The sequence below is a fragment of the Mesorhizobium sp. Root554 genome, from assembly GCF_001427025.1.
Classification (GTDB): Bacteria; Pseudomonadota; Alphaproteobacteria; order Rhizobiales; family Rhizobiaceae; genus Mesorhizobium.
Genome location: NZ_LMGA01000001.1, coordinates 794,867 through 850,589 on the forward strand (window position 1 = coordinate 794,867; position 55,723 = coordinate 850,589).

57 protein-coding genes and 1 tRNA gene (2 of these 58 cut by a window edge) are annotated in these 55,723 nt (G+C 62.8%); 35 read left to right on the forward strand and 23 right to left on the reverse strand.

The window, feature by feature from the left end:
* Positions 1-275 carry the 3' portion of a L,D-transpeptidase family protein gene (locus ASD44_RS03875; protein ID WP_056109008.1) on the forward strand. Its footprint begins 973 nt before the window's first position, so only the last 275 of its 1,248 coding nucleotides appear in the window; the start codon falls outside the window, past its left edge; the stop codon is at positions 273-275.
* A 68-nt stretch (positions 276-343) separates the two neighbouring features.
* Here ASD44_RS03875 and ASD44_RS03880 read toward each other — a convergent pair whose 3' ends face one another.
* Complete coding sequence (locus ASD44_RS03880; RefSeq protein WP_056115409.1) at positions 344-3,055, reverse strand: autotransporter outer membrane beta-barrel domain-containing protein; 2,712 nt, start codon at positions 3,053-3,055, stop codon at positions 344-346.
* Between the two features lie 213 nt (positions 3,056-3,268).
* Here ASD44_RS03880 and glyA point away from each other — a divergent pair, with 213 nt between their 5' ends.
* The 12 genes from glyA (at position 3,269) to ASD44_RS03940 (ending at position 14,058) form a co-directional block, all read left to right on the forward strand.
* Positions 3,269-4,567, forward strand: a complete 1,299-nt coding sequence (glyA, locus tag ASD44_RS03885) for a serine hydroxymethyltransferase (protein ID WP_056109012.1) — start codon at positions 3,269-3,271, stop codon at positions 4,565-4,567.
* Positions 4,568-4,688: 121 nt separating this feature from the next.
* On the forward strand, positions 4,689-5,267 hold the full coding sequence (locus tag ASD44_RS03890; RefSeq protein ID WP_056109015.1) for a cation transporter: 579 nt from the start codon (positions 4,689-4,691) through the stop codon (positions 5,265-5,267).
* 125 nt (positions 5,268-5,392) lie between these two features.
* Positions 5,393-5,860: a transcriptional regulator NrdR gene (gene nrdR / locus ASD44_RS03895; protein WP_056109018.1), complete on the forward strand. Its 468-nt coding sequence runs from the start codon at positions 5,393-5,395 to the stop codon at positions 5,858-5,860.
* A gap of 44 nt (positions 5,861-5,904) precedes the next feature.
* The gene (gene ribD, locus ASD44_RS03900; RefSeq protein ID WP_056115410.1) at positions 5,905-6,981 is read left to right on the forward strand and encodes a bifunctional diaminohydroxyphosphoribosylaminopyrimidine deaminase/5-amino-6-(5-phosphoribosylamino)uracil reductase RibD; all 1,077 of its coding nucleotides are present in this window, start codon (positions 5,905-5,907) and stop codon (positions 6,979-6,981) included.
* Positions 6,981-7,598, forward strand: a complete 618-nt coding sequence (locus ASD44_RS03905) for a riboflavin synthase (RefSeq protein WP_056115413.1) — start codon at positions 6,981-6,983, stop codon at positions 7,596-7,598. The genes ribD and ASD44_RS03905 overlap by 1 nt, the downstream gene beginning before the upstream one ends.
* Before the next feature lie 93 nt (positions 7,599-7,691).
* Positions 7,692-8,186 carry a 6,7-dimethyl-8-ribityllumazine synthase gene (ribH, locus tag ASD44_RS03910; protein ID WP_056109021.1) on the forward strand — a complete coding sequence of 165 codons (495 nt, stop codon included), beginning with the start codon at positions 7,692-7,694 and terminating at the stop codon, positions 8,184-8,186.
* Entirely contained in the window at positions 8,183-8,677 is a 495-nt protein-coding gene (gene nusB / locus ASD44_RS03915; RefSeq protein ID WP_056109024.1) for a transcription antitermination factor NusB, read from the forward strand. Before ribH ends, nusB begins: the two co-directional genes overlap by 4 nt.
* 95 nt (positions 8,678-8,772) lie before the next feature.
* On the forward strand, positions 8,773-9,987 hold the full coding sequence (locus ASD44_RS03920) for an MFS transporter (protein ID WP_056109027.1): 1,215 nt from the start codon (positions 8,773-8,775) through the stop codon (positions 9,985-9,987).
* A gap of 149 nt (positions 9,988-10,136) precedes the next feature.
* Positions 10,137-11,051, forward strand: coding sequence for an ABC transporter substrate-binding protein (locus ASD44_RS03925; protein ID WP_056109030.1), 915 nt, complete (start codon positions 10,137-10,139; stop codon positions 11,049-11,051).
* A gap of 159 nt (positions 11,052-11,210) precedes the next feature.
* Positions 11,211-12,377 (forward strand): ABC transporter permease, encoded by a 1,167-nt coding sequence (locus ASD44_RS03930; protein ID WP_056109032.1) that lies wholly within the window; start codon positions 11,211-11,213, stop codon positions 12,375-12,377.
* Positions 12,374-13,315 carry an ABC transporter ATP-binding protein gene (locus ASD44_RS03935; RefSeq protein WP_056109035.1) on the forward strand — a complete coding sequence of 314 codons (942 nt, stop codon included), beginning with the start codon at positions 12,374-12,376 and terminating at the stop codon, positions 13,313-13,315. The genes ASD44_RS03930 and ASD44_RS03935 overlap by 4 nt, the downstream gene beginning before the upstream one ends.
* Positions 13,312-14,058, forward strand: coding sequence for an ABC transporter permease (locus tag ASD44_RS03940; protein WP_056109037.1), 747 nt, complete (start codon positions 13,312-13,314; stop codon positions 14,056-14,058). The genes ASD44_RS03935 and ASD44_RS03940 overlap by 4 nt, the downstream gene beginning before the upstream one ends.
* 1 nt (position 14,059) lies before the next feature.
* On the opposite strand, the gene ASD44_RS03945 is transcribed toward ASD44_RS03940, so the two are convergent.
* On the reverse strand, positions 14,060-14,374 hold the full coding sequence (locus tag ASD44_RS03945; protein WP_244478718.1) for a hypothetical protein: 315 nt from the start codon (positions 14,372-14,374) through the stop codon (positions 14,060-14,062).
* Here ASD44_RS03945 and ASD44_RS03950 point away from each other — a divergent pair.
* Together ASD44_RS03950 and ASD44_RS03955 are read left to right on the forward strand one after the other, a co-directional pair.
* Positions 14,373-14,873 carry a DUF2165 domain-containing protein gene (locus tag ASD44_RS03950; RefSeq protein ID WP_056109041.1) on the forward strand — a complete coding sequence of 167 codons (501 nt, stop codon included), beginning with the start codon at positions 14,373-14,375 and terminating at the stop codon, positions 14,871-14,873. The two genes, ASD44_RS03945 and ASD44_RS03950, sit on opposite strands and share 2 nt — an antisense overlap.
* Positions 14,874-15,094: 221 nt before the next feature.
* A complete protein-coding gene (locus tag ASD44_RS03955; RefSeq protein ID WP_056109044.1) occupies positions 15,095-17,236 on the forward strand; it encodes a sodium-translocating pyrophosphatase in 2,142 nt (713 codons plus the stop codon).
* 124 nt (positions 17,237-17,360) lie between these two features.
* On the opposite strand, the gene ASD44_RS03960 is transcribed toward ASD44_RS03955, so the two are convergent.
* Positions 17,361-17,888 (reverse strand): outer membrane protein assembly factor BamE, encoded by a 528-nt coding sequence (locus ASD44_RS03960; protein ID WP_056115415.1) that lies wholly within the window; start codon positions 17,886-17,888, stop codon positions 17,361-17,363.
* 113 nt (positions 17,889-18,001) lie between these two features.
* On the opposite strand from ASD44_RS03960, the gene ASD44_RS03965 reads away from it, so the two are divergent.
* From ASD44_RS03965 to ASD44_RS03995, 7 genes are all read left to right on the forward strand, one after another.
* On the forward strand, positions 18,002-18,541 hold the full coding sequence (locus ASD44_RS03965) for a ubiquinol-cytochrome C chaperone family protein (RefSeq protein WP_056109048.1): 540 nt from the start codon (positions 18,002-18,004) through the stop codon (positions 18,539-18,541).
* 10 nt (positions 18,542-18,551) lie between these two features.
* Positions 18,552-19,100 (forward strand): DUF177 domain-containing protein, encoded by a 549-nt coding sequence (locus tag ASD44_RS03970; RefSeq protein WP_056109051.1) that lies wholly within the window; start codon positions 18,552-18,554, stop codon positions 19,098-19,100.
* A gap of 102 nt (positions 19,101-19,202) precedes the next feature.
* Positions 19,203-20,273, forward strand: a complete 1,071-nt coding sequence (plsX, locus tag ASD44_RS03975) for a phosphate acyltransferase PlsX (protein WP_056109054.1) — start codon at positions 19,203-19,205, stop codon at positions 20,271-20,273.
* Positions 20,274-20,279: 6 nt separating this feature from the next.
* Positions 20,280-21,251: a beta-ketoacyl-ACP synthase III gene (locus ASD44_RS03980; protein ID WP_056109056.1), complete on the forward strand. Its 972-nt coding sequence runs from the start codon at positions 20,280-20,282 to the stop codon at positions 21,249-21,251.
* Between the two features lie 101 nt (positions 21,252-21,352).
* Positions 21,353-21,676, forward strand: a complete 324-nt coding sequence (locus ASD44_RS03985) for an integration host factor subunit alpha (protein ID WP_056109059.1) — start codon at positions 21,353-21,355, stop codon at positions 21,674-21,676.
* 155 nt (positions 21,677-21,831) lie between these two features.
* Positions 21,832-22,374: a MerR family transcriptional regulator gene (locus ASD44_RS03990; RefSeq protein WP_056109062.1), complete on the forward strand. Its 543-nt coding sequence runs from the start codon at positions 21,832-21,834 to the stop codon at positions 22,372-22,374.
* Between the two features lie 134 nt (positions 22,375-22,508).
* Positions 22,509-22,814: a hypothetical protein gene (locus ASD44_RS03995; protein ID WP_056109065.1), complete on the forward strand. Its 306-nt coding sequence runs from the start codon at positions 22,509-22,511 to the stop codon at positions 22,812-22,814.
* 74 nt (positions 22,815-22,888) lie between these two features.
* On the opposite strand, the gene ASD44_RS04000 is transcribed toward ASD44_RS03995, so the two are convergent.
* Positions 22,889-23,161: a hypothetical protein gene (locus ASD44_RS04000; protein WP_056109068.1), complete on the reverse strand. Its 273-nt coding sequence runs from the start codon at positions 23,159-23,161 to the stop codon at positions 22,889-22,891.
* A 230-nt stretch (positions 23,162-23,391) separates the two neighbouring features.
* Between ASD44_RS04000 and ASD44_RS04005 the strand changes: the two genes are divergently transcribed.
* Positions 23,392-23,468: transfer RNA gene (locus tag ASD44_RS04005), tRNA-Pro, on the forward strand.
* A 140-nt stretch (positions 23,469-23,608) separates the two neighbouring features.
* Positions 23,609-23,791: a hypothetical protein gene (locus tag ASD44_RS04010; RefSeq protein ID WP_056206720.1), complete on the forward strand. Its 183-nt coding sequence runs from the start codon at positions 23,609-23,611 to the stop codon at positions 23,789-23,791.
* Here ASD44_RS04010 and ASD44_RS04015 read toward each other — a convergent pair.
* From ASD44_RS04015 to ASD44_RS04030, 4 genes are all read right to left on the reverse strand, one after another.
* On the reverse strand, positions 23,788-25,062 hold the full coding sequence (locus tag ASD44_RS04015) for an O-antigen ligase family protein (protein WP_056109074.1): 1,275 nt from the start codon (positions 25,060-25,062) through the stop codon (positions 23,788-23,790). The genes ASD44_RS04010 and ASD44_RS04015 overlap by 4 nt on opposite strands.
* Positions 25,059-26,594, reverse strand: coding sequence for an undecaprenyl-phosphate glucose phosphotransferase (locus ASD44_RS04020; RefSeq protein WP_056109079.1), 1,536 nt, complete (start codon positions 26,592-26,594; stop codon positions 25,059-25,061). Before ASD44_RS04020 ends, ASD44_RS04015 begins: the two co-directional genes overlap by 4 nt.
* 93 nt (positions 26,595-26,687) lie before the next feature.
* Entirely contained in the window at positions 26,688-27,818 is a 1,131-nt protein-coding gene (locus tag ASD44_RS04025; protein ID WP_056109082.1) for a glycosyltransferase, read from the reverse strand.
* 4 nt (positions 27,819-27,822) lie between these two features.
* Positions 27,823-28,386 carry a polysaccharide biosynthesis/export family protein gene (locus ASD44_RS04030; protein WP_056109085.1) on the reverse strand — a complete coding sequence of 188 codons (564 nt, stop codon included), beginning with the start codon at positions 28,384-28,386 and terminating at the stop codon, positions 27,823-27,825.
* A 252-nt stretch (positions 28,387-28,638) separates the two neighbouring features.
* On the opposite strand from ASD44_RS04030, the gene ASD44_RS04035 reads away from it, so the two are divergent.
* Positions 28,639-30,867 (forward strand): exopolysaccharide transport family protein, encoded by a 2,229-nt coding sequence (locus ASD44_RS04035; RefSeq protein WP_056109087.1) that lies wholly within the window; start codon positions 28,639-28,641, stop codon positions 30,865-30,867.
* Positions 30,868-30,887: 20 nt separating this feature from the next.
* On the opposite strand, the gene ASD44_RS04040 is transcribed toward ASD44_RS04035, so the two are convergent.
* Entirely contained in the window at positions 30,888-32,111 is a 1,224-nt protein-coding gene (locus tag ASD44_RS04040; RefSeq protein WP_056115418.1) for a GNAT family N-acetyltransferase, read from the reverse strand.
* A 121-nt stretch (positions 32,112-32,232) separates the two neighbouring features.
* A complete protein-coding gene (locus tag ASD44_RS04045) occupies positions 32,233-32,448 on the reverse strand; it encodes a DUF2842 domain-containing protein (RefSeq protein WP_056109089.1) in 216 nt (71 codons plus the stop codon).
* Between the two features lie 152 nt (positions 32,449-32,600).
* Between ASD44_RS04045 and ASD44_RS04050 the strand changes: the two genes are divergently transcribed.
* Complete coding sequence (locus tag ASD44_RS04050) at positions 32,601-33,695, forward strand: COX15/CtaA family protein (protein WP_156459767.1); 1,095 nt, start codon at positions 32,601-32,603, stop codon at positions 33,693-33,695.
* Here ASD44_RS04050 and ASD44_RS04055 read toward each other — a convergent pair.
* Genes ASD44_RS04055 through speB form a run of 3 tightly spaced genes read right to left on the reverse strand, consistent with a single transcriptional unit; the run spans position 33,685 to position 36,485 of the window.
* Positions 33,685-34,518, reverse strand: a complete 834-nt coding sequence (locus ASD44_RS04055; protein ID WP_056109093.1) for an aminoglycoside phosphotransferase family protein — start codon at positions 34,516-34,518, stop codon at positions 33,685-33,687. The two genes, ASD44_RS04050 and ASD44_RS04055, sit on opposite strands and share 11 nt — an antisense overlap.
* Positions 34,518-35,456, reverse strand: coding sequence for an N-acetyl-gamma-glutamyl-phosphate reductase (argC, locus tag ASD44_RS04060; protein WP_056109095.1), 939 nt, complete (start codon positions 35,454-35,456; stop codon positions 34,518-34,520). Before argC ends, ASD44_RS04055 begins: the two co-directional genes overlap by 1 nt.
* Before the next feature lie 39 nt (positions 35,457-35,495).
* Entirely contained in the window at positions 35,496-36,485 is a 990-nt protein-coding gene (gene speB, locus ASD44_RS04065; RefSeq protein WP_056109098.1) for an agmatinase, read from the reverse strand.
* A 229-nt stretch (positions 36,486-36,714) separates the two neighbouring features.
* Between speB and ASD44_RS04070 the strand changes: the two genes are divergently transcribed.
* Together ASD44_RS04070 and ASD44_RS04075 are read left to right on the forward strand one after the other, a co-directional pair.
* Complete coding sequence (locus tag ASD44_RS04070) at positions 36,715-38,010, forward strand: DUF445 family protein (protein ID WP_056109100.1); 1,296 nt, start codon at positions 36,715-36,717, stop codon at positions 38,008-38,010.
* A gap of 202 nt (positions 38,011-38,212) precedes the next feature.
* Complete coding sequence (locus ASD44_RS04075; RefSeq protein WP_056109103.1) at positions 38,213-38,737, forward strand: MaoC family dehydratase; 525 nt, start codon at positions 38,213-38,215, stop codon at positions 38,735-38,737.
* A gap of 10 nt (positions 38,738-38,747) precedes the next feature.
* Here ASD44_RS04075 and ASD44_RS04080 read toward each other — a convergent pair whose 3' ends face one another.
* Complete coding sequence (locus ASD44_RS04080; protein WP_056109106.1) at positions 38,748-39,443, reverse strand: fumarylacetoacetate hydrolase family protein; 696 nt, start codon at positions 39,441-39,443, stop codon at positions 38,748-38,750.
* Positions 39,444-39,635: 192 nt separating this feature from the next.
* Between ASD44_RS04080 and ASD44_RS04085 the strand changes: the two genes are divergently transcribed.
* On the forward strand, positions 39,636-40,319 hold the full coding sequence (locus tag ASD44_RS04085) for a response regulator transcription factor (protein ID WP_056109109.1): 684 nt from the start codon (positions 39,636-39,638) through the stop codon (positions 40,317-40,319).
* A 27-nt stretch (positions 40,320-40,346) separates the two neighbouring features.
* Here the strand turns inward: ASD44_RS04085 and ASD44_RS04090 are convergent, their stop codons facing one another.
* A complete protein-coding gene (locus ASD44_RS04090; RefSeq protein ID WP_056109112.1) occupies positions 40,347-41,681 on the reverse strand; it encodes a hybrid sensor histidine kinase/response regulator in 1,335 nt (444 codons plus the stop codon).
* Between the two features lie 7 nt (positions 41,682-41,688).
* Positions 41,689-42,891 (reverse strand): FIST signal transduction protein, encoded by a 1,203-nt coding sequence (locus tag ASD44_RS04095; RefSeq protein ID WP_056109115.1) that lies wholly within the window; start codon positions 42,889-42,891, stop codon positions 41,689-41,691.
* A gap of 239 nt (positions 42,892-43,130) precedes the next feature.
* On the opposite strand from ASD44_RS04095, the gene ASD44_RS04100 reads away from it, so the two are divergent.
* The 5 genes from ASD44_RS04100 to ASD44_RS18850 all read left to right on the forward strand — a co-directional run bounded on the left by ASD44_RS04100 (position 43,131) and on the right by ASD44_RS18850 (position 48,630).
* Positions 43,131-43,631, forward strand: coding sequence for a (2Fe-2S)-binding protein (locus ASD44_RS04100; RefSeq protein WP_056109118.1), 501 nt, complete (start codon positions 43,131-43,133; stop codon positions 43,629-43,631).
* Between the two features lie 120 nt (positions 43,632-43,751).
* Positions 43,752-46,100: a xanthine dehydrogenase family protein molybdopterin-binding subunit gene (locus tag ASD44_RS04105; RefSeq protein ID WP_056109121.1), complete on the forward strand. Its 2,349-nt coding sequence runs from the start codon at positions 43,752-43,754 to the stop codon at positions 46,098-46,100.
* 10 nt (positions 46,101-46,110) lie between these two features.
* Positions 46,111-46,908, forward strand: a complete 798-nt coding sequence (locus tag ASD44_RS04110; RefSeq protein WP_056109124.1) for a xanthine dehydrogenase family protein subunit M — start codon at positions 46,111-46,113, stop codon at positions 46,906-46,908.
* Positions 46,909-47,078: 170 nt separating this feature from the next.
* A complete protein-coding gene (locus ASD44_RS04115) occupies positions 47,079-48,494 on the forward strand; it encodes an OFA family MFS transporter (protein ID WP_056109127.1) in 1,416 nt (471 codons plus the stop codon).
* Between the two features lie 10 nt (positions 48,495-48,504).
* A complete protein-coding gene (locus ASD44_RS18850; protein ID WP_274533089.1) occupies positions 48,505-48,630 on the forward strand; it encodes a hypothetical protein in 126 nt (41 codons plus the stop codon).
* Between the two features lie 55 nt (positions 48,631-48,685).
* Here the strand turns inward: ASD44_RS18850 and ASD44_RS04120 are convergent, their stop codons facing one another.
* The gene (locus tag ASD44_RS04120) at positions 48,686-49,183 is read right to left on the reverse strand and encodes a GNAT family N-acetyltransferase (protein ID WP_056109129.1); all 498 of its coding nucleotides are present in this window, start codon (positions 49,181-49,183) and stop codon (positions 48,686-48,688) included.
* 282 nt (positions 49,184-49,465) lie between these two features.
* On the opposite strand from ASD44_RS04120, the gene ASD44_RS04125 reads away from it, so the two are divergent.
* On the forward strand, positions 49,466-50,140 hold the full coding sequence (locus ASD44_RS04125; protein ID WP_056109130.1) for a YjbE family putative metal transport protein: 675 nt from the start codon (positions 49,466-49,468) through the stop codon (positions 50,138-50,140).
* Between the two features lie 35 nt (positions 50,141-50,175).
* On the opposite strand, the gene ASD44_RS04130 is transcribed toward ASD44_RS04125, so the two are convergent.
* The 6 genes from ASD44_RS04130 to ASD44_RS04155 form a co-directional block, all read right to left on the reverse strand.
* Positions 50,176-50,970 (reverse strand): N-acyl homoserine lactonase family protein, encoded by a 795-nt coding sequence (locus ASD44_RS04130; RefSeq protein ID WP_056109133.1) that lies wholly within the window; start codon positions 50,968-50,970, stop codon positions 50,176-50,178.
* Positions 50,971-50,980: 10 nt separating this feature from the next.
* Positions 50,981-51,880: an NAD(P)-dependent oxidoreductase gene (locus tag ASD44_RS04135; protein ID WP_056109136.1), complete on the reverse strand. Its 900-nt coding sequence runs from the start codon at positions 51,878-51,880 to the stop codon at positions 50,981-50,983.
* A gap of 38 nt (positions 51,881-51,918) precedes the next feature.
* The gene (locus ASD44_RS04140; protein WP_056109138.1) at positions 51,919-52,302 is read right to left on the reverse strand and encodes a carboxymuconolactone decarboxylase family protein; all 384 of its coding nucleotides are present in this window, start codon (positions 52,300-52,302) and stop codon (positions 51,919-51,921) included.
* Between the two features lie 139 nt (positions 52,303-52,441).
* A complete protein-coding gene (locus tag ASD44_RS04145; RefSeq protein ID WP_056109141.1) occupies positions 52,442-53,236 on the reverse strand; it encodes a CoA ester lyase in 795 nt (264 codons plus the stop codon).
* Complete coding sequence (locus ASD44_RS04150; protein WP_056109144.1) at positions 53,236-54,711, reverse strand: aldehyde dehydrogenase; 1,476 nt, start codon at positions 54,709-54,711, stop codon at positions 53,236-53,238. Before ASD44_RS04150 ends, ASD44_RS04145 begins: the two co-directional genes overlap by 1 nt.
* Positions 54,708-55,723: the 3' portion of a CaiB/BaiF CoA-transferase family protein gene (locus ASD44_RS04155; protein WP_056109147.1), read on the reverse strand. It continues 136 nt past the right edge of the window; the window shows 1,016 of its 1,152 coding nt (coding positions 137-1,152); its start codon lies off the right edge, out of view; it ends in the stop codon at positions 54,708-54,710. The genes ASD44_RS04150 and ASD44_RS04155 overlap by 4 nt, the downstream gene beginning before the upstream one ends.

The window sequence follows — 55,723 nt, forward strand, 5'->3', positions numbered from 1 at the left end:
AGCTGATGCGCTTCGATTCATCGGGCTGCGTGCGCGTGCAGAACGTGCGCGACCTCGTCACCTGGATTCTGCGCGACACGCCCGGCTGGGATCGTCAGCATTTCGAAGCGGCGATCAAGACCGGCGAGAGCACGCCGGTTCAGGTCACCAACCCGGTGCCGGTCTATTTCACCTACATCTCCGCCTGGTCGACCGGCGCGGGTGTTGTGCAGTTCCGCGACGACATCTACGGTCGCGACGGCGTTGACGAGCTGCAGATCACCTCTGCGCTGTAAGCCTTAGATATCTCTAATGAAAAGGCCGCCTCCGGGCGGCCTTTTCATTTCTGGTCGGGAAGATATGCCTACCATCTGACGTTCAAGCCGAGATTGCCTTCGAACACCTCGCGATTTGGCCCGCTGACCTCGGTCGTGTAGTCGGCGGTGGCGAACAGGCTTACGCTTTCGTTCATCTTGGCGACGATGCCGCCGCCGAACTCCAGCGACGTCCCGCCGCGTTCGGTAACGATCGGATCGGCATCGAACCGCACCGTGTCCGAGCCGTCGAATTCGTGCCAGAGATTGACCTTCAAATAAGGCTGGAGCTCGGTTCCGCCGAGATCGTAGGTGCCTTGCAGCCGGGCGCCAAGACGACCGGTGACGCCATTGTCGATATCGAAGCCCACTGCGGAGAAGCGATCGTGCGTGTCGTCCAGCGACATGTGGCGCCAGACGAGCTGGGCCTGCGGCTCCAGCATCCACCCATTGGCGATCACGATCGGATACCCGCCTTCGAGCGAGGCCGTCACACCGGCGCCATCGATGTCGATGCCTTCGCCGGCGTCCGATTTGGCGTTGCCGTCGAACCAGCTGCCCATCAACACCGCGTCGACATACCAGCCAGATGGGCCGACATGGGTGTAATAACCGCCAAAACTGGTCGCCGACATGTCCAGGCTGCCGACCTGCAGATTGTTCCAGCCGATGGCCTGGCCGCGGATATCGCCGGAGGCGTTGGCATACCCAAGGAACAATCCGGCCCGGTTGCGTCCGCCACCGGTATTGTCCCAGCCGAAGATGTCCGTCCCGGCCTGGAAGCCGTAGATGCTGCCGTCGAATGAAGGCGCGACCGTTCCATCCCACGATGCCTTGACCGATTGGCCGAACACGCGTGCCCAGCCGGCCGACAGGAGACCTGTGCCTGGCAGCAGGCTCTGTTCGCCGCGCCGCTCGTGGAACGTGCCAAGCGTCGCCATCGCCAGCTCGTGCGAAATGGCAGGCAGCACAGAATAGACCGGCACTTCGACCCGGTAGAGCGGGACGACGGCGCCTTCCACCGCGGTCGCACCGTCGGTCGGCGGCGTCGCGCCAGGTCCGGGAACCGGAGCGGGGTCCACGGGGAAGGTTGGCGGTGGGGGTGGCGGCTCGGGTGCCTCGGCCTCGGGCGGCGCCGGAGGCGTCGTTGGCGCGGGGTCTGTTTCATTCACTGGGGGCGTCGGATCGGCAGGGGGCGTCGTTGCGTCGCCCTCGGTTGGCGGTGGCGGTGGCGGCTCGGTCGCCGGTGGTGGTGGCGGCAACGGCGCCTCGGGCTGTTCCGGCGTCACTTCCGGCACCGGATCGACCGGCGAGGGCGCAGGCGCCGGCGTTGGCGGGGCCGGAACGTTCACGATGGTCGAACGCAGATAGTAGTTCTGTTCGGTGCCGCCGCTGACGCCGCCGCGGAACAGATAATATTCGTATGCGCCTGCGGCCACCCGGTCGCCAAGTCCGAAAGCGCCGTCCTGGGTCGTCGCGCCGTTGATCGCCTCGACCACCAGAATGCCGTCGAGCACGGTTGCGCCGCCCGCGCCGTCGGCATTACGGACGACGATCGAGGTCGTTCCAGTGGCTGCGCCCTCGGAGATGACGAGCTTGTCGCTGGCGGACGTATCGTCTCCAAGCACCGTATCGAGCAGCAGCACGCCGCCATTGCCGGTGTAGTTGCCGTTGATCGTCAGGATATCGGAGGTGCTGGGGCCGCCATTGGTTAGGTCGATGCGACCGGCGTTCACGACAGACGCCAATTGTCCCGCGATGAATGGCGAAATCGTCGCATTCATGCCGCCGGCGAACACGGTACTGGTTGAATCGACCGTCAGTTCGCCGGTGCCTGTGCCTGTGTCGCCCAGCACCAGCGCCCCGTCGAGGGTCAACTCGGTGTCGTTGGTCGCCGCGACGGTTTCCCAGTTCTGCAGGCGGGCAATGTCGTCCAGCGTCACGTTGGAAAGCGTCAGCCGGTCGTTGTCGAGCCCGCCATTGATCGCGTCGGTCTCGCCGAGATTGGCATTGGTCAGATTGGTGAGATTGGCGATATCGTTGCCGGCGCCCATATCGATCGTGCCGTAGACGATGCCGCCGCCGGACCAGTCCACCGTATCGGTGCCGAAACTCATCAGCACATTGCCGCCGACCGAGCCGCCGGTCATGGTGAAGGTGTCGGTGCCGCCGCTGACGCTGACATTGCCGCCGATCGTGCCGTTGGAGATGATGATCGTGTCGTTGCCGAAGCCGGCGACGAGGTTCTTGTCGATGGTGCCGCCAGACATGTCGAATGTGTTGTCGTCGAGCTTCATGTTGACCCGGCCAATCCGGCCGCCGGTCATCACGGCGTAGTCGCCGTCATCGAAGAAATCGACGATCCGCCCGCCTTCCATGCGGAAGGTATCGAGATTGTCGCCCTGGTTGAGCGACTGGACCACGCCGCCGGTCATGACGAAATCGTCGGTGCCGCTGCCCTGCTGGACGTTGCCGGTGATGGTGCCGCCGCCGATGACGATGGCATCTGCGCCAGCGCCGAACACGACGGTTCCGTCGATGGTGCCTGTCCCTCCTGTGGGCATTTGCAAGGCGTTGTCGCCGCCCGGATCGTTCAGACCGAGGGCGGTGCCACTGTCACAAATGTAAGTGTCGTTGCCGGCCGTGGGCGCGAACGTGCATGCGGCAAGGGCCGGTGCGGTGTGGAGAAGCGCCGAGAACGAGAGGGCCCCGAGAGAAGTCGAACAGAGCAGGGTGCGATGTAGCGAGATTCGAAGCGGCATGATCCCTCCGGTTGTGCGGCAGTTCTCCATCCCATTCGATTCATCCCCGACACGAAAAAGACATGATTTGGACGAGGCCGCAATCCAAATCGGCCCAACAAAGTGAACGTGGTGCAAACGAACAGGTTAATTTCGCGCGTGGCCGATGACACTGTCCAATGGCTCATGCTAAGGCGCTGCCAGATTCTAGGCTCTGGCTGAAAGGTGCACGCAATGGCTGGAAATTCGACCGAATCATTCTTTTCGGCGCCACTGGAGGAAATCGATCCCGACATTTTCGGCGCCATTCGCAACGAACTCGGCCGCCAGCGCCACGAGATCGAACTGATCGCTTCGGAGAACATCGTCTCCCGCGCCGTATTGGAAGCGCAGGGCTCGATCATGACCAACAAATATGCGGAAGGGTATCCGGGCAAGCGCTATTATGGCGGCTGCCAGTTCGTCGATGTCGCCGAGGAAATCGCCATCGAGCGGGCAAAGAAGCTCTTCGATTGCAAGTTTGCCAACGTGCAGCCGAACTCAGGCAGCCAGATGAACCAGGCGGTGTTCCTGGCCCTGCTGCAGCCTGGCGACACATTCATGGGCCTCGATCTCAACTCCGGCGGCCACCTGACCCATGGTTCGCCCGTGAACATGAGCGGCAAGTGGTTCAAGGTCGTGTCCTATGGCGTGCGCAAGGACGATCACCTGCTCGACATGGATGAAATCGAAAAGCAGGCGCATGAGACGAAGCCGAAACTGATCCTGGCCGGCGGCACCGCTTATTCGCGCATCTGGGACTGGAAGCGCTTCCGCGAGATCGCCGATGCCGTGGGCGCCTGGCTGATGGTGGACATGGCGCATATCGCCGGACTGGTCGCCGGCGGCGTGCATCCGTCGCCGCTGCCGCACGCCCATGTGGTGACGACGACGACGCACAAGAGCCTGCGTGGCCCGCGTGGCGGCATGATCCTGACCAATGACGAGGACATCGCCAAGAAGATGAATTCGGCGGTGTTCCCCGGCCTTCAGGGCGGCCCGCTAATGCATGTCATCGCCGCCAAGGCCGTCGCCTTCGGCGAGGCGTTGCAGCCAAGCTTCAAGACTTATGCGGAGAACGTCGCCGCGAACGCCAGGACGCTGGCCTCCACTTTGCAGGAAACCGGTCTCGATATCGTTTCCGGCGGCACCGACAACCATCTGATGCTGGTCGATCTCCGTCCGAAAAACGCGACGGGTAAGCGGGCCGAGGCGGCGCTCGGCCGCGCCAACATCACCTGCAACAAGAACGGTATACCGTTCGATCCTGAAAAGCCGTTCGTGACGTCGGGCGTCCGCCTGGGTACGCCTGCCGGCACCACGCGCGGTTTCGGCAAGGCGGAATTCACCGAGATCGGCATGCTGATCGCCGAGGTGCTGGATGGGCTTAAAGTCGCCAATTCCGACGAGGGCAACGCCGCGGTGGAAGCTGCCGTGAAGCAGAAGATCGTGGCGCTGACCGATCGTTTCCCGCTTTACCCCTATCTGGGTTGACGCTGCGTCCGCGTCGCTCGCCAGCGGCGCGGACGTCAATGTCGATGATCGGCGGCCAGCGCTTCGGGGCCGTCGGTCCGGGCATCAAAGGCTCAGACATAGGCAATTGATCGATCGAAGAATGACCGACACCTTTGGCAAGACCGTACGGCTGGTCGCGCTCCTGAACCTCGGCTATTTCGGGATTGAATTTGCCGCGGCCATCTGGGTCGGATCGGTATCGCTTTTCGCCGACAGCATCGATTTTCTCGAAGATGCCTCCGTCAATTTCCTGATCCTGGCAGCGCTGGGTTGGTCGATCCGGAATAGGGCGCGGCTTGGAATGGCGTTGGCGGGGATACTGTTGATTCCGGCCCTGGCGACCCTTTGGACGGCCTGGGAGAAATTCAACGTACCGGTTCCGCCAGCGCCCGTTCCACTGGCGGTCACAGCTTTGGGCGCCATTGTCGTCAATTTTTCCTGCGCGCTCATGCTGGCTCGTTTTCGTCATGCCGGCGGCAGCCTTGCCAATGCAGCGTTTCTGTCCGCGCGCAACGATGTTCTGGCGAATGCCGCGATCATCGCAGCGGGTTTGGTTACGGCATTCGTCTGGAAATCGGCGTGGCCGGATATTGTCGTTGGCCTTGCCATCGCCGTGCTGAACGCGGACGCGGCTCGCGAGGTTTTCACCGCCGCCAGACGCGAACACGCCGAAAGCTAGCCACTCCGGGGCAGTTGATTTCCCGGACGGCCGCCATCACATCTCCATCGAGTATTGTGGACTTTGATTCCGCCCGCAAAAGCCTCTAAGCCTTCAACCGACCGAGTCCCAACGCCAGGCCGCCCATGCGCTGTCCCTATTGCCAGTCCGAAGACACGCAGGTGAAGGATTCGCGCCCGGCGGAGGACGGCGCGGCCATCCGCCGCCGACGCGTCTGCCCCGATTGCGGCGGCCGTTTCACCACCTTCGAGCGCGTGCAGCTGCGCGATCTGGTCGTCGTCAAGAAATCCGGCCGCAAGGTACCCTTCGACCGTGACAAGCTGCTGCGTTCGGTCGAGACGGCGGTGCGCAAGCGCAATGTCGATCCCGAGCGCATAGACCGCGCGGTCACCGGCATCGTGCGCCAGCTCGAAAGCTCCGGAGAGACCGAAATTCCGTCGGCGGAGGTCGGCCGGCTGGTGATGGACGCGTTGAAATCGCTCGATGATGTCGCCTATGTCCGCTTTGCCTCCGTGTACCGCAATTTCCGCGAGGCGAAGGACTTCCATGACGTGCTGGGCGAACTGAAAGGCGACGAGGAAACGGCGGAGTGACCGCGAAGGATCGTGCAGGGTTGGAGACGCTTGACCGCCGCTACATGGCGGCGGCGCTTCGCCTGTCGCGCCGCAACGCCGGCCGCACCTCCACCAATCCGTCCGTCGGCACGATCATCGTGCGCGACGACGGCGCAGGCCCGATGATCGTCGGCACGGGCGTCACCGCGGTCGGCGGGAGGCCGCACGCCGAGACCGAGGCGCTGGCCGAAGCCGGCGATTTGGCGCGCGGCGCGACCGCTTACGTGACTCTTGAGCCGTGCGCCCATCACGGCAGTACGCCGCCCTGCGCGAATGCGCTCGTCAAGGCAGGCGTCACCCGCGTCGTCGGCGCGGCCAGCGATCCCGACCCTCGTGTTTCCGGCAAAGGCTACGCCATCCTGCGCGCCGCCGGCATCGAGGTCGTCGAGAAGGTGCTGGTGTCGGAAGCAGCCGGCCAGATGGCCGGCTACATGAGTCGATCTCTCAGGAAACGGCCGGAAGTGATTCTGAAGCTTGCGCTTTCGAGCGATGGCATGATCGGCGAACGAGGCGCCGGGCAGGTTTCCATCACCGGTGAGATCGCCCGTCGCGAGGTCCATCTTCTCCGCGCAGAGGCGGACGCGGTGCTTGTCGGCATCGGCACCGTCATCGAAGACAATCCGGCACTGACGGTGCGCCTGCCGGGCCTTGAGAATCGTTCGCCCGCCCGCATCGTCCTCGACCGCCAGATAAGGCTGCCCGAAAACTCCAGGCTGATCGCCGGCATTGACCGGGTGCCGGTCTATGTCGCCGCCTGCGCGGAAGCCGATGCGCTTCGGCGCGCCACGCTGGAGCGGCTGGGCGTACGATTCATCGGCACCGAGACGCACAACGGGCAAGTGGCTCTGCCCGAACTGCTGGAAGATTTGGCCGCGCTGGGCATGGCCAGTGTCCTGATCGAAGGCGGGGCCAAGGTGGCCAAGGGGTTCCTCGAAGACGGACTTGTCGACCGCATCGTCCTGTTCCGGGGACCCAATGAGATCGGCAAGGGCGGCATCGCTTCACCGCTCGACGAAAACAGCATTCCCGCCGGTTTCGTCAAGTTGCGCGAGATGAGCTTTGGCGACGATGTTTGCGCCGAATGGGCGAGGGACATCTGATGTTCACCGGTATTGTCACTGATGTCGGCACGGTTGCCGCGGTCAAGCCGCTGAAGGAGGGGGTAGGGCTGCGCATCGATACCGCCTACGACCCGGCGACCATCGACATCGGCGCGTCCATCTCCTGCGGTGGCGTCTGCCTGACGGTCACGGCGCTGCCGGAAGCTGGATCGAACGCCCGCTGGTTCGAGGTCGAGGCCTGGGAAGAGGCCTTGCGGTTGACGACAGCTGCCGGATGGCGCTCCGGAACGCGCGTCAACCTGGAACGCGCGCTCAAGATCGGCGACGAACTCGGCGGTCACATCGTTTCCGGGCATGTCGATGGGACGGCGGAGATCGTCGAGCGCAAGGATGAGGGCGACGCCGTGCGCTTTACACTGGAAACGCCGCGCGAGCTGGCAAAATTCATCGCGCCCAAGGGATCGGTGGCGCTGGACGGCACCTCGCTGACAGTCAACAGGGTGGAGGGGACCCGTTTCGACGTGCTTTTGATCCATCATTCCTTGCAGGTCACGACCTGGGGCGAGCGCCGGGCCGGCGACCGCGTCAACCTGGAGATCGACACCATGGCGCGTTATGCCGCCCGGTTGGCCGAGGCGGCGAAAGAAGGGCTTTGAGCCTCTGGAGGCGATTTCACGGGCCCGCTTCTCGACAGCGCTTGCGGTCCGCGCCGCTTCGGCCTAAGTCCAGCGGCAATTCCGGAGACCTTGATGGCTGGCATATCCGAACACGGCAAGGCGTTCATTCGCCCGCAGAAGAAGGCGCATCTTCTGATCGTCGAGGCGCGTTTCCACGACGATCTCGCTGATGCGCTGCTCGATGGCGCGACCAGTGCGTTGAAAGAGGCAGGCGCGACCTATGAGGTCGTGACGGTGCCGGGTTCTCTGGAAATTCCCGCAGTCATCACCTTCGCGCTCGACGGCGCGGCGGAAGGCGGAACGGACTATGACGGTTTCGTCGCGCTCGGCACCGTCGTGCGGGGTGACACCTATCATTTCGACATCGTCGCCAATGAATCGAGCCGTGCTCTGATGGACCTTTCCATTCAGGAATCGATCGCCATCGGCAACGGCATTCTCACCACCGAGAATGATGAACAGGCCTGGGCGCGTGCAAAAAAGAGCGAAGGCGACAAGGGCGGCTTCGCCGCGCGCGCCGCCCTGACCATGATTGCGCTGAAGGAACGGCTGGGAGGCAAGCCGTGAGCGAGCCGGCTTCTCCGGAGCAGACCGGCCGCCAGGCCAACAAGCGCGGTGCGGCAAGGCTCGCGGCGGTCCAGGCGCTCTACCAGATGGATGTGGCGGGAAGCGGCCTGCTGGAGATCACGGCGGAATACGAAGCCTTCCGCCTCGGCAAGGAGGTCGACGGCGCACTCTATCGAGAAGCCGACGCGCAATGGTTCCGCGCCATTCTCGCCGGCGTGGTGGAAAACCAGAAGTTTGTCGACCCGGTAATCCGCCAGGCGCTGACTGAGGACTGGCCGCTTTCGCGGCTGGATTCCACCCTGCGCGCCATCCTTCGCGCCGGCGTCTATGAGTTGATGAAACGACCCGACGTGCCTGTCGCCGTCATCGTCTCGGAATATGTCGACATCGCCAAGGCGTTCTATTCAGAGGACGAGCCGAAGCTGGTCAATGCGGTGCTGGACCGCGTGTCGCGCCGGGTTCGCGGCGAAGGCCGGGGCAGGGACGCCTGAGACATACTTCCGCTGGGCCAGCCGCTGGTTCGCCGTGTCATGATGCTCCTGGGCACAGCGGCTTCTAGCGTCGAACCGGGGATCCGGAGATTCGCATGACCGCCATCGCCATCGAACCGGCAAGGGAAGCGCGGCGCACGGCGCTGATCCTCGCAGCGGCGCAAGCAATCGTCGGCTCCGCCGCGCCGATCGCGATTTCCATCGGCGCGCTCGTTGGGCATTACCTGCTCGGCCCGGACAAATCGCTGGCGACGCTGCCGATCACTGGCTTCAACCTGGGCGTGGCCCTGGGCGCCTTGCCCGCCGCCGCCATCATCCGGGGGCTTGGCCAGCGAAACGGCTTCATGACCGGCACGCTTTTCACCGCTCTTGGCGGCCTCGTGGCGACGCTGGCATTGTTTGGAAGCAGCTTCTGGCTGTTTGCCGCCGGCCTGCTGGTGGTCGGCCTCGGCAGCTCGTTCGTGCAGCAGTTCCGCTTTGCCGCCGCGGACAACGCGCCGCCGGAATTCAAGGCGCGCGCCATTTCCTTCGTTCTCGCCGGCGGCGTCATCACCGCGATCCTCGGTCCGCAGATCGTGATCTTCACCCGCGAATTGCTGGCGCCGGTGATGTTCGCCGGTTCCTTCGCGGCAATTCTCGGCCTCGCTGCCGTCGGCGCGATCCTGCTGTCGTTTCTGCGCGTTCCGGCGACAGCCGGCGGGAAAATCGAGACGGTGGCCAGCGATGCGCGGCCGCTGACGGAGATCATAACCCGTCCGCGCTTCATCGTCGCCATGTTGTGCGGTGTCGGCAGCTATACGCTGATGAGCTTCGTCATGACCGGCGCGCCCCTGGCGATGGTCGGCTGCGGGCTGTCCACCGACGATGCCACGCTCGGCATTTCCTGGCATGTAATGGCGATGTTCGGGCCGAGCTTCTTCACCGGCTCGCTTATCCACCGCTTCGGGGCGGAGCGGATCGTTGCCATCGGCCTGGCGCTGCTCGTCGGCTGCGCCGTGGTCGCTCTTTCAGGGCTGCAGCTCTGGCAGTTCTGGACCGCGCTCATCCTGCTCGGCCTCGGCTGGAATTTCGGTTTCATCGGCGCCACCGCGATCGTGGCCGAAAGCTACCGGCCCTCGGAAAAGAGCAAGGTGCAGGGCTTCCACGATTTCGTCCTGTTCGGCTCCGTCGCCTTTTCGTCGCTGATGTCCGGCGCTGTCTACAACGCCTGGGGCTGGGACATGCTGAACTGGGTGGTATTTCCGGTGGTTGCGCTATGTCTGGTCGCGCTTGCCGGCCTCAGACTGACAGGGGCGCGCCGCGCCACCTGACACGACGCTGTCGGGAGCGCCGGCTGTCTTTTCAGCCTCCGCGCATAAAATTATTGCGCTGTTCCCTCATCCTATGAAACCGTATGCCCCGACGGGGCGTTCCAGCCATGCTCATATCGGCGACTCAGGTTTACAGAGGGATTTCAAAAATGCTGTCCAAGAGGCTTATTGCCGGCGCCGCGCTGGCTCTTGTCGTCGCAACCGCTTCGGCTCACGCCGCGCCGGTGGTGGTGTCCTCCAAGATCGACACGGAAGGCGGGGTGCTCGGCAACATCATCCTGGCCGTGCTGAACGCCAACAAGATCGAGACAGCAGACCGCGTCCAACTCGGCGGCACGCCGGTCGTGCGCAAAGCGATCATCGCCGGCGAAATCGACATTTATCCCGAATATACCGGCAATGCCGCCTTCTTCTTCGAAAAGGCCAACGATCCACTCTGGAAGGACGCGGCGAAGGGCTATGAGCAGGCGAAGAAGCTCGACTACGACGCCAACAAGATCGTCTGGTTGTCGCCTTCGCCGGCCAACAACACCTGGGCCATCGCGCTGCGCAAGGATGTCACCGACGCCAACAAGCTGGTGACGTTGAGCGACTTCGGCAAATACGTCGCCGGCGGCGGCAATGTCGTCCTGGCGGCATCCGCCGAATTCGTCAATTCGGAAGCGGCGCTGCCTGCCTTCCAGACGACCTACGGCTTTACGCTGAAGCCGGAACAGCTCATCACACTGTCGGGCGGCGACACCGCTGCCACCATCGCTGCTGCCGCCAACCAGACCAACGGCGCCAACGCCGCGATGGTCTATGGCACTGACGGCGGCATCGCGCCGTCGGGTCTGGTTGTGCTCGATGACGACAAGGGCGTGCAGCCGGTCTATCAGCCGGCGCCGATCATCCGCGAAGCCGTGCTCAAGGAACATCCGGAAATCGAGACGCTGCTGAAACCGGTGTTCGAAAAGCTGGATCTGGTCACGCTGCAGGAGCTGAACGGCCGTGTCCAGGTTGGTGGCGAGCCGGCGAAGGGCGTCGCGGAAGACTTTTTGAAGAAGAACGGGTTCTTGAAGTAGGGCATCCGCAGCGGCCGTTGATATGAGATTTCACTCTTATCCGGCTGGCTCGCAGCCACCTTCTCCCCGCGGGGAAGAAGCCATGCGAGCGAAGCGGAGGCTGGGTGAGGGTTGGAATCCGCTCAAGCCGGGCGATGCCGCAGGTCGAGGCCCGCTGCCATGACCCTCCGCTTCAACAAGCTTGGCATCGTGATCGCAGCGATTGCCACCTATGCGGCATTCCTCGCGCCATTCGCCACCTTTCGCGCCAACCGCATCGTGCCGGGCGAGGGGCGTCTTATAATCGCAGCGTTACCGCCGACGGCAGGCTATCTGCTGCTTGCCGTCGTCATTATCTCCGCGCTCGTCGCTCTGTTCAGGACGCCGCTCATGTGGCGGCTTGTCGCCAGCGTAACGGTCCTGGCGGCTCTGGCTCTGCTGATCGGCGTTGCCGGTTCTTTCCTGACCCCGGAAGGCAACACCTTCGCGCGAATCTCGCCGGCCTCCGGCTTCTGGCTGCTGCTGTTCGCCTTTCTCCTGCTCTTGTCGGACGTGCTGGCCCGGCTCAGCCTTTCGCCCGTGGCGCGGGTGGCGGTTCTGTTGGCCGCAGCGGTGACGATCGGGCTCATTCTCGTGTCGGGAAGCTGGAACAGCCTTTCGATCCTCAAGGAATATGCCAACCGCGCCGACAGCTTCTGGGCCGAGGGATACAAGCACGTCGTGCTGGCGCTCGGCTCGCTGGTGGCTGCGGTGGTGGTCGGGGTGCCGCTGGGCATCCTCTGCCATCGTGTCGACCGGTTGCGGGCAGGGGTGTTGAACACCCTCAACATCATCCAGACCATCCCTTCCATCGCACTGTTCGGCATCCTCATCGCGCCGCTCGGCTGGGTGGCGGCGAATGTGCCGGGAGCCGCCGCACTCGGCATTCGAGGTATCGGCACTGCGCCGGCTTTCATCGCGCTTTTCCTCTATTCGTTGCTGCCGGTAGTGGCCAACACGGTGGTCGGCCTGGCCGGCGTGCCGCGCGCGGCCAACGATGCGGCGCGCGGCATGGGGATGACTGACCGGCAGCGCCTTTTCGGCGTCGAGTTCCCGCTCGCCTTTCCCGTCATCCTCACCGGTATACGCATCGTGCTGGTGCAGAATATCGGCCTCGCCACCATCGCCGCGCTGATCGGCGGCGGCGGCTTCGGCGTGTTTGTCTTCCAGGGCGTGGGCCAGACCGCGATGGATCTGGTGCTGCTCGGCGCCGTTCCGACCGTGGCGCTGGCCTTCGCCGCCGCCATCATCCTGGACGCCATCATCGAACTCTCTTCAACGGTCAGACGCAGGGAATCCGCCGCATGATCGAGATCGAGCACATCACCAAGCGCTATGACCAGACAACGGTCGTCGATGACGTTTCCATGGTGATCGAGCCCCGCACCATGACGGTGATCGTCGGCACCTCCGGCTCGGGCAAGACGACATTGCTGCGCATGATCAACCGGCTTGTCGAACCGACATCGGGCGCCATCAAGCTGGATGGCGTCGATAACAAGTCTGTGCCGGATTATCAGCTTCGCCGCTCCATCGGCTACGCCATCCAGGGCCACGGCCTGTTCCCGCACCGCACAGTCGCCCAGAACATCGGAACGGTCCCGGCCCTGCTTGGTTGGGATCAGCAACGCATCGACGAGCGGGTGCATGAATTGCTGACATTGTTCCAGCTCGATCCGCAATCGTTCGGTCCGCGCTATCCGCACGAGCTTTCCGGCGGCCAGCAGCAGCGCGTCGGCGTCGCACGCGCGCTCGCCGCCAAGCCGAACGTGCTGCTGATGGACGAGCCGTTTGGCGCGCTCGATCCGATTATTCGCGCCAAGGCGCAGGACGATTTGCTGGCTATCCAGAAGCAGATCGGCACGACCATCATCCTCGTCACCCACGACATGGAGGAGGCGGTCCATCTCGGCCACAAGATCGCCGTCATGGATGGCGGCAAGCTCATCCAGTACGCCACCCCGGCGGAAATCCTCGCCAACCCCGCCAGTAATTTTGTCGAGACCCTTGTCGGGCCCAGCGAGCGGCCCTTCCGTTTGCTATCGCTTGGGCCGGTGCGCGACGCGGTCGAGAAGGGCGCGGCGGAAGGCGAGGCGATACCCGCCGAGGCCACGCAGCGTGACGCCCTTGCCGAGTTGCTGTGGTCGGGCCGGCCGGCGCTTCCGGTCAAGGGGCCGGATGGCGCGCTGCTCGGCAAGGTGACCGTAGACGGACTGGTCAAGCGCGCCGCGAGGCCCGCTGCATGAAATGGTTGCCGACCCTGCTGCGGCTTGTATTGCTGATCGTACTGGTGGCCTTCATCGTCCATCCGGCATGGTTCGAGCCGTTGCTGAAGCCGCTCACGGAAAACAACGCGCCGGCCATCTACAACCAGGGCAGCCTGCTGTCGCTGACGCTGCTGCATCTGCGCACCGTGCTGATCGCAACCGTGGCCGCCACCATCGTCGCGGTCGGGCTGGCGATTCTGGTGACACGGCCGATCGGCGCCGAGTTCCTGCCGCTGTCGCGCAGCCTCGTCAACATCGGCCAGACCTTTCCGCCGGTCGCGGTTCTGGCACTGGCCGTGCCGGCCGTCGGCTTCGGCGAAAAGCCGACGCTCATCGCCCTGTTCCTCTACGGCCTGCTGCCGATCTTCGAGAATGCGCTGACTGGCCTCACCACATTGCCCGGCAATGTGCTGGAGGCGGCGCGCGGCGCCGGCATGACCGGCTGGCAGCGGCTCATCAAGGTCGAACTGCCGCTTTCCGTGCCGGTGATCCTCGCAGGCATCCGCCTTTCAGTCGTCATCAGCCTCGCCACTGCGACGATCGGCTCGACCGTCGCTGCAAAGACATTGGGCGAAGTCATCATCGCCGGCTTGCTGTCGAACAATCTGGCTTTCGTCCTGCAAGGCGGCCTGATCGTCGCGGCGCTTGCCGTGCTGATCTATGACGCGCTGTCGGCGTTGGAACGCGTTGCAGCGCGGCGCATGGGCAGGCTGGCAACCTGATCTATCGCCCAACCGGGCGGGCAGGGTGGTCCAACGTGATTTCCAGCTCGGTCCGCTCGCTTTCAATCACCCAGCGGCGGCGCAGCACCGAGAAATCATGGCGTTTGCTGTCGGATAGGATTGAAACCACATCGCCGACCTGGACGGCCGGTTCGAGCAGAAGCGCCGCAAGCCGCGCGCCAAGCCCCTCCTTGCCGGCATGGCGTTCCGCGCTCGCCGTCAGAACGATCCTCACCGGACGGTCGGTTGCGTCCGTGCCGAGACTCAGCGATTCATCTGCCCATTTACTGGAATTTTCAGCGGGAGTTCTGGCCATGACATTGCGTCTTTCCAAGATCATCATGTGTCTGTGTCTGGCGGTGTTCGCCTTTCTCGTCGCCTTCGGCAACATCACCGATTACGGCTCAAATTTCGCCTTTGTCCAGCATGTGCTGTCCATGGACACGACCTTTCCGGGCAATGCGCTGATGTACCGCTCGATCACCAACCCGTCATTGTGGACTGCCGGTTACTGGCTCATCATTCTCGGCGAGGCGCTGACCTGCGTCCTCTTTCTCATCGCGGCCTGGAATCTCTGGCAGGCGCGAGGTGGCAGCGGACAGGCCTTCAACGAGGCCAAGAAGTTCGCCGTCATCGCCACCACCATGGGGTTCCTGGTCTGGTATTTCGGTTTCATGGTCATCGGTGGAGAATGGTTCGCCATGTGGCAGTCGCAGACCTGGAACGGCCAGGAAGCGGCGTTCAAATTCTACATGACGATGCTTGCGGTGCTGATCTTCGTCATCCAGCCGGACGGCGATTTGCGCAAGGGGTGAGCGCCGTTATGGTCCGCTTGATCGGGAGCGGCGACAGGGACGTGGCATCGCACCCTACTTTTGGGCGAAAACCGGGCAAAAACCGAACAATTACTTGACGTTCAAACACCTGTTTCGCATAAGCCGCTGCGATAGGCAGGATTTCGCCATGGCGAATCCTGCCTCCGTTCCAACGGTCCGGGGAGGGGTTCGCCGGATCATCAAGCGAGGAAAATCCGCAAATGACCATGCTTTATGTCGTCATTCTCTGCGGCGTGCTTTCAATTGTTTATGCCATCTGGGCGACGCAGTCGGTGCTTGCGTCGGACCAGGGCAACGCGCGCATGCAGGAAATCTCCGCGGCCATACGTGAAGGCGCGCAGGCTTATCTTACCCGGCAGTACACCACCATCGCCATCGTTGGCGTGGTCGTTTTCGTACTCGCCTGGTGGCTGCTGTCCGGCACGGCCGCCTTCGGCTTCCTGATCGGCGCGGTGCTTTCGGGCGCGGCCGGCTTCATCGGCATGCACGTTTCGGTTCGCGCCAATGTGCGCACGGCGCAGGCTGCCTCCAACAGCCTTGCGGCGGGCCTCGACATCGCCTTCAAGTCCGGCGCCATCACCGGCATGCTTGTGGCTGGCTTGGCGCTGCTGGGCGTCTCCGTCTACTACTGGGTCCTCACCGGACCGCTCGGCCATGGCCCGGCCGACCGTGAGGTCATAGACTCGCTCGTCGCGCTCGGCTTCGGCGCTTCGCTGATCTCGATCTTCGCCCGTCTCGGCGGCGGCATCTTCACCAAGGGCGCCGACGTCGGCGGCGATCTGGTCGGCAAGGTCGAAGCAGGCATCCCCGAGGATGATCCGCGCAACCCGGCCACCATCGCCGACAACGTCGGCGACAACGTCGGCGACTGCGCCGGCATGGCTGCGGACCTGTTCGAGACCTATGCGGTGACGGTCGTCGCCACCATGGTTCTCGCCGCCATCTTCTTCGGCTCCGCCGCCAATCTGGCGGACATCATGATTTACCCGCTCGCGATCTGCGGCGCCTGTATCCTGACGTCGATCGTCGGGACCTTCTTCGTCAAGCTCGGCTCCAACGGCTCGATCATGGGCGCTCTCTACAAGGGCCTCATTGTCACCGGCGTCCTGTCGGTGGGCGGCCTGGCCGTCGCAAACTCCATGACGATCGGCTGGGGAGACGTGGGCACCGCCAACGGTATGACCATAACCGGCGCCAACCTGTTCATCTGCGGCCTGGTCGGCCTGCTGGTGACGGCGCTGATTGTGGTCATCACGGAATACTATACCGGCACCGGCAAGCGCCCTGTCGTCTCGATCGCCCAGGCGTCGGTGACCGGTCACGGCACCAACGTCATCCAGGGCCTCGCGGTCTCGCTGGAATCGACGGCACTGCCCGCCATCGTCATCGTCGGCGGCATCATCGGCACCTACCAGCTGGCCGGCCTGTTCGGAACCGCCATCGCGGTGACGACCATGCTCGGCCTTGCCGGCATGATCGTGGCGCTGGACGCCTTCGGTCCGGTGACCGACAACGCCGGCGGCATCGCCGAAATGGCAGGCCTCCCGAGCGAGGTCCGTCATTCGACCGACGCCCTCGATGCGGTGGGCAACACCACCAAGGCCGTCACCAAGGGCTACGCCATCGGTTCCGCCGGTCTCGGCGCGCTGGTGCTGTTCGCGGCGTACTCCAACGACCTGCAGTTCTTCGCCGCCAACGGTGCGAAATATCCGTACTTCGCGGATCTTGGCACCGTGTCCTTCGACCTGTCGAACCCCTATGTCGTTGCCGGCCTGATCTTCGGCGGCCTCATCCCCTACCTGTTCGGCGGCATCGCCATGACGGCCGTCGGCCGCGCCGCAGGCTCCATCGTCGAGGAAGTGCGCAAGCAGTTCCGCGAGGATCCGGGCATCATGCAGGGAACGTCGAAGCCAAACTATGCCCGCGCGGTCGATATCCTGACCCGTGCGGCCATCAAGGAGATGATCATCCCGTCGCTGCTGCCGGTGTTGGCGCCGCTCGTCGTCTATTTCGGTGTGCTGCTGATCTCGGGCTCCAAGGCCTCGGCTTTCGCCGCACTCGGCGCATCGCTGCTCGGCGTCATCGTCAATGGCCTGTTCGTCGCCATCTCGATGACCTCGGGTGGCGGCGCGTGGGACAACGCCAAGAAGTCGTTCGAGGATGGTTTCGTCGACAAGGACGGCGTCAAGCACCTGAAGGGCTCCGAAGCGCACAAGGCTTCGGTGACCGGCGACACGGTTGGCGATCCCTACAAGGATACCGCCGGTCCGGCCGTTAATCCGGCCATCAAGATCACCAACATCGTCGCGCTGCTGCTGCTCGCCGTCCTGGCGCACAGCTAAGCGAAAACAGGTTCCGCCCGGCCGTCGCGCCGGGTAAGGCCTGACATGAAAAAACCCGCGGAAGTGATTCCGCGGGTTTTTGTTTTGGCAGTTGGCTGTTCAAGCCAATCAATTGGGAAGAACGTCAGCCGTTGCCGCCGCCCATCATGCTTCCGGCAGCGCCCGGCGAAAGCTTGCCGGCGCCGCGGATGACCTGCTGCAGGAAGTTCTGGTCCTTGCCGCCGGTCGGCGTCGTGCGGGTGATGAAATCGAAGACCTTGCCGTCCTTCAGGCCATAGTTGGCGATGTTGGTGACACGACCGTCCTCACCGAAATAGACGGCGAGGACGCGCTGGTCGATCAGCTTCGGCTTTTCGAAGGCGACCGAACGTTTCCGTGTCTGGGAAATGTAGTAGAATACCTCGTTGTCGAAGGTGGCGGTGGTGGAGGGACTGCCGAGCGCCAGCAGCACCTGTTCGCGGCTCGATCCGACCGGAACCTGGTCGAGAGCCTGCTGGTCGATGATGTAGCCCTGGTTCAGGGTCTCTCCCGGGTTCAGGTCGCCGATCACCTTGGAAGAGTTGCAACCGGAAACGCCTGCGGCCAAGGCCAGCAGCGACACGATTGCGGTCTGTCTCGGCGACAGGGCCGACTTGATTTTGAGCGCGCCCACCAACAACTCCATTCCTATCAACCACGCTTGCGCGAGGCGGCAAAAGCGGTAAACCAGCTTACGAGCCGATGCAACCAGGCCGCACCAACTAACAGGTCCAGGGAGACCGCTCAATGTTCCAGCGCCTGTTTGGCCGTGAACGGCGCGCCAACCGCGCGATTACCGAGGCGCTCTACGCACGAATCGTGGCGGCGGCGCGGCAGACGGTGTTTTATTCCGACTGGAATGTGCCCGATACGCCGCTTGGACGGTTCGAGCTGCTGTCGCTGCATATGTTCATGCTGCAGCATCGCCTTCACGGCGAGAAGGGCGTTGTGGCAGAGGTCGCCCAGGTGCTGATCGACGAGTTCTTCCTCGATGTCGAGCATTCGCTGCGTGAGCTCGGCATCAGCGATGTCGGCGTGCCCAAACGCATGAAGAATCTCGCCAAGATGTACTATGGCCGCACCGCTGCCTACGCGGAAGCGCTGGAGAATGACGATGCGGAGGCGCTGGCCGCCGCGCTCCGCCGCAATGTACGTCCGAATGTGCAGGAGTGGTCGGAGGCTTCGCAACTCGCGTCCTATGCGATGCGATGCAGCCACGAACTGGCGGCCCAGCCTTCGGATGCCATCTGCGCCGGCGAATTGCGGTTCCCCGACGCAGCGGCATGAGGATATCACGATGAGAAATGCCGAAACCCGAAGCCCGGTCTCCTTCGAGGCGCATGTCGCGCGGCTGCCGCAGAAGGGGCTGCCCGTTGCCCAAGAGGCCGATGAGAAACAGAGGCAGGCCCTGGCGGCCGACCATGATCTGCTTTCAGTGGAAAACTACCGCGCCGAACTGCTGGTCACGCCATGGAAACGCCATGGGGTGAAGGTATCGGGCCGTGTGGAAGCCGATATCACCCAGGCCTGCATCCTGACGCTGGAGCCTATCACCGCGCATATAGAGGAGGCGGTGGAAGGTCTTTTCCTGCCTGAGGACTCCAAGCTTGGACGGCTTGGCTTCGAGGGCGGCGGCGAAATACAACTCGATGCCGAGGGCCCGGACAGTCCGGAGACGTTCTCGGGCGATACGGTGGATGTCGGCGCATTGGCGGAGCAGTTCTTTGGCCTGGCCATCGATCCCTATCCGAGAAAACAGGGCGTCTCGCTGGAGCTGGACGGAGAAGGCGAGCAGCCCGAAACCGAATTCCAGCAAAAGCTCAGGTCCTTGCTCGGAAAATCCTGAAACCGTGGCAAATGACGAAAACCCGGTTGTGCGGTCGGCCAAAACCGCTATTTTCGCCGAACGTCGCGGGCGGCCTGCCCGAACATGTGAGAAGAGCAGCGCGTGATCAAAATTTCGATTGATGCCATGGGCGGCGATCACGGGCCTGGCGTGATCATTCCCGCGCTCATGCTGGTCGCGACCCGCCGCCCCGACATCAGCTTCATCATCTATGGCCGCGAAGAAGCGGTGCGCCCGGAACTGGCGAAATTTCCGCAACTGGCCGCAAAGAGTGAATTCATTCACTGCGACATCGCGGTGAAGATGGACGACAAGCCGAGCCAGGCGCTGCGCCATGGCCGCTGGAAGTCGTCCATGTGGAAGGCGATCGAGGCGGTCAAGAGCGGTACCGCCGAAGCCTGCGTTTCCGCCGGCAACACCGGCGCGCTGATGGCGATGTCGAAGTTCTGCCTGCGCACGATGGCCAACATCGACCGCCCGGCCATCGCGGCGATCTGGCCGACCCTGCGCGGCGAAAGCATCGTTCTGGATGTCGGCGCGACCATCGGCGCCGATTCGCACCAGCTGGTCGACTTCGCCATATTGGGCACCGGCATGGCCCGCTCCGTCTTCGGCATGAACAGACCCTCGGTCGGCCTGCTGAATGTCGGTGTCGAGGAGATCAAGGGTCAGGAAGAGGTCAAGGACGCCGGCCGCCTGCTGCGCGAAGCCGACATGGCGTCGATGAGTTATCATGGCTTCGTCGAAGGCGACGACATCGGTAAGGGGGCCGTGGACGTGGTCGTGACGGAAGGTTTTTCCGGCAATATCGCGCTGAAAACCGCCGAAGGCACCGTCCGCCAGATCGCCGGCTATCTGCGCGCGGCGATGAGCCGGACGCTGATGGCGCGCATCGGCTATCTGTTCGCCAAGAGCGCGTTTGACACGCTGCGTGAAAAAATGGATGTCAGCCGCGCGAATGGCGGCGTGTTTCTGGGTTTGAACGGCATCGTCGTCAAAAGCCATGGCGGCGCCGATTCGGAAGGCTTTGCCGCTGCGGTCGAATTGGCCTACGACATGGTCCGCAACCGGCTCCTCGACCGGATCGAAGCCGATCTCGATCTGTTTCACACACGCAATCCGCTGGCTACGAAGGCAGGCAGAGCTGCCGCCGAAGCCGACGAAGAAGGGTAAGAATAGTTGATCAGGTCAGTTGTGCTCGGCGTCGGGTCTTCGTTGCCCCGTCGCGTCATGAAGAATACCGATCTGGAAGGCGTCGTCGAAACCTCGGACGAGTGGATCATCCAGCGCACCGGCATCCGCCAGCGCTATATCGCCGCCGACGACGAGACGACCGCATCGCTGGGAGAGGCGGCCGCGCGCGCCGCATTGGCGAGCGCCGGGCTGATCGCCGATGACATCGACCTGATCGTCCTGGCGACCTCGACGCCGAACAACACATTCCCTGCCACCGCCGTCGAGATTCAGGAACGCCTCGGCATGCGGCACGGTTTTGCCTTCGACATGCAGGCGGTCTGCTCCGGTTTCGTCTATGCGGTCACGACCGCGGATCTCTACATACGGGGCGGACTGGCCAAACGTGTCCTTGTCATCGGCTCCGAAACCTTTTCGCGCATTCTTGACTGGAAGGACCGTTCCACTTGCGTGCTGTTCGGCGACGGCGCCGGCGCGGTGGTTCTGGAAGCCGGGGAAGGCGAGGGCACGGTCGCGGATCGCGGCGTGTTGGCCCAGAGCCTGCGCTCAGACGGTTCGCACAAGGAAAAGCTCTATGTCGATGGCGGTCCATCGACCACCGGCACGGTCGGCCACCTCCGAATGGAAGGCCGCGAAGTCTTCAAGCATGCGGTCGGTATGATCACCGACGTCATCGAAGAAACCTTTTCGCAGGCCGGCATAACCGCCGACGACCTCGACTGGTTCGTGCCGCATCAGGCCAATAAACGAATTATTGACGCTTCCGCCAAGAAGCTCGGGATAGCCGAGCAAAAGGTGGTGGTGACGGTCGATTTGCACGGTAATACGTCGGCGGCGTCGGTGCCGTTGGCCCTTTCGGTCGCGGTCGGCGACGGCCGCATCAAGAAGGGCGATCTCGTCCTGCTCGAGGCCATGGGTGGCGGCTTTACCTGGGGTGCGGTGCTTATTCGATGGTGAGGCCGAACCGGACGGTTCGGTCCTTGACCTTGCCGGGTCAATTACTTACGCTCGGCAGTTGCTTGTAACGATTTATGTTTTTGATTTGATGGGACGGTTGCATGGGGGGAAAGACACTTACGCGTGCCGATCTTGCCGAAGCCGTTTACCGTAAGGTCGGCCTGTCGCGTACTGAGTCTGCCGAACTCGTGGAAGCGGTTCTGGACGAGATTTGTGAAGCGATCGTGCGCGGCGAAACGGTGAAGCTGTCCTCGTTCGCCACGTTCCACGTCCGCTCCAAGAACGAGCGCATCGGCCGCAATCCCAAGACCGGCGAGGAAGTGCCGATCCTGCCGAGGCGCGTGATGACCTTCAAGGCCTCCAATGTCCTGAAGAGCCGCATCCTGCGCTCGCATCAGAACAGCAAGTCCAAGAGCGGCAAGTAGTTTCCCGGCTTCCGCCACCGCTTCCTGGTCGAGCCTTCTATTCTTGTGCGGTTGATAACCTGTCGCCCGGCTTGAATGTTGGCATGCAAACCGCTGAAATACGGTTCGATTCGGCGTATGATGCCGTGTCATCGTTCAGCGTGAGGAATTGCCCCATGGACAAGAGCCCGGATGCATTCCGAACCATCAGCGAAGTGGCGGAGGACCTCGATCTTCCGCAGCATGTGCTGCGTTTCTGGGAAACGCGGTTCAACCAGATAAAGCCGATGAAGCGTGGCGGCGGTCGCCGTTACTACCGGCCGCAGGATGTGGAGCTGATCAAGGGCATACGCCATATGCTCTACGACCAGGGCTACACGATCAAGGGCGTGCAGAAGCTGCTGCGCGAGAACGGCAACCATTTCCTTGTCGCCATCGGCAATGGCGATATGGCCGCCGTGGAAGCCATCGCGCAGCGCAAGCAGGCCGACAGCGTACCGCTCACCTCCGGCGCGCAGCCGCGTTCGGGCGACGAGGAAATGCTGGTCGGCCAGCCCAAGGTGAAGCCCAGCCGGCGTTTCTTCGGCCTTGGCAAGGCGGATGACGATGGTCCGGTGCAGCCGGACTCCGGCAAGCTGTCGCGCGACAACCGCGCGCTGCTGCAGGAGGCGCTATTCGACCTGCTGGAATGCAAGCGCCTGCTCGACCAGGTCCGCTAAAGCCACTGCTCGGCGTTGCGCAAAGCCTATCGCCGGATGCCATGGCGGGAGCATGGTGCGGCATTTCGGTCTCATGCAGGAACCATCCCGCCGAGTGGCCGTTTCCAATCCTCTGACAACGAGGGAAACGTCCCATGGCACTCTTTTCGCATTTGAACGATATCGACCTCGAAAAGGAGGTCCAGACGCTTTCGCGTGAGCTTTCCGCGCTCAAGCGTGCGGTCTCCAAGCGTGGCAGCGCCTACTACGATGGCGGGCGGGAAGCAGCCTGGGATTTGTATTCAGACGTCGCCGATCGCTTCAGCGACGCATTGCCGTCGATTCGCAAGCGTGCCAGGGCACTCGAGACCACCGCACGGGATCACCCGGCGACCGCCGCTACGGTGGGCCTGGTGGTGCTCGGCCTTGTCGCTACCGTTATCTACAGCCGCCGCCGCTGACCTCCAGTCAAAACGGCACTGCGGAGAAAAGGCGGTCGTCTTCCCATGACCGCCTTTTCGTATGCGGGATAGGGTCAGTTCGTGCGAGTCTTCAGCTTGACGCCAGGCACGACCTTCATGGTTTGGCTGCACTTGCCATAGACAGTTCCGTCGGTCTGGGTGCCGTCCGTGTATTTGCCCTTGCACTCGGCCTGCAGCAGGACGCAGGACCCTGAACCCTTGCAAAGCGCGCCGCCATTGCCGTCTGGAAGTACATCGGCCGAAGCCGTGCCGGCAACCGAGCCGAGCGCGGACAGCGCCAGCGCCCCAGCGAGGGACAGGCGCCTGAAATTCGAGAGAGTATTCATTTGCACGTTTCCTTTGTTGGAGGATCGCCGTCGCGGCGTCCATGGCCAGTGGGTGCGGCCAGGCAAGGAAAGGTTCATGGAACAGCTAGGAAAAATCGGAAGGGCGCGGCCGGGGCGTTGAAAGGATCGGTAAGGCAAGGTCTTCGCACAACGCGGAAACCGTCGCCGTGGATTTCATCCGATTGGCCCCTTGCGTCGCAATCACTGAGAATGTAGGGCTTTCCACGGTCCGGAGTGTAGCGCAGCCCGGTAGCGCACTTGACTGGGGGTCAAGGGGTCGTGGGTTCGAATCCCGCCACTCCGACCATTTCGAAAAATCCCCGCTCGAAATTCTGTTACGTCCCGTTTACCATAATCGGACGTGCCAGCAACGAATGCACAGTTTGGCCGTTCCTTCCTGTGGAGGAACGGAATGCCATGGAAAATGGCCTGCCGAGATTTCAGTGCATGCCTGAAAGTTCCGGCACCTGGATGGTCTGGGACAATGAGACGGGTCGGCCCGCGACGCTGGGCGGATGCATCATCGGAGGACGGTCCGAAATGCGCGCCAGGACGGCCTGCGAAATCCTGACCAAAATCTATAACAACCGGCTGGACGCGCGGTCCATACGACGGACGGTGCAGCGTTAAGAGGTTGGACCAGGCACGGGCCGTCTTCCAGCTGTCGCCCCCGCGCGCCGCAATTGCCACTGGTGACGGTATTCCAGCCCTATGCCGCCCCAGATCAGGCCGAGCAGCAGGTAGAAATGCCGCCAGTGGTCGGTGTCGATGAAGGTGCCGAGGGCGATGTGGCCGATATAGACGACATAGGCGCACAACACATAGGGCTGCCACGGCCGGTCGCGCAGCAGCAGGCGGAAGCCCGCCGCCACCGTCCATAATGTCAGCGTCAAATACGAGACGAAGCCGAGCCAGCCATAGTCCATCAGCGACTTGAGCCAGATATTGTGCGTGTCCTCGCCAAGGATTTGCCCGAACACCAGCGGACCGATGCCGAGCGGGTGCTCCAACGCCATCTGGAAGCCGATCGTATAGCGGGCGAAGCGCCCGAGGCGCGCCGAATCGTAGTTCTGCGCCAGCTTGGCGCGTTCGGCGAGCATGTCGGCGACACCCGGTATCTGCAGGATGACGATCATCGCCACCGCCAGCAGCGCGATAGCCACAATGGTCATGACGACGATGCGCAGCTTGAAAACGCCGCTCCGGCTCTGCAGGAACAGGATGCCCGTCAAAAGGATCGCCGAAGCGCCGAAAAGACCCCAGGCGCCACGTGAGAACGACAGGAAAAGACCGGCCATGATGATCAGCAGCGGAATTGCCAGAAGCGGCATGCGAGAGACAGGCCCGGTAATCAGACGGTAGAGCAGGTAGATGCCAGGCAGGACTAGGAACGGACCGAAAACGTTCGGATCCTGAAAGACGCCGGCCGCGCGTCCGTATTTGGTGAACATCTCGGTGCCCGGAAGGAGTCCGAAATAGCCAATGATGCCGGCAAGCGACGTCAGCAGGGCGGCAACGACATAGGCGAAATAGATCAACCGGTAGGTCTCCGGTCGCGCCTCGGTCACGGCGGCAAAGAAGATGGCGGTGAAGGCCAGGAACAGCGACACCGCCAGATACAGCGGCGTATCCATCAGATCGGCCATCTGCGTCATCGAGACGAAGCCGCCGATGTTGAACAGGATGATCAGCACCACCAGCGGCGAGATCGCTCGCGATATTCTAAGCCCGAACAGCGCCCAGACGACAAGCAGGCCGGTCATGTAGAGGTCGTAAGGCGCCGGCTCGTTGATGACGAAGCCGGACAGGAACACGCCGAGAAAGATCGCACCGGAAGCGATCAGGGCGATCAGCTTGGCGTTGACGGCCTCTTGCGGCAGTGCGTGCGAGGCCGCGCTCAATAGGCGTTTTCCGTGTTGAGCAGGCGCGCTGGCGTCAAAAGCAGGATCTTGAGGTCGAACATCAACGACCAGTTCTCGATGTAGTAGAGATCGAACTCGGTGCGCATCCGGATCTTCTCGTTGGTGTCCATCTCGCCGCGCCAGCCGTTGATCTGCGCCCAGCCGGTCACGCCCGGCTTCACCTTGTGGCGGGCGAAATAGCCGTCCACCACTTCGTTGTAGAGCAAATTGTGCGATTGCGCCGCCACCGCATGGGGGCGGGGACCGACCAGTGAGAGTGAGCCGAACAGTGCATTGAAGAACTGCGGCAGCTCATCGACCGACGTCTTGCGGATGAAGCGCCCGACCCGCGTCACGCGAGGATCGTTCTTGGTCACGGTCTTCTTGGCGGTCGGGTCCGACTGGTTCGTATACATGGACCGGAACTTGTAGACCTCGATCTCCTCATTGTTGAAGCCATGGCGCTTCTGCTTGAAGAGGACGGGGCCGGGGCTGTCCAGCTTGATGGCGATGGCGGTGGCCAGCATGACAGGCGAGAAAAGAACGATGCCGATAATCGAGAAGAAAATATCGAAGGCACGCTTGGCGACCGAATCCCAATCGTTGATCGGCCGGTCGAAGATATCGAGCATCGGCACCGCGCCGATATAGGAATAGGCGCGAGGCCGGAACTGCAGCGCGTTGGAGTGGGCGGAAAGCCGGATATCGACCGGCAGCACCCAGAGCTTCTTCAAAAGCTGGAGCACGCGGGTTTCCGCCGTGATCGGCAGCGACACGATCAGCATGTCGATGCGCGCGATCCGCGCGAACTCGATCAACTCCGAAACATTGCCGAGCTTCGGATAGCCAGCGACGATGGGCGGCGAACGCCGGTCGTCGCGGTCGTCGAAGATGCCGCAGATACGGATATCGTTGTAAGGCTGCTTCTCGACTGAGCGGATCAGCCCCTCGGCCGCCTTGCCGCCGCCGACGATCACGGCGCGCCGTTCCATGCGGCCGTCGCGGGCCCAGCGCCGCAGCAGGACCGACATGACGAGCCTGAGGCTGAACAGGAGCACGAAACCGGCCACGAACCAGGTGCCGAAGAGAAGGCGCGAATAGTCCGCCGACATCTTCATGAAGAAGGCCGTCAACGCCATCAGCGCGAAGGTTCCAGACCAGATAAGCAGCAGACGCCCGAAATTCGTGACGGGTCGCATCAATGTGGAGACCTGATAAAAATCGGTCACGTCGAGCAGGACGACGGCCAGCAATGAGGTCGCGGCGATGACAAGCGGGTATTGCCAGGCCAGATGGGTGAAGAACCCGACGAAATAGCAGTAGACCGCAATGCCTGAGAGGAGCAGCAGCGAAAATTCGACCAACCGCAGGACACCGCTAACCATGACGGGAGACATGGTGTCCCGCCTGTATTGCGAAGCCACCTGTCGCGCCACGTCATTAATTCCCGTCGATGACGGGGCGGAATCCGGGGTCTCGAATTTGCGCACCGCGTCCATCGAGAAACGGTGCGCGGGGTCGATTTCGTTCATGGGATTGCTCGGCTACTCTGCCAACAGACTAGCAAGAGAGAGCTAAGAAAGCCTTGAAACAACGTTTAGCTTTGGAATGGCCTGGTTTCAGGATCAGCGCCTGAGGGCGGAGAAATAAGCCTTCTCGATGTCGGCCGCCATAACGTCTGCGCCGAACCGCTTCTTCAGGTCGGAAATGTCGGGCATCAGGCGGCTGTATGCGTCGAGGTCGCCAAGGGCGTCGGCGATCTTGTCGGCCAGTTCGGCCGCATCCGGCTTCACCAGCGCCGCGGAGCCGGCGCCGAAAATTTCCGGAATGCCGCCGACCGCGCTGGCGATCATGGGTTTGCCCGCGGCCAGCGTTTCGAGGACGATGTAGGGCATCGCCTCGGCTCGCGACGGGACGATGACCAGACGGGCCAGCGCGAACGCCTGGCGCGCCGGCATTGGCGGCATGAAGCGCACCCGTTCATCAAGCCCGAGCCGCTTGACCTGGTCGCGGTAGCGCGGAAGGTCGTCACCGTCGCCCACCATGACGGCGCTGATGTCGCGTCCGAGTCGAAGTTCGGCCTGCGCCAGCGCATCGATGAAGATATCCGGTCCTTTGAGATCGCGCATCATGCCGATGTAGAGCAGGTCAGCCGCACCCGGAGCCGAGACGACGGGTTCGAATTCTTCGGCGCGCAGGCCGTTGTAAACCAGGCCGTTCGGCACCGGCGGTTCGCCGACCTTGCGCCTGTAGGCTTGATATTCATAGTCCGAAACGAACAGCAGATAGTCGGTAAAGCGTGCCATCAGCCGCTCGATGGAGAAAAAAATCCTGCCGACGAATGTCTTCTCGTCATAGTGCAGGCTGCCGCCATGCGGCGAATAAAGGCGGGCTACGCGAGACCTTGATACCCGCAACAACGAGCCGAACAGACGCGCATAGGTTCCACCCTTGGCGCCGTGCCCATGAAGCACGTCCGGCTGCAATTCCTTGATGATCCTGTATGTCCTCCAGGCCGAGGCGATGTCGCCGGGCCCGATATGACGCTGCATCGGCGTGCGATGCACGCCCAGCGCCAGTTTTTCCTTCATGTCGTCGAAGAGGCGTTCCTCGAACTCGCCACCGGTGGTGGAGTCGCACACGATGCCGACCTGATGGCCTTGCGCGATCTGCGCATCCGTCAGGTCGCGCACGTGCCGGAATATGCCTCCGACAGGCGACCGAAAGCAGTGAACGATCCTCAACCTGCCTGCCACGGCGTCAGAACAGCCGTTCGCGGACGTAAACGGTGTCACCGGGCAACAGCGGGTCGGATGTTCTGACCGTTCCGGTGATCACCTTGCCGTTGATGTCGCGGGTAATGTCGACGCTGCCCTGATTGGCTCGGGCGCTGTAACCGCCGGCGATCGCCACCGCCTTCTGGACGGTCAGGCCGGGAACATAGGAGTACTGGCCGGCGGCGCCGACTTCGCCCATGACGAAGATCGGCCGATAGCGGTCTATCTCGACCGATACGTCCGGATCGCGCAAATAGCCCTGGCGCAATTTGGCGGCGATTTCGCCCTCAAGCTGCTGCGCCGAGTGTCCGCGCGCCGGAACCAGGCCGACCAGCGGAAGCGACAAATAGCCCGATTGATCGACGCTGTAGGTGTTCGTCAGCCCTTCCTGTTCGAACACGGTGATGCGGACACGGTCGCCGGCGCCAAGGCGATAGGGTTGGTTGAGTACATCATGGAAGGCGGCAGGCGCCGGGCGGTAACTGGAGCAGCCGGCAAGCAGCGAGACGGCAAGAAGTGCTCGAAACAGCGGGGCGGGGCTTTTCATCACCGTGCAACACACTTTCGTCTGGTCGCCGGGAACGTTGCGGCGACTCTGAGGATCGATGCCGTTATCCTCCTGTTAGGGTTAATGGTCGGTAAAAGAAGTCTTCGGAATTGCCGCGCCCTCGCGGTCGCGCGCGCGGTGATTTCTCTGATCCTGACGATAGCATCGCCAGATGCCGTGGCTTCGTCTCTTAACCGCTGAGTTACCATAGTTGTTTACGCTGCAGCCCAACCCGGTATGGGAGCAGGATGCATGTCAGGCGTACAATCCACGGCCGCAGATATCGATGTCGACCTCAGGCGGCTCTTTGGCAGTCTTGCCAGGAACTGGCTGCGGATCGCCATTGTCGCCATTGCGGTCGCCACGCTGGCTTTCGTTCTGGCCTGGCTCGCGACGCCGCAATACAAGGCGGAAACCCGTCTTCTGATCGAAACGCGCGAATCGGTTTTCACTCGCCCCGATGGGAACTCCGAGGCGGACCGGCCGATCCTGGATGAGGAGGGGGTCACCAGCCAGGTCGAGGTCATCGCGTCCTCCGACATCCTGAAGCGAGTCGCGCAGAAGCTTGATCTTGCCCGTCTGCCGGAATTCGATCCCGCCGCCCACACATCGGCCGTCGATCGCCTTCTTATCATCGCCGGACTGAAAAGCGATCCGGGTGAAATCCCGGCCGAGGAGCGCGTGCTGAAAAGCATGCGTGAGAAGCTCAATGTCTATCGCGTCGAGACGTCGCGCGTCATCGTCATCGAGTTTTCGTCACAGGACCCGAAACTGGCGGCGGAAATCCCGAATGCGATCGCCAACGCCTATATCGCCTTCCAGGGCAACGCCAAGCAGGAATCCAATTCGGCCGCGACGGACTGGCTGGCGCCGGAAATCGCCGATCTCTCCAAGCGCGTCAAGGATGCCGAGGGCAAGGTCGCCGCCTACCGCGCGCAGTCCGATCTTCTGATCGGCCAGAACAATTCCATTCTCGCCACGCAGCAGCTTTCGGAAATGTCTTCCGAACTGTCGCGCGTCCGCGCCAGCCGCGCTTCGGCGGAGGCGACTGCCGCCGGCGTGCGCAAGGCGCTCGATGGCGGCGGTTCGCTCGACGCACTGCCGGAAGTCTTGTCCTCGACTCTGATCCAGAGGCTGCGCGAACGGCAGGTCCAGCTCAAGTCCGACATCGCCGACCTCTCGACCTCGCTGCTCGACAATCACCCGCGCATTCGCGCGCTGCGCTCGCAGCTTGTCGATCTCGACCAGCAGATCCGCAACGAAGCCCAGAAAGTGCTCAAGGGCCTCGTCACCGAGGCGCAGACCGCCCAGGCGCGGGAAAATCAGCTTATCGCCGATTTGAACAAGCTGAAGGCCGAATCGGCGCGCGCTGGCGAGGAGCAGGTAGAGCTCAATGCGCTGGAGCGTGAGGCCAACACCCAGCGCCAACTGCTTGAATCCTACATGACGCGCTACCGCGAGGCCGCCTCACGCACCGACCGCAACTACCTGCCGGTCGATGCACGCGTCTTCTCGCCCGCAGTCGCTCCCACCGAAGCCTATTTCCCCAAGACGATCCCGATCGTCGCGGCGGCCTTTGTCGGCTCGCTGCTGATCATGGCCATCGTGACGTTGCTGCAGGAGCTTTTCTCCGGCCGCGCCATGCGCCCCGCCCCAGGCCGCCGTCTGGAGCCTGTGGAGGAGGTCGCCATGCCGGTCGCCCAACCTGATGCGGCGCGCGCAGATCTGCCGCCGGTGCTACCGGCGCGCCCTAGACGCGAGAAGCCTTTGCCGCCCGAGCCATCCCTGTCGCCCGAGGCTGTTGCCCGCGAATGGGAGAGCGAGAGGGAGGTTCGTTTCGAGCCTGCCGCTCCGGCGCCACGCAAGCTAGAGCGCACGGTTTCGCGGCTGGGCGAGATCGACATCGAAAAGGCGGCTGAAAAACTGATCGCTGGCGGGGCTGCCCGCGCCATCTTCGTGTCTCCGGAAGGGGACGAGGCCGCTGCCAGCTCGATCTTGGTGGCGCGCGAGGTCGCGGATTCCGGCCTGCGTGTCCTGCTGCTCGATCTTACGGCTTCGGGCGCCGCCTCGCTGCCCATGCTGGACAGCGGCCTGTTTCAGGGGATTACCAATCTGCTTTCCTCGCAGTCGCAGTTCAGCGACGTCATTCACGCCGACCATTATTCGGATTGCCACGTCATCCCGGTGGGAACCGCCGATCCGGTGCGCGCCATGCGCGCGGCCGACCGGTTGCCGATCATCATGCAGTCACTGACGACTGCCTATGACCTCGTGGTCGTCGAGTGTGGGCCAGCCGATGCCCAAGGCATCCGCCGCCTTGTCGGCGAGGCGACAGAAGTGTTCGTTTCGATGCTGGAGCCCGACGACGCCGTGGCAGACGCGGCGGTAAAATTGATCGAAAGCGGCTATCCTGATTTGACGCTGGTGACACCGGTCGGCTACGAACCGCCGCCGCTGCCGGGACGCCGCTCGGCAGCCTGAAGACTTTCACAAAGTGCTCGTTAGCTATCGTCCTCGGACGGCGTCTGTTTGCCCGCCGCCTTGCGGCGCAGCATCTTGGTCAGCTTCCATATTGTCGGGCTGTTCTTGACGAACGCCTTCGCGCGGGCGTTCTGGTGAAGGACGAAGGAAAGGGCCCGGCCTTTCGCGGTCAGCGGAACCAGTACGTCGACATGCTGGGTTTCCAGATCACACCAAAGCCGCTTGTAGGGCTCGTCACCGACGGAGAAATCATAAACGGCAAAGCCCTGTTGGCAGGCTTCCTTGATGTTTTCGAAGAACAGGAAATCGCCCGGGCTGGCATAGGCGAGCTCATCTTCTGCAATGGCTCCGAACTCGCAGATCAGCCGCTTTCCCGAGAGGCTTGAGCCGGTTACCGCGCGCAGTTTGCCGCCGACCTCCAGCCCGTGCAGGACGAAAGAAGGTTCTTGTTCCCGCAGCGCATCGGTAAACAGCGCATGAAAGAACACCCTGACATCGGCGCTGCCGAAGGCATTGGGGATGCCCATGCGGCGAAAGCGGAACTCCTTCATCCCGAAGAATGCGTCGAGCAGCGAATGGACCTCTGTCGGTGTCGTCGCCCGCAGCCGACGGAAGCTGCCGGCCGTCTCGAATTTGCGCGTCTGCGAGCGATGCTTCTTGCGCTTCCGCTTGCCGCTGGCCCGATCAAGCAATCCGTCGAAACCTCCGTCCAGATCGACGGCAAGCGACAGGTTGGGGCTCGGAAAATTCGGCAGGGCGGAGAGCGGGTTTGCCCGGCCATCGAGTTCCGGCAGCAGCCGCTGCAGCGCCAGCACGTCGATATCCGGCCGCAGGCGGGCGATCTCGTCGAACAGCGAGCGCACAGCCTGACAGCTCACCCGACCCAGCCATTCCGGATCGGCGGCGGCGAAATTGCCATTGGCATGACGGTCGCCCATGAAGCGGGCAACCCTGAAAGGACCGGACCGAACGACTTCCAGCGCCAGCGCCAACACAGGGCGGCCATCGACATTCAACATGGCGATCAGCGAGTCTGGATGGACTTCTCCAACCCAGTGCCGCACCCAACTCCCGCTTTGCGCAGGCGCGAACACGGCGGAGCGACAGAATTGTTCGTAGGCGGCGAGGGTTTCGGAGGATGCAGCGGAGACGGTGACGCTGACGGCAGGGCCCGACGAGGCGCGTTGCATCGCCATCGCGGCCGTGGAGCCGTTTCCGTCGAATGACGCTGTCGCGTCGATCATCTTTCCGTCCTTGGCGCGGTGCGCCCGTGCTTGCATGGGCACATTGGCGAGGCAAAACTAGGCGTAAAAGATGAATGAATGATCGACACGATCGGGAAGATGCCGCCTGATCGCCGGATCGTCAGGGTTTTGGGCCGGGTTCGAGGATCAGCCATTTGATGATGCCCATCGCGGGCAGCACCCACACAAGGCCGCTCAGCAGGAAGAAAAGCAGATGCGCCAGCGGCCCGGACTGCGAAAGCTGCGCCACCGCCACGATCGTCGCCACGATGGCATAGACGATCACCAGCAGCACGAGCAGCACGGTTCCGATCAGTTTCTTCAGGCGGATGGGCATGTCACGCTCTCTTTTGGAAATATCGCTTAGGCCCGCCGCGCTTTCGGCGCAACCCGTCACGAACGGCGCGACCGCGTGCCGCGCCGTCCGGCCTTGCCAGCGTCTGTGTCATGGTTCACCTATCCGCCACCTTGACCGAACGGATCATGGATATGAGCAGCATTTCCTCGACAGCAGAGCCGCTGGTTGCCCGCGACCGCGACCTGCACAACCGCGCGCTTGTTCGCGGCTGGCTCTATCTGGTGCTTCTGGTGCTGTTCGCGCTGGTGTTGGTCGGCGGTGCGACAAGGCTGACCAACTCCGGCCTGTCGATCACCGAATGGAAACCCATCCATGGCGTCATTCCGCCGCTCAACGATGCGGAATGGCAGGAGGAGTTCGCCCGCTATCAGCAGATTCCGCAATATTCGGAGATCAACAAGGGCATGGATGTCCATGCCTTCAAGTCGATCTTCTGGTGGGAATGGGCGCACCGCATCCTGGCGCGCGGCGTTGGCTTCGTCTTTGCGCTGCCGCTGCTGTTCTTCTGGGCGACACGGCGCATCGAACGCGGTCTGACCCCCAAGCTGGTGGGGATATTGGCGCTGGGCGGGCTACAGGGCGCGGTCGGCTGGTGGATGGTGGCTTCCGGTCTTGTCGATAGGGTGGATGTCAGCCAGTACCGGCTGGCGACCCACCTCACCATCGCGGCTCTGATCTTCACCGCCACCATGGTCGTCGCCCGCGGACTGGCGCGCTATTCCGAACCGCCGGCCGACGATGCGACGCAACGAATGGCCGGAGTGTTGGTGCTTCTGGCGCTGGTGCAGATTTATCTCGGCGGACTTGTGGCCGGACTGGATGCCGGCCTCAGCTACAACACCTGGCCGCTGATGGATGGCCGAATCATTCCGGGCGACCTGCTCATCCTCGATCCCGCCTGGCGCAATTTCTTCGAGAACCCCAAGACCGTGCAGTTCGTGCATCGCATCGGCGCCTACACCGTCTTTGTCGTCGCGGCCTGGCATATGATCGCTACGCACAGGCGCCTGCCGGGCACCACCCATGCGCGGCGCGCCACGCTGATGTTCCTTCTTGTATTGGCGCAGGCGGCCATCGGTATTTCGACGCTGCTGATGCAGGCGCCCCTGCATCTGGCGTTGACGCATCAGGGCTTTGCCCTGGTCCTGCTTGGCTTCGCCGCCGCGCATTGGCGCGGCACCAAGGGGGCTTACCCGCTGCCGAACGACATCGCCGTCAGAAGCTGAGCCGGACTGCCCGGACCGCCGCTGCGACCGACAGTTCGCGTTCCTCATCCGCGTCGTTCCCGTCTTCCGCGTGCCAGGCCGCCGACAGGCAGCCATAGGCAAAGGCGTGGTCGAGCACGCGGCGCGGATCGAGCATCAGCACATTGTGGAAGATCGCCGCCATCCCGGCGATGCGCCCGGGGTCCTTGCAAAGCGCATCGCGGTCAAGGGGATTGAAGAACATGTTGGCGGCATCGAAACATGGGTCGCCAAGGACGCCCTTGGGGTCGATGGCGAGCCAGCCGCGACGGCTCTCGATGATGTTTTCATGGTGCAAATCGCCATGCAGAGGGCGGATGTCGCGTGCGTCGTCGAGCAATTCCTGCGCCACGGCGGCGGCTTGCGCATAGAGGCCAGAAGAGCCGGCTTTACGTTCCGCCTCGGCCACACGGAACAGCGCGACGAAACGCTGCCGCAGCTTTTGCAAACCGGTTGGGGCAGGGCGGTCGGAAGGGGCATGCAACCGCGCCATCACATCGGCGGCGATCTCCGTGGCCGCCGTGTCTCCTGCCTTGTCGAGAACTTCGGTCAGGTGCCGTTCGCCGGCATATTCGAGGAGCATCCGCTTGCCGTCGGTTCCGAGCAGGCGCACCGCGCCGCGGCCATCCAGCCAGCGCAGCAGATGCTTGCCGCGCAATTCGTCCGCGACGTCGTCGAATGGCTTGAGATCCTTGATGATGGCCGTCGTGCCGTCGTCGCGGACGACTTTCCAGATGCGGCTTGAAAACGTCTCGGCAATCAATTCCGCGCCGCTCACATTCCAGCGGCGCGGGAAGGATGGCATCAGGCTCGCCCGTTGAGGCCGAGCATGATGTCCATGTTCTGCACCGCGGCGCCCGAAGCGCCCTTGCCGAGATTGTCGTAGACGGCCACCAGCAGCGCCTGCGCCCGCTTGTCGTTGGCGAAAACGTAGACCTTCATCCGGTTGGTGCCGTTGTATTCTTCCGGCTGGATTTCCGGCACCCGCTCGACAGCTTCATAGGGTGCGACTTCGACCACGCCGCCCTTGATGCCGGCGAAATGATCGGCGATGGCTGCGTGGAGTTCGGAACCGCTTGGCACCTTGTCCAATCCGCCCAGTTGCAGCGGCACGACGGTGATCATGCCCTGTGCGAAGTTGCCGATCGCCGGCTGCATGATCGGATCGTGCGAGAGCTTCGCATAGGCCTTTATTTCCGGCACATGCTTGTGCTGCAGGTTTAGGCCGTAGGGGAAGAATTCCGGCGCGTCCTCGCCCTTGGCGACGTAATCCTCGATCATCGGACGGCCGCCGCCCGAATAGCCGGTGATGCCATTGACGGTAACGGGATAATCCGCAGGCAGGATACCCGCCGCAACCAGCGGCCGCAGCGTTGCGATCGGGCCTTGTGGCCAGCAGCCGGGGTTGGCGACGCGCTTGGCGCTGGCAATGGCCTTCGCCTGATCCTTGTCCATCTCGGCGAAACCGTAGGCCCAACCGTTCGCCACGCGATGCGCGGTCGAGGCGTCGATGACCCGCGTCGTTCCGTTCTCGATCAGCGAGACGCTCTCCTTGGCTGCATCGTCCGGCAGGCAGAGGATGGCGACATCGGCGGCATTGAGGAACTCCGCCCGCGCGGCGAGCTCCTTGCGGCGTTCCACCGGCACCGAAATGATCTCGAGATCGCCGCGCTCGGCCAGAAGAACTCGGATCTGCAGCCCCGTGGTTCCGTGTTCGCCGTCGATGAAGATTTTCGGTTTCATGTCTGTCGTTCCTGAATGGCCTTGCCTGCCGGCTGCGGCCTATATGCCATGCCCTTCATGCAGTCCATGGTTCATCTCTTCCGCCCTCGCTTTGCGCTCAGCCAGAAGTCCGAGATAGTGCATCGCCACGGTCGATCCTGCGATTGCGGTAATATCGGCATGGTCGTAGGGCGGCGCAACCTCCACCACGTCGGCGCCAACGATGTCGATCTGGTTGAGCTGGCGCAACGTCGACAGGATTTTGGCCGAGGACGGCCCGCCGGCAACCGGCGTTCCCGTTCCGGGCGCGAAGGCCGGGTCGAGGCAATCGATGTCGAAGGTGACATAGGTCTTCTTGCCACCCGTGCGGTCCACGATTGCATAGGCGATGTCGGAGGCGCGCATCTCTTCGATCTCGTGGCCGTAGAGGATCTTGATGCCGAAGGTCTCGGGCGCGTGCGTTCTGATGCCAATCTGGATCGAGCGGTCGGGATCGATCAGGCCTTCCTTGACGGCGCGGCCGACGAAGGAGCCGTGGTCGATCCGCTTGCCGTCATCCGGCCATGTGTCCTGATGAGCGTCGAACTGCACCAGCGCCAGCGGTCCATGGATCGCGGCGTGCGCCTTGAGGATAGGATAGGTAACGAAATGGTCGCCACCGAGCGAAAGCAGGAAAGCGCCTGATTTCAGCAGTTTCGTCGCTTCGCGCTCGATGGTCGAGGGCGTTTTCTGGTGGTTGCCGTTGTCGAGCAGGCAGTCGCCGTAATCGACGACCGCGAGCGTCTCGAACAGGTCCTGCGCGAACGGGTATTGCGGATCGTTGTCGAGGATCGCCGAGGCGCGACGAATGGCCTGCGGCCCGAAGCGGGCGCCCGGACGATTGGTGACGGCGGCATCGAACGGAATACCCCAAACGACAGCGTCCGCGCCCTTGACGTCCTTCGTGTAGCGGCGGCGCATGAAGGAAAGCGCGCCGGCATAGGTCGGCTCCAAAGAAGCGCCTGTCTTGCCGCGCGCGGTAAAGGCGTGGTCGATGTTCGTGTTCGCCATCACGAATCCTCACTGCTGTTGACGGGCTGAAACAACTACAGAACCGGCACGGAACATGCCAGACTTGAACTTTATGAAGCGCGCATGATGGGGGCGTGACGGCCGGCAGTCGAACATTCCGGATGCGCGTTCGGGTCGAAAATCGAAAAGCCTTTCCATTGATTTGCGCGTTCGCCGCAACCAGTTGCACGATGTTAGGGTATTCCGCGATGGAACGGACGGATCGACGATGACGCAACCGGAACTGGGCGCGGCCACGGGTGACACTTCCGGCGCCATGCAGGGCAAGCTCGCGGCCCTGCGGCGCACCAAGCTGCTCGCCGCCGCGGCGCTGGCGCTGTGCGTGATCGTGTTCGCGGCGGCGAAATCACTGGAGAGCAGCCACCCCTGGCTGGGTTTCGTCGCCGCTTTCGCCGAGGCGGCCACGATCGGCGGGTTGGCCGACTGGTATGCGGTGGTGGCGCTGTTTCGCCGGCCGCTTGGGTTGCCCATTCCCCACACCGCGATCATCCCGGCGAACCAGAACCGCATCGCCGACAATCTCGGCAGCTTCATCGAGGCCAATTTCCTCGCGCCCGGGCCGGTGCGCGAAAAACTCAGGGAGGTGGATTTCGCCGCCCTTGTCGCCGATTGGCTATCCGACCACGAGCGCGCCGCGGGCCTGTCCCGTTTCGTCGCGCGATTGGTGCCGCAGACGCTGACCGCGATCGAGAAATCGGAACTGCGCGGCTTCGTCGCCAACCGGATGCTGGAGCAGGTCGACAAGGTGCGGCTTGCGCCCCTGGCCGCCGAGCTGCTGTCGGCATTCACGCAGGACCGCCGGCACCAGAAACTGTTCGACGAATTCACACGGGTCGTCGGCCGATTCCTGAGCGACGAGCAGGCGCTGGCCGCCATGCGCGAGAAAATCCGCGAGGAACTTCCTTCGCTTTTCAAGCTGTTTCGGGCCGATGCCTATCTGCTGAAGAAGATCGTGGCGTCTTCCGGGGCTCTGCTCGAAGAGATCAGGAACGATCCGGACCACCCGATGCGCGAGGAGTTCGATCGCTTCGTCGAGACCTTCATAGAACGCCTGAAAAGCTCGAAGGACTATGCGCGCCGCGCCGAGAAACTGAAGAGGGATTTTCTTGCCCGTACCGAAATCCGCGATCTGGCGCACGACGTGTGGGAAAGCATGCGCGCCTTTATCGAACAGGATGCGGCCGCGCCAAACTCCATGATCCGCCAACATCTCACCGGCATGTTTGTCGAAATCGGCAAGCATCTGGCTGGTGACGAGCGCATCAGGGCGGACATGAATCAAGGTTTCGTGGTGGCGCTGGCCTCGTTCGTGGAAAGCCAGAAGAGCGGTGTCTCGAAATTCATCGCCGACCAGGTCAAGCGTTGGGATCTGGCGCAGTTGACCCGCCTGATCGAGACGAACATCGGTCGGGACCTCCAGTATATCCGCTTCAACGGCATGATCGTCGGCGGCCTGGCAGGCATTGTCCTTTATGCGATGGAACTTCTGTTTCTCGGCAATTGACCGGAGACCCACGCTGGGGAATCTTGGGGAACAACTGTTGTCTCCCAGCGTTTGCATTGGCTTCGCCTAGCGTGGACAATAGTGGGAATCGCGCCGCAGGAGGCGGCCTCACGAGTGGGAATCGCGCCGCAGGAGGCGGCCTCACGATCGAAAACCTGCCTTGCTGTTTTCGGGAAGGTCATCGAAAGGGCCAGGATACGGAATGAAGAAAGTAGCGCCGACCTTCGATCAGCTCCGTGAGATGATAGGAGAGGAGCTTGGTGTATCGGACTGGGTTGTTGTGGACCAGTCGCGCATCGATCAGTTCGCCGACTGCACCGAAGATCGCCAGTGGATTCATGTCGATGCCGAACGGGCGAAGCGCGAAAGCCCGTTCAGAACCACGATCGCTCACGGCTATCTGACGCTTTCCCTCATTGGTGGCCTCAGCCAGGAAATGAACGTTTTCCCTGAAAACACGCGCGCCGCCTTCAACTACGGGCTGGACAAGGTGCGTTTCGTCGCGCCGGTGAGGGTCGGTGTCCGGGTGAGATTGCGGGCGAGACTGGTTTCGATGGAGGACCGGGGTCCTGGCCAGTACCTCATGAAGTTCGCCAACACGATCGAGATCGAGGGCGAGGAAAAGCCGGCGCTGACGGCCGAGACGCTGGCAATGTTCTACGAGCGCCGCAAGAAGAGGCCGGATGCCGTGTCCGCCTCCTCCTGTCTCGGTGAGGATCAGCCGTAGGCGTGACCGGCTATGCCATCGGGCCGACGACGAATTCGATCTCGCCAATGCCGTCTACGCCGCCGGTGACCTTGTCGCCGGGGACGATGGCGCCGACGCCGGCCGGCGTGCCAGTGAAGATCAGGTCGCCGGGCTGGAGGCGGACCCCCTCGCTGCAGATCGAAACGATATCGGCGATCGGCCAGATCAGTTCGGTCAGGTCGGCATCCTGTTTGACCGTTCCATTGACCGCGAGCCAGATGCGGCCGCTTTCAGGATGCCCGGTTTTGTCGGCGCGAACCAATGGTCCGCATGGCGCGGAATCATCGAAGCTCTTCGACCAGTCCCAGGGACGCGCGGTCTTCTTCGCCTCGTCCTGGAGATCGCGCCGCGTCAGATCGACGCCGACGCCGTAGCCCCACACATGCGACAGCGCGGCATCGCGCGGGATGCGGAAGCCACCGGTGCCGATGGCTGCGACGAGTTCGATCTCGAAATGCAGGTTCTTTGTCAACGAAGGGTAGGGCACAGTGGACCCGGAATCGACCACAGTGTCGGCCGGCTTGCCGAAGAAGAAGGGCGGATCGCGGTCGTCATTCCCGAATTCGCGGGCGTGCGCAGCGTAGTTGCGTCCGACGCAGAAGATCCGGCGCACGGGGAATCGGTCGTCCGATCCGGTGATGGCGACGGACGGCGCGGGCGAAGGGTCGAAGGCGTAGGCGGTCATGGTAGTCCTGCTTGAATGTCTGGTGCTGTTGCGGCCGGCACATTCGCTTCATTCGCGCCGCGCGGCAAGACGATTTATCCAGCCAAAACCGCTATTTGTGCTTTCGGTTGCGGCAGGCCAGGCCTTATACTGATTGCTGAAACGCGGCAGGCAGCCATTTGACGCCGCGCCCGGCCGAAAGCTGATCCAGCCATGTCCCCACCGAAAGCGCTAACCCGGTTCCTGATCATCGACGATCACCCCTTGTTTCGCGAGGCGCTGCACAGCGCCTTGCAGATGGCCTATCCCGACATCGAAACAGTGGAAGCACGTTCCATGACGGAGGCGTTGCAACTTCTGTCCGCAAACGATCAGTTCGACCTCGCGCTGCTCGACCTGTCGATGCCGGACGTCCATGGCTTCGACGGACTGTTGCAACTCAGGACGTATCATCCGCGACTGCCGGTCGTCATCGTGTCCGGTCACGAGGATCCGAAGATCGTTTCCGAGGCGCTGTCATATGGGGCGGCGGGCTTCATACCGAAGTCGGCACGCAAGAGCGATCTGGCCGGCGCCATCCGCTCTGTAATGGAAGGGGCAATCTATATCCCCGAAAACTACCAGGCCAGCCCGGCGGATGCCGACAGCATCGACCGCGCCGACATGGTGCAAAGGCTCTCCAAGCTGACGCCGCAGCAGTTGCGTGTCCTGCAGATGCTTAGGCAAGGTAAGCTCAACAAGCAGATCGCCTATGAGCTTCAGGTGGGGGAAACCACCGTCAAGGCACATGTGTCGGAAATCCTGCGCAAGCTCAATGTCTACAGCCGCACGCAGGCTGTGATCGAAGTTTCGAAGCTCGACAACGCAGAGCTTTTCCGCGATTCTGGCGGTTTCTAGCTCAAAATTTCCCGAGTTCCGCTGCTTTCAGGCCAGAAGATGTGCCAGCAGCGCCCGCAACTGCGCCGGTTTGAGCGGCTTCTGCATCAACTCCATCCCGGCGGCGCGGGCGGCTTCGGCGACCGGGCCCGAGCCATCCGCCGTCGCGATCAGCGCCGGCACCGGCCGGCCCAGATAGTCGCGGATTTCCTGCACCGTGCTGGTGCCGAGATCGCCATGGTCGAGATGCTGGTCGGCGATGATGATGTCCGGCACCCATTCCGTATCGCCCAACGCATCGAGCGCTTCACGCGTCGAGGCCGCTTCGCGTACGGCGCACTGCCAGTGACCGAGCAGCGAAGCCATGGCTTTCAGCACATCAGGGTCGTTCTCAATGAGCAGCACCTTGGTGCCGAAAAGACCGTACCCGCGCGGCCGTTCCGGCTCCGCTATCCTGTTACCAGTCGCTATGCCCGCCGCTGCCGGTACGTCGACATGGAAGATCGTGCCGCGCCCGACGCGCGAGGTGAAAGTGACAGGATGATCGAGGGCGCCGGCGATACGCTGCACGATTGCCAATCCCAGTCCAAGACCTCCGCCGGTCGATTCCGCTTCCGCCGCGGAGGTGCCGCGGTGGAACTCCTCGAAGATCGATTCCCGCTGGTCGTCGGGAATGCCGCTGCCGGTGTCGGCGACATCGATGCGGACCGTGCCGCCGCGATGGCGCGTGCCGATCAGCACGCCGCCCGAGCGCGTGTAGCGCATGGCGTTCGAAATGATGTTCTGGAGAATGCGCCGCAACAGCGTGCGGTCGGAACGAACCGTGGCGTCGACCGTCCGGAACTTCAGCTTCAGCCCTTTCATTTCCGCCTGCGGCTGGAAATCCGAACGCAGGGAGGAGAAAAGCGCTTCGAGGCTGACATCGCCTATTTCGGGCTGCACCACGCCGGCATCGAGCTTTGAAATGTCGAGCAGGGTCCGCAGCAGGTCTTCCATGGTTTCCAGCGAGCGCTCCACCTGGCGCACCAGCTTGCGGCCTTCCTCGCTGGTCTGGATTTCCGACAGGGCCGACACCGAAAGGTGAGCGGCGTTCAGCGGCTGCAGCACGTCATGACTGGCGGCTGCCAGAAACCGTGTCTTGGAAACGTTCGCCTGCTCGGCGCTTTCCTTTGCCTGGCTCAATTCGATGTTTGAATGTTCCAGCCGGCGCAGCGTCGCATGCAGTTCGTCGGTGCGCCGCCGCACCCGGTTTTCCAGCGCGATGGCGGTCTGGAACAGAGAGAAGGCGTTGCCCTGCTGGTCCATCGAGCGCTCGACGCGCGAAATCAGCGCGGCGTTGATTTTCTTCAGGCGTTCGACGTCGTCGATCTGGCTCAGCGGCATGGCGGTTCTATTCTGCCGCCCGGCGATGGCCGAAAGCAATGCCGGTAAATGTCTGGTTGAGATGCATGGACCGGTATTGCTCGCCGTAAGTTCCGAATCCGACCACATTGTGCGAGCGGTAGACTTCGGACATCTCGCGGCTGATCTGCCGGTTTTCGGCATCCAGCCTTCGCAGGACGCAGTCGAAACCGAGGACCATGTCGATGCCGCCGAGCTTGCGCCCGGCTTCCGTAAAGGCGGCTTCCGTCGTCTCAACCATGCTCTTGGGCTGGGCGACCGACAAGACGATGCCGTCATCTATGGCGCAGAAGAACGACAGCGAGCCGTCCGGATTCATCTTGCGGATCGAGCGGCAGTAATATTCGCCGCCGACTTTCACCACCACCGGATGCGATGCGAAGGAAAGCGGGGTCAGGCTGTTCGGCACGATGCCAACTGCGGAAGCGTATTCGTCGGCGGCCCTGGCCGCATTGAATTCATGCACGATGCGCCGGTCGGGTTCGGAGCCCGTGACGACCAGCTTTTCATCCGTGGGGACGAAATTGTCGGTCTTGAAGACATGAAACGGGATTTCCGTGGCGATCAGGACGATGATGGCGCTGTCGGAGGCGCAGCGTCCGTCGGCGATCAGTCGCGTCGTCTCGAATTTGAGGTCGTCACCGGCCGAGCCGCCTATCAGCGGGATGTCGTCCAGCCCCCAATGGATGGCGGAGGTTACCGCTTCTTCGGCATAGGAAAGCCCATCGATGAAGCACAGCGCGAATAAATTGCCGCTCTGCTCGGCGCCGAGCCTGGACTGCAGGCTTCGTCGCAGGGCCTCGACCTCGCCGGTGATCCCGTCCAGGCCCGAGGAGGACAAGTTCTCGACCATCGTCGTGACTGCGGTGAAGGATCCTGCCGGCATCAGCATCGCCAGCACATGCCCATCCTCCATGCCCTGCGGTGTAATCTCTCCCGCGGTCGAACAGCCCGCATAGCGAAGACCCGGCGCGTGACGCTGCAGCGCAGCCGTCAGGTCGTTCGCTTGCATCAGGCTCTGGGAAAAGAACAGCAGCGCGAAGTCCGCGCCGATGGCTTTCGCCTCCAGCGCCACGGCGTGCGCAAAGGCGTCGGCGTCGGCGTTGTCGCTGGATAGCGCCGACAAGCCGCAGGCATAGGCCGTGCGCGAACAGACCAGCGGCTCTCCTTCGGGATGTTTTTGAATGTTCATTTCTGTCCGGGGCGCGATGCGGCTGCCATTTTCCCTTTCCGCCGGCGCTTTGGCAATGGCCAGTGCAAATCGCCTATGACCAAAAGTACTATGTACGCCCGCCCGGGCCGATAGCATTCTCTCGCCACATCGGTTTCGCGGGATTGTCTTTTGGCGGGGTTATGCGGGATAACGGTGGAGGAGCGGGCGCGGCCTGCAATCCGGCGCGGCATACCAAGGTAGTCACCCAGGGAGGTTTCATGTCAGACGTTTCATTGACGATCAATGGACGCAAGGTCAGCGGTTCGGTCGAAGACCGCACGCTGCTGGTTCATTTCCTGCGCGAACATGAGGGACTGACCGGCACCCATGTCGGCTGCGACACCTCGCAATGCGGCGCCTGCGTCGTCCATGTCGACGGCAAGGCGGTGAAGTCCTGCACCATGCTGGCCGTCCAGGCCTCGGGCTCGACAGTGCTGACGATCGAGGGCCTGGCCCACGGAGCCGATCTGCACCCCGTTCAGGCGGCCTTCAAGGAACATCACGGCCTGCAGTGCGGTTTCTGCACGCCCGGCATGATCATGACGGCCACCGACATGATCGCCCGTCACCCCGAGGGGCTGGATGAGGCAACGGTGCGGGCCGAACTGGAAGGCAACATCTGCCGCTGCACCGGCTATCACAACATCGTCAAGGCTATCCTTGCCGCATCGAAGACGATGGCGAAGGCCGGCAAGGGCAAGGCGAAAGTGGCTGCTTGAACGGCAGTCGGCGGTAGGCAAACGGATTGAGGGAGGCGCTTCGGCACAGGCATTCCGCGTCGTACAAACGACTGCCGACTGCCAATTGCCGACTGCCGCTTCCAAAGGGAGGAATTTTTCATGGGAATTGAAGGCATCGGCGCCCGCGTCGCGCGCAAGGAAGACAAGCGGTTCATCACAGGAGCCGGACGCTATGTCGACGACATGGTGGTTCCCGGCATGAAGCACGCCGCGTTCGTGCGCAGCCCGTATGCGCACGCGCAGATCAAGAAGATCGACGTCAAGGCTGCCAAGGCGATGCCGGGCGTCATCGGCGTCCTGACCGGCAAGGAACTCAAGGCCGACGGCATCGGCAATCTGATCTGCGGCTGGATGATCCACTCCAAGGACGGCACGCCGATGAAGATGGGCGCCTGGTCCCCGCTGGCGGTCGATAAGGTCCGTTACGTCGGTGACGCCGTGGTCATCGTGGTCGCTGACACCAAGGGTCAGGCCCGCGACGCCGCCGAGGCGGTCGAGATCAGCTACAAGGAATTGAAGGCGGTGACCGAAGCCGTCGATGCCCTGAAGCCCGGCGCGCCGCAAATCCATCCCGAGGCGGACGGGAATCTGATCTTCGACTGGGAGATCGGCGATTCAGCGGCAACCGACGCCGCGATCAAGGCCGCCGCCCATGTGACGCGCATCAAGATCGTCAACAACCGGCTGGTGCCGAACGCCATGGAGCCGCGCGCGGCCCTCGGCCAGTACGACAAGGCGGAAGACCACTACACCTGCTGGACCACTTCGCAGAATCCGCATGTCGCCCGATTGGTGATGAGCGCGTTCTACAATGTCGCGCCGGAGAACAAGCTGCGCGTCATCGCGCCTGATGTCGGCGGCGGCTTCGGCTCGAAGATCTATATCTATCCCGAGGAAATCGTCTGCCTGTGGGCCTCCAAGAAGACCGGCGTGCCGGTCAAATGGGTTGCCGACCGCACCGAAAGCTTCCTGACTGACGCCCATGGCCGCGACCACGTCTCCATGGTCGAGATGGCGTTCGACAAGGACAACCGGGTCACCGGCCTCAAGGTCGACACCATCGCCAATCTCGGCGCCTACATGTCGCTGTTCTCGTCCTGCGTGCCGACCTATCTCTACGCAACGCTGCTGTCGGGCCAGTACAACATTCCCGCCATTCATGCGAACGTCCGCACGGTCTACACCAACACCGCGCCGGTCGATGCCTATCGCGGGGCGGGGCGTCCCGAAGCGACCTATCTGCTGGAACGCACCATGGAGACCGCCGCGCGGGAGTTGGGGGTGTCGCCCGCCGAATTGCGCCGCAAGAACTTCATCACCGAGTTCCCGCACCAGACGCCGGTCATCATGTGCTACGACGCCGGCGACTACGGCGCTTCCATGGATGCAGCGATGAAGGCGGCTGACTATGCCGGCTTCGCCAAGCGCAAGGCCGCCGCCGCCAAGAAGGGCAAGCTGCGCGGCATCGGCATGTCGAACTACATTGAGGCCTGTGGTATCGCGCCTTCGGCAGCCGTCGGCTCGCTTGGAGCCGGCGTCGGCCTGTGGGAATCCGCCGAAGTGCGCGTCAACGCCGTGGGCACCATCGAGGTGCTGACCGGTTCGCACAGCCATGGTCAGGGCCACGAAACCACCTTCGCGCAGTTGGTCAACCAGCGCTTCGGCATGCCCATCGATCAGGTGTCGATCATTCATGGTGACACCGACAAGGTGCAGATGGGCATGGGAACCTACGGCTCGCGCTCCGGCGCGGTCGGCATGTCGGCGGTTGCCAAGGCGCTGGACAAGGTCGAGGCGAAAGCCAAGAAGATCGCTGCGCACATGCTGGAGGCCGACGAAAGCGACATTGTCATCGAGGACGGCACCCTCAAGGTCGCCGGCACCGACAAGAGCGTGCCGTGGTTCCAGATGGCGCTCGCGGCTTATACGGCACACAATCTGCCGTCCGGCATGGAGCCCGGCCTGAAGGAAACGGCGTTCTACGATCCCTCGAACTTTACCTTCCCGGCCGGTTGCTACATCTGCGAAGTCGAGATCGACCCGGAAACCGGCGTGACGGAAATCGTCCAGTTCGTGGCCGCCGACGATTTCGGCAACATCATCAATCCGATGATCGTCGAAGGCCAGGTGCATGGCGGCATCGCCCAGGGCGTCGGCCAGGCGCTGCTGGAAGGCGCCTACTATGACCAGACGGGCCAGTTGCTGACCGCGAGCTACATGGACTACACCATGCCGCGCGCCAGCGACCTGCCGTCGTTCAAGGTATCGACCTCGAACACGCCATGCCCGGGCAATCCGCTCGGCATCAAGGGTTGCGGCGAGGCTGGCGCCATCGGCTCGCCTCCAGCGGTCATGAATGCCATGACCGACGCCCTCGGCACCAACGAACTCACCATGCCCGCATCGCCGTCCCGTGTCTGGGCCGCGATCCACTCGGCCAAGCACTGAGGAGAACACAATGTACTCGGTCAATTATCACCGTGCGAACTCCGTCGCCGATGCCGCCAAGCTGGTGAAGACGGGCGATGCAAAACTTCTTTCAGGCGGCATGACGCTCATTCCCGCCATGAAGACGCGGCTTGCCGCGCCGTCCGATCTGGTCGATATCGCGCGCATCCCCGAGCTGAAAGGCATCGCGGTTTCGGGCAAGACAGTCACCATCGGCGCGGCGACGACGCATTTTGAAGTCTCGCGGGACGAGAAACTGAAAAAAGTCTGTCCGGCGCTGGCGCATCTGGCCTCTCTGATCGGCGATCCGGCCGTACGCCACAAGGGTACGATCGGCGGCTCCATCGCCAACAACGACCCGGCCGCCGACTATCCCGCGGCCCTTCTGGCTCTGGGCGCGACCATCATCACCAACAAGCGCCAGCTCGCGGCCGACAAATTCTTCAAAGGGCTGTTCGAAACAGCGCTGAAGGATGGCGAGATTGTCACGGCGGTGACGTTTACCGCTCCCGAAAAGGCCGGTTACGAGAAGTTTCGCAATCCGGCGTCGCGCTACGCAATCGTCGGCGTCTTCGTGGCATCGGGCAAGGACGGTGCTCGCGTCGCTGTCACCGGAGCTGGCGACGACGGGGTTTTCCGTTCCAGGCAGATCGAATCAGCACTTGCCAAGGGGTTCAGCCCGGCCTCGCTGGAGGGACTCAAATTGCCCGCGGACAACCTGATGAGCGATATTCATGCTTCGGCGGATTACCGTGCGCATCTGATCGTGGTCATGGCCAAGCGCGCGGTTGCCGCTGCGAGCCGCTAAACCCGAAACACGTATCGAAAACCTTCCCAACGGCCGGTTTCACCGGCCGTTTTCTTTTGCCAGCGCCGGAAACGTTGAACTATCGTCGTATACCGCCAATTAAGAATTGCCATATCGCATCACGATATTAACCTGCCCTTGTCCATCTTGGACGACAGGGGAGGAAGACTATGGAGACAGAAACAGGAGGAGGCGGCAGCTGGTTCAGCCGCTCGCGTACCGTGGCGAGGCCCGGCTATAGCCGCTGGATGGTGCCGCCGGCCGCATTGTGCGTGCATCTGTGCATCGGCCAGGCTTACGCATACAGCGTATTCAACCTGCCGATGACGAAACTCATCGGCATTACCGAATCTGCGCCGGACGACTGGAAACTCACTGAACTCGGCTGGATTTTCTCGCTCGCCATTTTCTTCCTTGGCGTCTCCTCGGCGGTATTCGGCCGTTGGGTGGAGGAGGGTGGCCCGCGCAAGGCCATGTTCACGGCGGCGCTGTGCTGGGCCGGCGGCTTCCTGATCTCGGCGTTCGGCGTCTATATCCACAACCTTTGGGTGATCTATCTCGGCTATGGCGTGCTTGGCGGCATCGCGCTCGGCATTGGCTACATCTCGCCGGTCTCGACGCTGATAAAATGGTTTCCTGACCGCCCGGGCATGGCAACCGGCATGGCCATCATGGGCTTCGGCGGCGGCGCCTTCATCGCTTCGCCGCTGTCGGTGTGGCTGATGAAGAAATTCACCACCGAAACCCATATCGGCGTGATGGAAACCTTCGTCATTCTCGGCGTCGTGTACTTCGCCTTCATGGTCGTCGGCTCGATCATCGTCAGGGTGCCGGCGCCAGGCTGGAAGCCGGAGGGATACGTCGAGCCTGTCCAGTCGACCAAGCTCATCACCCGCAACGACGTGTTCGTCTACGACGCGCTGAAGACGCCGCAGTTCTGGCTGATCTGGTGGGTGCTGTGCCTGAATGTCACCGCCGGCATTGGCGTGCTCGGCCAGGCATCTGCAATGAGCCAGGAGATGTTCCCTGGCCTGATCACGCCGGTGGCCGCTGCCGGACTGGTCGGGCTGATGAGCCTGTTCAACATGGGTGGCCGCTTCGCCTGGGCGTCGACCTCCGACTTTATCGGCCGCAAGAACACCTATTTCGTGTTCATGGTGCTGGGCTTCATTCTCTATTGCCTGGTGCCGTACACGGGTGCGGTCGGCAGCATTGCCGGCTTCGTGCTCTGCTTCTGCATCATCATCTCGATGTATGGCGGCGGCTTCGCGACGGTGCCTGCCTATCTGCGCGACATGTTCGGCACACGTTATGTCGGCGCCATTCATGGCCTGCTGCTCACCGCATGGTCAGCGGCCGGCATTTTCGGCCCCGTGCTCGTCAACTACATCCGTGAGTACAACGTCAATCACGGCGTGCCGAAGGCGGAGGCCTACAACACCACCATGTACATCATGGCGGGGCTGCTGGTGATCGGCTTCATCTGCAATTTCTTCGTCAAGGCGGTGGACAAGCGCTACCACATGAAAAAGGAAACAGAAGCCGATACGGCGCTTGCCACGGCGGCGCGGTCGGCAAGAGCGTAGGGAGGACAAGATGAACGAAGTCAACCAGAACCCGACCACCCCGCTCCAGCTTCTGTTGGCCTGGGGATTTGTCGGCATCCCGCTGATCTGGGGAGTGTTTCAGACGCTGCTCAACGCGCTGCAACTCTTCCAGTAGGAAAATCGATCGGGCGTGGGCTTCCAGTCCGCGCCCGATCTGGCCTTCCGTAGCTTCAGCCGGCCACTGTCCGCACATAGTAGCGTACGGTCTTCTCGCCGCCGTGGATGACCGCACTACCAACTTCGCTGAAGCCAAGGGCGGCATGAAATGCATCGGAGGCCGGATTGGGCGGGTTCACGTTGACCTCGCTCGTCACCAGGGAGTGGCCGGCTCTCCGCGCGAAGTCGAAGAGATCTTCATAGAGCCGCCGTGCGTGGCCGTGGCCGCGCGCGGAGCCAGCCACAACGATCCGGTCAACGTAGGCGAAGCGCGGATACCGTTGCTTGAACCAGTGGAAGTTCGGGCTGTCATAGTCGGCGTCCTGATCGAGTGCGATCAGAAACGCCTCCAAGGCGCCGATCCGCCTCGCAAGGACTGCCTGCGCCAGCAGATGGGAGAGCCCAGGTGTATCCAGCCAGGAAAGGTCGGCGACGTTCTCGTTATTGAGCACCAGAACTGCCGCTTCGTCCGCGCAAGTGATCGATTCGATGGGCGCGAGTGTTTCCTTCAAGGGCACTTGCAAGACCGTCTCCGTTCAGCAACCAGCGTGCATCCGCAAACCCATCTACATTGAATGGCAGTGCGGAGATGAGTTTCGACAGCAGTTTTTGACAATTCAAATCAAGTCAAAACGATTAGACCAATGGATACTTACTTTAAGGCTTTGACAGGATTTTCCGCAGGCCCTAGTTAACCGGGCGCGACTTCCTGTCGCAAGTTTGTGCTGCGTGACTTCCGGCTGCTCCGGCAATTCGAGGAACGATCGCTCAACAGAGTGCCGGAGCCCTGCCGAATGCCCTTCGAGATCGACCAGTCCACGATTGCCGCCTATATCGAAGTCATCACCATCAACCTGGTTCTGTCCGGCGACAACGTCATCGTCATCGGCATGGCGGCGGCGGGATTGGCTTCCGAGCTTCGTCAGAAGGCAATTCTCGCCGGCATCGCCGCGGCGGCTGTGATCCGCATCCTGTTTGCCGTGGTGGCGGTCAAGCTTCTGGCCATCACCGGCATCATGCTCCTGGGCGGATTGCTGCTGCTTTGGGTATGCTGGAACATGTTCCAGGAAATGTGGAGCGCCGAAGGGCACGGGGATATTCAATCGGATATGGCGGGCGAAGGCGTCCTGACCGGGGCGAAGCCCAAGCAGCTTCGCCAGGCCATCATGCAGATCATCGTCGCCGACGTATCGATGTCGCTGGACAACGTCCTGGCCGTGGCGGGCGCAGCCAGCGAGGACATGAACGCCCTGATCTTCGGGCTGGTGCTGTCGGTCGTCCTGATGGCGGTCGCCTCGACCTTGGTTGCCAAATTGCTGGGCAAGTACCGCTGGATAGGTTGGATCGGCCTGGCAATCATCGTCTATGTCGCTGGCACCATGATCTTTGAAGGCAGCGAACAGTTGATGGCGCTGGATTGGCACGCCATCTTCGCGCGTTGGACCGGCTCGGCCACCATGGCGCATTAGGCGCGAACAAGCACCCGGCAGGCGAGGGCGGTTCGCTACTGTGTCGGCTCGAGATCGACGCGGACGGCCCAGCCTTCCATGCCGGGGATAGCCGGGTAGCGCTCGAACACTTTGGGGTCGTGCCCCGGCACGACATGGCGCATCGACGGCGCAAGCCGTCTAATGGTCCTGTAGCCTTCCAGAAGCTCGGCCAGATCGTCGAACACCGCGAAGGCGCGGTCGTTCTCGATATGCTCGTAATAATGCGAGGCATCGGACGCCAGGACCACCGGGCCGCGTTCGGTGTTGACGCGCACGATCTGCAGGCCGCGCGAATGGCCGCCGACCTTGTGGACGCTGATGCCGGGAGCGATCTCCGCCTCGCCGTCATAGAACTCGACCCGTCCGGCGAAGACCTTGCGCACCATCGAGACGACGTTCTCTTCCTCGAAGGGATGGTTGAGCAGATGATGGCACATGCAGCGGCCTGTCACATAGGCCATCTCGCAATCCTGGATGTGGTAGCGGGCGTTCGGCAGCAGGTCGGCATTGCCGGCATGGTCGTAGTGCATGTGGGTGACAATGACGTCGCGCACCTGGTCGGGCTCGAAGCCGACCGCCTTCAGCCCCATCCCGACCGGCTTCAGCAGTTCGCGCTGTCGGCGCTTGGCGGTCTCGGCATCGAAGCCGGTATCGACGACGAAACTGCGCTTGTCGTTGGAGATCACCCAGAAGAAATAGTCGATCGGCATGGGCGTGTCGTGCGGATCGCCGCCATGGAAATTGGCCGGCCGGTTGCGGTCGGACCGGCCGTAGCGGATCATCCGGATTTCATAGCGGTCGTCGCTCATGCCGCTTGCCTCAACCCTTCTTGGCGCCGACCTCGACGCCGGCCCATTGTTCCGGAATCTGCACGACCTGCGTGAAATCGGAGTCCGGGCCGAGCTGCGAATGGACGAGTTGCCAGAGTTGCTTGACCGCATTGCCGACCCACATCTGCGTGCCCAGCGCCTCGGCCTCTTCCATGCACAGCTTCAAATCCTTGTACATGAGGCCGGTGGTGAAGCCGAAGTCGAAAGTGCGCGGCAGGATCGCCTTGGGGAACTTGTCCTGCGATGCGCTGTTGCGGCCGGAGCCGGCGTTGATGACATCGATGACGATGGCTGGGTCCAGACCGGCCTTGACCGCCATGACCACAGCCTCGGCCGTCGCCGCGAGCGCGGTGGCGGAAAGGAGGTTGTTGACCAGTTTCATCGTCTGCCCGAGTCCGGATTTCTCGCCGACATAGAACAGCTTGCCGATGTGCTTGAGCATCGGTTCTGCAATCTCGTAGTGGGCGCGCGGGCCGGAGATCATGACAGCAAGCGTGCCGGCCTTGGCGCCGGCCTTGCCGCCGGAAACCGGCGCGTCGAGATGGACGATGTTCTTTTCCGCCAGCTTGGCCGCGATGCGCACCGAGGAGGTTGCGCCGGTGGTCGACAGGTCGATGAACCGCTTGACCGTCTTGCCGGAAGACACGCCGTTTTCGCCGGTCGCCACCTTGTCGACGATGACCGGCGTTGGCAGGCTGGCGAATACGGTCTCGCAGGCATCCGCCACGTCTTTCGGCGTCTTCACCACGCGCGCGCCCAGCGCCTCGAACTGCTTGAGCGCCGCGTCGTTGACGTCACTCACCACCAGCCTGTAACCGGCCTCGACCAGCCGGCCGGCCATGGGCGCACCCATATTGCCGAGGCCGATAAATCCAATCTCGCTGCTCATGTCAGCTTCTCCTCAACCCGTTGCCGGCCAACAGCCGCTTATTTCTTGCCGTCGATCTCGGCGAACACGCGCCGCGCGATGCGGAAGGAATCGACCGCTGCCGGCACGCCGCAATAGATCGCCACCTGCAGGAAGACTTCGCAGATTTCCTCGCGGCTCAGGCCGTTGTTCAGCGCGCCCTTGACGTGAACTTCGATCTCGTGCGGACGATTGAGCGCCGACAGCATGGCGAGGTTCAGGAACGAACGCGTCTTGCGGTCGAGGCCGTCGCGGCCCCAGACGGCGCCCCAGCAATATTCGGTCACCAACTCCTGCAGCGGACGGTTGAAATCGTCGGCGGACTTGATGGCGTTGTCGACATAGTCCTTGCCGAGCACCGCGCTGCGGATCGCCAGACCCTTTTCGTAGGTTGCCTTGTCCATGGAATATCCTCCTGAAGTGAAATATCGAAGCGCGGTAGCGCGGATGTTCGGTTCATTATGGGCCGCAGCCCACAGGCATTCTCAAGGGCGGGCGGCGGCATAGCAGCTATCCAGCGCCCATCCTTGCGATGAATTCGTCTCAGCCAGCCGCCTCCTGGATGCGCCGGGCGCGCTCCACCAGCGGCTTGTCGACCATCTGGCCATCGACCTTGACGGCGCTGTCGGACGTTGCCGCGGCCAGCACGCGGCCGGCCCAGGCGATTTCCTTTTCCGTCGGGCGGAAGGCGGCGAGGATCGGCGCCACCTGTTTCGGATGAATGGCGAGCTTGCCGCCGAACCCCATGGCGCGGGCGCGGGCCGCATCGCCGCCGATCAACTCGGCATCGTCGAGCGTTGGCGTTACGCCGTCGATTGGCGGCAGCCTGCCGGCGCCCCGCGATTCCAGCACCAGCCGCGAGCGCGTGAACAGCAGCGCTTCCCATGTCGGCTGGCAGCCGAGGTCGAGCGCGAAATCGAGTGAGCCGAAACCGACGCACAGAACCTGCGGCACGCGCAGAATCTCGCCAAGATTTTCCAGCCCGACAACCGTTTCGATCAGCGGGATGATCGGCACGTTTCCGCCGGAAGCCTTGGCTACTGCCGCGAGATCGTCGGCGGCTTCGGCCTTCGGCACCATGATCCCGGCGAGGCCTGCCGAGCCAAGCGCGGCCAGGTCGCGGTCCCACCAGTCGGTTCCTGCGCCGTTGATGCGCACAAAAACCGGCTTTGCGGTCACGCCATGGTTCGCGAGATTGCCGCGCGCCTCGTTCTTCTGCGAGGCGTCAACGGCATCCTCGAGATCGATGATGATCGCGTCTGAGTCGGTGGCAGCCGCTTTTTCGAAACGCTCGGGCCGGTTGCCCGGCACGAAGAGGGGAGAGACAGGCGCGCGCATCAGCGGATCACGAAGGGGTTGGAGGCGCTGGTCTCCGTGGCGATCCAGACCGACTTGAGCTGGAGATATTCGCGCACGGCGTCGATGCCGCTTTCGCGGCCGATGCCGCTGCGCTTGTAACCGCCGAAAGGCGAGGTGTAGCTGACGGCGCGGTAGGTGTTGACCCAGACGGTTCCGACCTCGAGCGCTTCAGACATGCGGATGCAGCGGCCGATATCCTTCGTCCACACGCCCGCGGCGAGCCCGAAATCGACGTCGTTGGCGATCTGCAAGGCCTCTTTCTCGTCCTCGAAGGGGATGACGGCGAGCACCGGCCCGAACACCTCCTCCTGCGCGATGCGCATGGAATTCGACACATTGGTGAAGATCGTCGGCTCGACGAATTGCGTGCCCTTGGCGCCGGGGCCGGCGTAGGGCTTGCCGCCCAGCACGCAGGTCGCCCCTTCATTCCTGGCGATGTCGATGTAGTCGAGCACCTTCTTGTATTGCGGCGGCGTCGTCACCGGCCCGACATTCGTCTCCGGCGACATCGGGTCGCCGATGCGGGCGGCCCCCGCGACCTCGACCAGCCGTTCCATGAAACGATCGTGAATCGAGCGCTGCAAGAGAAGCCGCGAGCCGGCGATGCAGGTCTGGCCGGATGCGGCGAAGATGCCGGAGATCGCGCCCATGACGGCGGCTTCGAGATCGGCGTCCTCAAACACGATGTTGGGCGATTTGCCGCCGAGTTCCAGCGAGACGTGCTTCAGGTCGCGCGCCGCCGCCTCGTAGATCTTCTGGCCGGAGAGGTCCGAGCCGGTGAAGGCGATCTTGGCGATGTCCTTGTGCGCGACAAGGGCCGCGCCCACATCGGCGCCGAAGCCGGTGACGGTGTTGACCACGCCCTTGGGAAAGCCGGCCTTGTCGAACAGGTCCATGAATTCCAGCGTCGAGGCGGACGTGAATTCCGACGGCTTGATGACGACCGTGTTGCCGGCAGCGAGCGCCGGCGCAAGTTTCCAGGCGAGCAGCAGCAGCGGCGAATTCCAGGGAGTGATCATGGCGATCACGCCCAGCGGTTCGAGCCGGGTGAAATTGAAGATGGCCTTCTTGTCGGTCGGAATGACCGTGCCTTCGATCTTGTCGGCCAGCCCGCCATAGTAGCGGTACCATTCGGCGAGGTATCTCGTTTGCGACGCCATCTCGGCATAGAGCTTGCCGTTGTCGCGTACTTCCGTTTCGGCAAGCGTGGCGGCGTTTTCTTCGATCAGGTCGGCAAGCCGCACCATCAGGCGGCCGCGCGCCGAGGCTGTCATAGTGCCCCAACTGGCCCGGCGCGCGGCCTTCGCCGCGCCTACGGCGCGGTCGACATCGTCGGCGCTGGCATGGGCGATCCGCGCCCACACCTGGCCGTCATAAGGATTGGTGGTCTCGAATGTGCGGCCGCCCTCCGCCTCGACATAGCCGCCGTCAATGTAAAGCCCGTAGCTCTTCATGCATTTTCTCCAAGTCTCGTGGCAGGCGACGCGAATTCCACGCGCAGCGCCGGCCCATCCTCGTCCAGCTTCGGAACCTTGCGATGCGCCGCCCCAGGCACTGGCAGATCGGCGAGGCGCACTTCGGTCCCTGCCATCTCGACCAGCCGGTCGCGCAGATGCGGATGCGCCGAAAGGTCTTCGACCGAGTTCAGGTTCGAGCAAGCGATGCGCGCCTTCTTGAGCTTTTCGATCAGCTCGGGTCGGGCATGGTGCGCAAAGATTTCGCCAATGATCGCATCGAGTTCGGGCCGGTTGTTCACCCGCGCCATATTGTTGGCGAAGCGCGGATCGCCCGCCAGCTCCGGCTGGCCGAGAATCTTGTCGCACAGCACCGCGAATTCGCGATTGGATTGCACCGCGATCAGGAGAAGGTCGTCATTCGCTGCGCGATAAGCCCCGTAGGGCGCCAGCGTCGCATGGGCGACGCCGATACGCGCCGGCGCCTTGCCAAGATAGCGCTGGAAGGCGAGGGGAACGTTCATCCAGTCCGCCAGCACGTCGAACATGGCGATGGACAGGTCGATGCCCTTGCCGGTGCGGGAGCGCAGCAGCAGCGCCCGCAAAATCGCCGAGAATGCGGTAAGGCCGGTGGCGATATCGCAGACCGAGAAGCCGACGCGCGCCGGAGCCGCCGCATCGCCGGTGATCGAGCATAGTCCGCTTTCCGCCTGCACCAGCAGGTCGTAGGCCTTCATGTCGGAATAAGGCCCCGTCCGGCCGTAACCGGTGATCTCGCAGGTCACAAGCCCGGGATTTTCCTGACGCAGCGCATCGCCACCGAAGCCGCGCTTTTCCAGCGAACCTGGAGCGAGGTTGTGCAGGAAGACATCGGCGTTCGCCAGCATCCGTCGCAGCAGCACCGCATCCTCCGGCTGATCGATGTCGAGGCAGATCGATTCCTTGCCGGCGTTCAGCCAGATGAAATAGGCGCTCTCGCCATTGGCGGCGTGGTCGTAGGAGCGGGCGAAAT

Bases quoted from the DNA above. Each gene is read 5' to 3' on its own strand.
- ASD44_RS03880 (WP_056115409.1), bottom strand. From the start codon at position 3,055: ATGCCGCTTCGAATCTCGCTACATCGCACCCTGCTCTGTTCGACTTCT.
- glyA (WP_056109012.1), top strand. From the start codon at position 3,269: ATGGCTGGAAATTCGACCGAATCATTCTTTTCGGCGCCACTGGAGGAA.
- ASD44_RS03890 (WP_056109015.1), top strand. From the start codon at position 4,689: ATGACCGACACCTTTGGCAAGACCGTACGGCTGGTCGCGCTCCTGAAC.
- nrdR (WP_056109018.1), top strand. From the start codon at position 5,393: ATGCGCTGTCCCTATTGCCAGTCCGAAGACACGCAGGTGAAGGATTCG.
- ribD (WP_056115410.1), top strand. From the start codon at position 5,905: ATGGCGGCGGCGCTTCGCCTGTCGCGCCGCAACGCCGGCCGCACCTCC.
- ASD44_RS03905 (WP_056115413.1), top strand. From the start codon at position 6,981: ATGTTCACCGGTATTGTCACTGATGTCGGCACGGTTGCCGCGGTCAAG.
- ribH (WP_056109021.1), top strand. From the start codon at position 7,692: ATGGCTGGCATATCCGAACACGGCAAGGCGTTCATTCGCCCGCAGAAG.
- ASD44_RS03920 (WP_056109027.1), top strand. From the start codon at position 8,773: ATGACCGCCATCGCCATCGAACCGGCAAGGGAAGCGCGGCGCACGGCG.
- ASD44_RS03925 (WP_056109030.1), top strand. From the start codon at position 10,137: ATGCTGTCCAAGAGGCTTATTGCCGGCGCCGCGCTGGCTCTTGTCGTC.
- ASD44_RS03930 (WP_056109032.1), top strand. From the start codon at position 11,211: ATGACCCTCCGCTTCAACAAGCTTGGCATCGTGATCGCAGCGATTGCC.
- ASD44_RS03935 (WP_056109035.1), top strand. From the start codon at position 12,374: ATGATCGAGATCGAGCACATCACCAAGCGCTATGACCAGACAACGGTC.
- ASD44_RS03940 (WP_056109037.1), top strand. From the start codon at position 13,312: ATGAAATGGTTGCCGACCCTGCTGCGGCTTGTATTGCTGATCGTACTG.
- ASD44_RS03950 (WP_056109041.1), top strand. From the start codon at position 14,373: ATGACATTGCGTCTTTCCAAGATCATCATGTGTCTGTGTCTGGCGGTG.
- ASD44_RS03945 (WP_244478718.1), bottom strand. From the start codon at position 14,374: ATGGCCAGAACTCCCGCTGAAAATTCCAGTAAATGGGCAGATGAATCG.
- ASD44_RS03955 (WP_056109044.1), top strand. From the start codon at position 15,095: ATGACCATGCTTTATGTCGTCATTCTCTGCGGCGTGCTTTCAATTGTT.
- ASD44_RS03965 (WP_056109048.1), top strand. From the start codon at position 18,002: ATGTTCCAGCGCCTGTTTGGCCGTGAACGGCGCGCCAACCGCGCGATT.
- ASD44_RS03970 (WP_056109051.1), top strand. From the start codon at position 18,552: ATGAGAAATGCCGAAACCCGAAGCCCGGTCTCCTTCGAGGCGCATGTC.
- ASD44_RS03985 (WP_056109059.1), top strand. From the start codon at position 21,353: ATGGGGGGAAAGACACTTACGCGTGCCGATCTTGCCGAAGCCGTTTAC.
- ASD44_RS03990 (WP_056109062.1), top strand. From the start codon at position 21,832: ATGGACAAGAGCCCGGATGCATTCCGAACCATCAGCGAAGTGGCGGAG.
- ASD44_RS03995 (WP_056109065.1), top strand. From the start codon at position 22,509: ATGGCACTCTTTTCGCATTTGAACGATATCGACCTCGAAAAGGAGGTC.
- ASD44_RS04000 (WP_056109068.1), bottom strand. From the start codon at position 23,161: ATGAATACTCTCTCGAATTTCAGGCGCCTGTCCCTCGCTGGGGCGCTG.
- ASD44_RS04010 (WP_056206720.1), top strand. From the start codon at position 23,609: ATGCCTGAAAGTTCCGGCACCTGGATGGTCTGGGACAATGAGACGGGT.
- ASD44_RS04020 (WP_056109079.1), bottom strand. From the start codon at position 26,594: ATGAACGAAATCGACCCCGCGCACCGTTTCTCGATGGACGCGGTGCGC.
- ASD44_RS04030 (WP_056109085.1), bottom strand. From the start codon at position 28,386: ATGAAAAGCCCCGCCCCGCTGTTTCGAGCACTTCTTGCCGTCTCGCTG.
- ASD44_RS04035 (WP_056109087.1), top strand. From the start codon at position 28,639: ATGTCAGGCGTACAATCCACGGCCGCAGATATCGATGTCGACCTCAGG.
- ASD44_RS04040 (WP_056115418.1), bottom strand. From the start codon at position 32,111: ATGATCGACGCGACAGCGTCATTCGACGGAAACGGCTCCACGGCCGCG.
- ASD44_RS04045 (WP_056109089.1), bottom strand. From the start codon at position 32,448: ATGCCCATCCGCCTGAAGAAACTGATCGGAACCGTGCTGCTCGTGCTG.
- ASD44_RS04050 (WP_156459767.1), top strand. From the start codon at position 32,601: ATGAGCAGCATTTCCTCGACAGCAGAGCCGCTGGTTGCCCGCGACCGC.
- ASD44_RS04055 (WP_056109093.1), bottom strand. From the start codon at position 34,518: ATGCCATCCTTCCCGCGCCGCTGGAATGTGAGCGGCGCGGAATTGATT.
- argC (WP_056109095.1), bottom strand. From the start codon at position 35,456: ATGAAACCGAAAATCTTCATCGACGGCGAACACGGAACCACGGGGCTG.
- speB (WP_056109098.1), bottom strand. From the start codon at position 36,485: ATGGCGAACACGAACATCGACCACGCCTTTACCGCGCGCGGCAAGACA.
- ASD44_RS04070 (WP_056109100.1), top strand. From the start codon at position 36,715: ATGACGCAACCGGAACTGGGCGCGGCCACGGGTGACACTTCCGGCGCC.
- ASD44_RS04075 (WP_056109103.1), top strand. From the start codon at position 38,213: ATGAAGAAAGTAGCGCCGACCTTCGATCAGCTCCGTGAGATGATAGGA.
- ASD44_RS04080 (WP_056109106.1), bottom strand. From the start codon at position 39,443: ATGACCGCCTACGCCTTCGACCCTTCGCCCGCGCCGTCCGTCGCCATC.
- ASD44_RS04085 (WP_056109109.1), top strand. From the start codon at position 39,636: ATGTCCCCACCGAAAGCGCTAACCCGGTTCCTGATCATCGACGATCAC.
- ASD44_RS04090 (WP_056109112.1), bottom strand. From the start codon at position 41,681: ATGCCGCTGAGCCAGATCGACGACGTCGAACGCCTGAAGAAAATCAAC.
- ASD44_RS04095 (WP_056109115.1), bottom strand. From the start codon at position 42,891: ATGAACATTCAAAAACATCCCGAAGGAGAGCCGCTGGTCTGTTCGCGC.
- ASD44_RS04100 (WP_056109118.1), top strand. From the start codon at position 43,131: ATGTCAGACGTTTCATTGACGATCAATGGACGCAAGGTCAGCGGTTCG.
- ASD44_RS04105 (WP_056109121.1), top strand. From the start codon at position 43,752: ATGGGAATTGAAGGCATCGGCGCCCGCGTCGCGCGCAAGGAAGACAAG.
- ASD44_RS04110 (WP_056109124.1), top strand. From the start codon at position 46,111: ATGTACTCGGTCAATTATCACCGTGCGAACTCCGTCGCCGATGCCGCC.
- ASD44_RS04115 (WP_056109127.1), top strand. From the start codon at position 47,079: ATGGAGACAGAAACAGGAGGAGGCGGCAGCTGGTTCAGCCGCTCGCGT.
- ASD44_RS18850 (WP_274533089.1), top strand. From the start codon at position 48,505: ATGAACGAAGTCAACCAGAACCCGACCACCCCGCTCCAGCTTCTGTTG.
- ASD44_RS04125 (WP_056109130.1), top strand. From the start codon at position 49,466: ATGCCCTTCGAGATCGACCAGTCCACGATTGCCGCCTATATCGAAGTC.
- ASD44_RS04130 (WP_056109133.1), bottom strand. From the start codon at position 50,970: ATGAGCGACGACCGCTATGAAATCCGGATGATCCGCTACGGCCGGTCC.
- ASD44_RS04135 (WP_056109136.1), bottom strand. From the start codon at position 51,880: ATGAGCAGCGAGATTGGATTTATCGGCCTCGGCAATATGGGTGCGCCC.
- ASD44_RS04140 (WP_056109138.1), bottom strand. From the start codon at position 52,302: ATGGACAAGGCAACCTACGAAAAGGGTCTGGCGATCCGCAGCGCGGTG.
- ASD44_RS04145 (WP_056109141.1), bottom strand. From the start codon at position 53,236: ATGCGCGCGCCTGTCTCTCCCCTCTTCGTGCCGGGCAACCGGCCCGAG.
- ASD44_RS04150 (WP_056109144.1), bottom strand. From the start codon at position 54,711: ATGAAGAGCTACGGGCTTTACATTGACGGCGGCTATGTCGAGGCGGAG.